Below are 57,671 nucleotides of genomic sequence, written 5' to 3'. Positions count from 1 at the left end.
GAATGCTATCTATAAACGTATCTGGCTATCATATTACGTTGGTCAAAAAATGTTTGATTAAAATAATAGCTGACCTAAATTGACTAAGACAGTATCTATATTTTGTTATCACTCATACTTAAAAAATATTACAACAGACAGGAGCGTCACATGACTGCATTACGTCAAGATATTGATCCAAACGGCTTATTAGAATATTCAGTGGTTTATACCGACCGCGCCCTTAATCATATGTCAAAAGCCTTCCAAGAGGTGATGAATGATTTGCTCAGCAACCTAAAAACAGTCTATAACGCTGAAGCCGCAGTTATTATTCCAGGTTCGGGTACCTACGGCATGGAAGCAGTCGCCCGTCAGCTGACCATTGATGAAGATTGCCTCATCATCCGTAACGGTTGGTTTAGCTATCGCTGGACGCAAATATTAGAAAAAGGCAAATTTGCCAAATCATCTACGGTACTAACGGCTGAGCGTACAGAAGATACGGAAGCGCCAAAACCATTTGCGCCAGTGGATATCGAAACGGCCGTTGCCAAAATTAAAGCAGACAAATCTGCTGTTGTTTATGCGCCGCACGTTGAAACGTCTTCGGGCATTATCTTGTCAGAAGACTACATCAAAGCATTAAGCGCGGCCGTACATAGTGTTGGCGGTTTATTGGTTATTGACTGTATCGCTTCAGGTTGTGTATGGTTAGATATGAAAAAATTGGGCATTGATGTGCTCATCAGTGCGCCGCAAAAAGGCTGGAGTAGCACACCATGTGCAGGTCTGGTTATGCTCAGTGACGCTGCTATCAAAAAGGTAGAAACCACGGAGTCTAACTGCTTTAGCCTTGATTTAAAGCAATGGTTAACCATCATGCGTGCGTACGAAAACGGCGGTCACGCTTATCATGCGACTATGCCAACCGATAGCTTGCGTCAATTCCGCGATACTATCTTGGAAGCAAAAGAGATTGGCTTTGATAAATTGTGTGATGCACAATGGGAGCTTGGCAACCGCGTCCGTAAGGTACTGGCAGATAAAGGTATTGAAAGCGTTGCTGCCAAAGGTTTTGAAGCACCAGGCGTTGTCGTATCTTATACCGACCGTGATGATATCCATAAAGGCAGTGCTTTTGCTGAAGCTGGATTGCAAATCGCTGCTGGCGTACCGTTAAAAGTCGGTGAGCCTGATAACTTCAAAACGTTCCGTTTAGGTCTATTTGGTTTGGATAAATTGACTGATATCGACGGCGCGGTAGAGCGTTTTGAAAAAGCGCTTGATGAAGTCTTAGCAAAATGATTTGAGAGGCTGACTCGTTTATTAACGACTATATTTATTAAGCCAGTCAGCCTTCAAATGAAGAGATACTGAGCAATGCGTGACGCAATGTTCAGTATTTTTTTACTTTTTCATTATGTTTTATAATATAATGTATTTATATAAAGTAATATGTAGTAAGATATAAATAATAAAAAATCGTTTATAGCAGTAGTACGATATCGTTGTTAAACTCAATTGAAGATATAAAACCATTTTTAATAAAAAATCAGCTTAGGTAATCATTATGGGTATACAAATAGACTGGCAAGCTTTTACGCCAATTTCCTTGGTAGGCGGGCTGATGCTAGGCGTTGCAACGGTTATCTTGCTGTTGGGCATTGGTCGTATTGCGGGTATTAGTGGTATTTTCTCAAGTCTTCTTAAACCTAAGCGCGTCGAGATGTGGCAGGTATTATTTATTGCAGGTCTGATTCTCTCGCCATTATTATATAGTTTATTTAGACCGTTACCTGATATCGAAATCAGTACCTCGATACCGTTATTAATCGGTGCAGGGCTATTGGTTGGTTTTGGGACGCGTTTAGGTTCAGGCTGTACCAGCGGACATGGTATTTGTGGTAATGCGCGACTGTCGCCACGGTCGATGGCGGCAACAGTGACCTTTATGTTATTTGGTATTGTGACGGTTTATATTGGTCGACATCTTTTGGGCTTAATTTAAACAACACATTGCTAAGACAACGTTGAATATGATTCATAAAAGCTTATATCCACGAATGAAGTGCGAGACATAATGATGCTAAAAAATATAATTGGGTTACTGGCAGGTCTGCTATTTGGTATTGGGTTATTAATCTCAGGTATGACTGATCCTGTTAAAGTACAGGGCTTTTTGGACGTCTTTGGTGCATGGGATATTTCCCTTGCATTGGTGATGGGTGGCGGTTTAATAGTTGCCATCGTTGGTGTCCAATTGGCTAAGCGTCAACAGACCAGCTGGATTGGCACTTCAATAGATATGCCAAGCAAAACAGTGATTAATAAAAAACTGTTAATCGGCGCGATGCTATTCGGTATCGGCTGGGGCTTGGTGGGTATTTGCCCAGGTCCTGGTATTGTGCTGCTCGGTACAGGGCAGTGGCAGGCATATGTTTTTATCCCAGCGATGATAGTTGGGATGCTGGTGTATCAATGGCTGGAGCCAAAGCTTAATTAGTTGTTTGATTAATAATGAGCTTGGTTTTTTTAGCACAATAAAAAGGTCAGCCTACATTCATTAGGCTGACCTTTTTTATCAATGATGATTCAGTATTATGAATCATCATTGATAAAAGCTTACTTAGCACTAGCCGTTACTTTTGGCGTTTCGTGTGCCAATGATTTGGCTGCTTGACGCAGCTCAAACTTCTGCACTTTACCAGTGCTTGTCTTTGGGATTTCAGCAAAGATAATATATTTAGGTACTTTAAAGCCAGCAAGGTGCTGTTTGCAATGTTCCATCACATGATCGTGCTGCAAGGTGCTGCCTTCATGAATCTCGATAAATGCCACCGGTACTTCGCCCCATTTATCATGCGGCGCGGCGACGACCGCACAGCTTTGGATTTCGGGCATTTTATATAAGACGTTCTCGACTTCGATACTAGAGATGTTTTCACCGCCTGAGATGATGATGTCTTTAAGCCTGTCCATAATTTTGATATAGCCGTCAGGATATTTGACCCCTAAATCACCGGTGCGGAACCAGCCATCAGTAAAGGCTTCTTCGGTGGCTTTACGACTTTTTAGATAACCTTTCATCACCATATTGCCGCGCAGTGCCAGCTCGCCCATCTCTTCGCCATCAGCAGCAACTGGTTCAGTGGTACCTTGTTTAAACAGCTCAAAGCCACTCATCAAATGCGAGGTCACGCCCTGACGCGACTTCTTTTGCGCACGAGCAGCGACATCCAGCTCATCCCATTCTTGCTGCTCAGCGCATACAGTAACCGGTCCATAGACTTCGGTCAGACCATAAACATGCGAGATATGAAAGCCCATTGCTTCCATGGCGGCGAGCATGGTTTCAGACGGCGGCGCACCAGCGACCCAGCCTTTTACGTCATGATTGATGGCGTCTTTATATTCAGCTTTGCCGCCTGCAATCATATTGTGCACCACGGGTGCTGAGCAATAATGAGTCACTTTATGCTTAGCAATCAGCTGCAAAATCAAATCAGCGTCAATCTTGCGCAAGCAGACATTGACGCCCGCACGTTCGGCAATCGTCCACGGAAAGCACCAACCATTACAGTGAAATAATGGCAGCGTCCATAGATACATAGGGTGCTTGGGCATATCCCAATCTAAAATGTTGGAGACGGCATTGAGCGTTGCACCGCGATGATGATAGACCACGCCTTTGGGCTTACCCGTCGTGCCAGAGGTATAGTTGAGCGCGATAGCATCCCATTCATCTAATGGTTTTTCCCAATTATCCAAACTGTCTGAGCTGGCGATTAATGCCTCGTAGCTCATTTGTCCAAAACCTTCAATATCGAGCGCCGCATCTGTCGCATGAATCACGATTAGATTTGGAAAGGTTTCATCGATCATTTCAGCATGTTCAGCAAACTCGCTGTCTAAAATTAAGACCTTCGCTTCTGAATGCTGTAGACAAAAAGTCAGGGCGTTTATATCGAGGCGGGTGTTCAGCGTACAAAGTACACCGCCTGACATGGGTACGCTAAAAGCGCATTCGACCATCGCTGGGGTGTTTGGCATCATGACTGCAACCGTGTCATTTTTATCAATGCCTAATTTACGCAGACCATCCGCCAGTTGTCTGCAACGATCATAAGTCTGTTGCCACGTTTGGGTGAGGTTATTATGTTCTAAGTCGTCATAGATAATAGCGGTTCTGTCAGGATAGACCTGCGCGCTACGGATGATAAAATCAATAGGAGTAAGCGGTTGATGGTTGGCAGCATTTTTGCCGAGACCGGTATGGAAGTCTGTCATGCAGATAGTCCTTTATCATATGTTTTTGTAGTCGATGACGCAGTAATGGGGCTTTGCTGTCGCCAAGCAACTGTATCAGGATCTGATTATTATAGACAGTCGCAGGTAAAATTTGGACAGGTTTTGTGGAGTTTATTTACCTATCTGCAAAAAACCTCACTATTAGACAGGATCGTTCAGACAGCATCGTTCAGCGCCGCTATTAATTAGTGTTCACTCATCAGTCGCTTGTCTGCATAGCTGATGATAATGGCGGTGTGGTACGATACCGTAACGCTAAATCCTATAGCACGAGCAATATAAGCACTCTTACAAAGCATTCCTAAAAAATATTCTCATAAACCATTCATAAGGAAAATGATATGTCCGCCAGCCGTACTGCCAATTCTATTGAGACCACCAGCACTAATGCACACTACCCGCATTTATTTGAACCATTAGATTTGGGCTTTACCACGCTTAAAAACCGCATGGTGATGGGTTCGATGCATACTGGGCTTGAAGACCGTTTTTATAATTACGGCAAACTAGCGGCGTATTTTGCAGAGCGTGCCAAAGGTGGCGTAGCGATGATGATTACGGGCGGTATTTCGCCCAATCGTGAAGGGTGGTTACTGCCTGCTGGTGGCACCATGAATACGCGTGCTGACGTTATTAATCATCAGCGTGTGACCCGTGCTGCGCATAAGTATGACAGCAAAATAATCATGCAAATCTTGCACAGTGGTCGGTACGGCTATCATCCATTTGCCGTCTCATCAAGTCCGATTAAATCGCCAATCTCACCATTTAAACCGCGTAAGATGAGTATTAAAAATATCGAACAAACAGTAAAAGATTATGCCCGTTCGGCTAAAATTGCCAAGCAAGCTGGTTATGACGGTGTGGAGATCATGGGCTCAGAAGGCTATTTGCTGAATCAGTTTTTATCCCGTCATGTGAATAAGCGTACGGACGAATACGGCGGTGACATTCAAAATCGTATGAAGTTTGCGGTCGATGTCGTTAAGGCGGTACGTGAAGCGACGGGTGAAGATTTCATTATCCTATTCCGCTTGTCAGTGATTGATTTGGTCAAAGACGGTAACGTCATGGATGAAGTCATTACTGTCGCTAAAGCCTTAGAAGAAGCAGGCGTTACTATTATGAATACTGGTATCGGCTGGCATGAAGCGCGTGTTCCGACGATTGTCACTAGTGTACCGCGTGCGGCCTTTGTTGATTTCACTGCTGAAATTAAAAAATACATCAGCATCCCAATGATGGCAGCCAACCGTATCAATATGCCAGAAACGGCAGAAGAAATCGTCGCCAGTGGTCAAGCAGATATGATTCAGATGGCGCGTCCATTTTTAGCCGATGCCCATTGGGTGAATAAAGCCAAAAATGGTCAGGCAGATCGTATTAATACCTGTATTGCCTGTAACCAAGCTTGTCTCGATCATACCTTTGAAAATAAACGCTCGACTTGTCTGGTCAATCCACAAGCGTGTTACGAGACTGAATTGGTTTATAAGAAAACCAAAAAACCGAAAAAAGTTGCCGTCATCGGTGGCGGTGTCGCTGGTATGTCAGCCGCTCACGTCGCCGCGCTACGTGGTCATGATGTCACCTTATTTGAAGCCAAAGATATCTTGGGCGGACAGTTTAACTATGCCAAAGTCATCCCTGGTAAAGAAGAATTCTTTGAGACCATTCGCTACTATATCAATGAGCTTGAGCACTTAGGTGTTGAGATCAAACTCAATACCAAAGTTGATAAAGCCATGCTTGAGAAAGCCAAATTCCATCATGTCATCGTTGCTACTGGTGTTGTACCTAGAAGCCTCGCAGGTAAGCTGGAAGGCGCGGATTTGCCACAAGTAATGAGTTATGCTGAATTACTCTCTGGCGAGAAATCCGTCGGTGATACCGTTGCGGTCATCGGTGCTGGTGGTATCGGTTTTGACGTTAGTGAATATCTGACCGCCAAACATGGTCAGCCGCTTGATGAGCTAGGTCCTGAATTGCTCAAAGACCCAAGCTATCGTCCAAAAGCCCAGTCTATCGAAGAGTGGCGTGAAGAATGGGGCGTCACCTCTGCGACCGACTATCAAACCGAGGGCGGACTAATCAAGCCTGAAGCCATTAAACCTATCCGCCAAGTGTACTTGATGCAGCGTACCAAGGGTCGCTTGGGTAGTGGTCTCAATAAAACCTCTGGCTGGGTACATCGTGCTCATGTTAAATCGCATGGCGTCATCCAAGTATCAGGTGCGAAGTACGATAAAATCACCAATGAAGGTATTTGGATCACCAATAACCAAGGTCAAAGCCAGTTACTACGTGTCGATAGCGTCGTCGTCTGTGCCGGTCAAGAGTCTGTCGTTGAGCTGATGCCAAATGTTGGTGATGCGCCAGATGCACAGTATCATCTTATCGGTGGTGCAAAACTTGCTGCTGAATTGGATGCCAAACGCGCCATTCGTGATGGGGCAGAGGTTGCGGCGGGGATCTAAGGTTTGAATGGTTTAGGTGAAATATAGAAACGGTGAGATTAATTATCTTACCGTTTTTTTATATCTGCTTAACCAAGCAATTAACCACTAAAATGTAATTAATTGCCTACTATTTGTCTTGTAGAAAATCTACCCTTCCATCTCTCCAATTAGCCAATCCGACACATCGTCAATCTGCGTTGCCAAATCAGGATGCGCTCTGCTGAGCTCATCAAACTTAGCTTTAATCTCATGCTTGTCGTACTTAACATCTGCCAGTGATTCTTTTAAAAGATCAATCAACTCAACGTTTAGCGCGTCAGAGAAGATGACCACTTCGCGTATCACTGCTTGCTTCACATCAAGGTGCAAATCAATAATGCCCCAATCAAATCGCGTCTCAATGTGATGGGTAAATTCAGGGGTTTTGCCAAAGCGCCAATCCCAATCTGCCATTTGTTGATAATATTTATTCAGGTTAGGTTGCTTGGCGAGACTGGCTTCATCCAATTCTTCTACTGGCGCAGTATCACCATAATACTCACAAAACGCTTCGATAATCGCCTTGGATAAAGTCTCATGATTGATGTCTGCATTAAACTCAACCAAGTTAGCGACGCGCGCACGGACAGATTTAATCCCTTTTGCTTTTAGCTTAAGTGGATGCGGATTAAGATAATCGCCCAGCTTTTGCATATTGGCATTGACTAGTAATGTGCCATGATGAAAGCTGCGATCAGCCGCGTGTTTAAAGGCGCTACCTGATATTTTCTTATCACCGACTTGCATGTCGTTACGCCCAGACAACTCAGCGTCTATACCCAATTTTTTTAGCGCATTGATGATAATAGTAAAGTTCGCTTCTTGGTCGTAGTCGTCTTTGGGCGATAAAAAGGTAAAGTTAGTATTGCCCAGATCATGAAATACCGCGCCGCCGCCACTCTGACGCCGTGCCAAAAACACATCGTCAGCTTCCATCTTATTGATTTTGCATTCTACCCATGGGTTTTGTGAGCGCCCAATGACCACGGTCTCGCTATTGCGCCATAAAAATAGCGTGTGCGAGTCGGGATTGAGCGTATTAAATATCCAATCCTCGGTCGCGAGGTTAAACCAAGGGTTGGTCACAGCAGACTTTAAAATGCGCAGTTTCATTGTTTGTCCTTTTGGGCAGAGATTTTTAGTTTGGCTTTTATAAATCCGTACTGTCATTGTTGCCGATGCGAGATTGGAATTCAATGGGAGTGTGGTAGTGAGGATTGACGATTGAAGCTGACAACTATCAATGTACAGACTTGACCTTCTGAATAATTTCGCTTATCATCTTGTTTCAATGTACTAGAACGCAAATACATTCAATTATTTTTATCCTTAAAAAAGCTAAATAATTCGGCAAAGACAACAATATTAATACTCCATTTAAAACGATAAGGCTTAACTATGACAACGCAAAATACCGCCACTGGCTACGGTTTACATCAATCAATTTTGCCCAATGACGATGGTTTATACGGAGAGTTCGGTGGCAAAATTGCTCATCCCGAGCTGGCCAAAGCCATGGCAGAAATCGAAGTAGGCTTTCGTGAAATCATTAAAAATGACGATTTTATCGCTGAGATGAAGCGCTTGCGTGAGACCTATGTCGGTCGTCCAAGTCCTATTTATCATGCGCAGCGTTTGACCGAGCATTGCGGCGGCGCGCAGATTTATTTTAAACGTGAAGACTTAAACCATACGGGCGCGCACAAGATTAATCACTGTTTGGGTGAAGTATTATTAGCCAAGAAATTAGGCAAAACCAAAGTGATTGCCGAAACGGGCGCGGGGCAACATGGCGTAGCATTGGCAACGGCAGCGGCCTTGATGGGTATGGAGTGTGAGATTCACATGGGTGTGGTCGATATTAAAAAGGAGCATCCAAACGTCAGCCGTATGAAGATTTTGGGTGCCAATATCGTACCAGTCTCGCGCGGTGCTGGTACGCTAAAAGAAGCGGTTGATAGCGCCTTTGAAACCTATCTTAATGAGCTCGATACCAGTATGTTTGCGATTGGCTCGGCACTGGGACCTGCGCCCTATCCTGAAATGGTCAGCTATTTTCAATCGGTGATCGGACATGAAGCACGGGCGCAGTTCTTAACGACAACGGGTAAGCTGCCCAATAAGGTAGTTGCTTGTATTGGCGGCGGCTCTAATGCCATTGGTATGTTTAGCGGATTTTTTGATGATAAAGATGTAGAAAAAATAGGCGTGGAACCAGCAGGCGAAGGCTTGGATACCCCTAACCATGCGGCGACGATGTCACTGGGCGTGAAAGGCGAGATTCATGGGTTTAAGTGTTATGTATTGCTCGATGAAAAAGGTGAGCCAGCTCCTGTACATTCAATTGCCTCCGGTCTTGATTATCCAGGGGTTGGACCACAGCATTCGCACCTGCGAGATTTAGAGCTCGCGACCTATGAATCAGCGACTGATGCTGAATGTTTAGAAGCGTTTATGGTATTATCGCGCCTTGAGGGTATTATTCCTGCCTTAGAGTCGGCACATGCCATCGCTTATGCCATGAAAATAGCCAAAGATATGTCAGCGGATGAGACGATTTTGGTTAATTTGTCAGGGCGCGGTGACAAAGACATCGATTTTATTTTGGACAAGATGGATTTATAAAATAAATCTGTGATAAGTACAGAAAATACAATACCTATTGAGCGCTTAACCAGTTATCATCGAGGTTTTTTTACTGTCTAATGCTCGATAGGATCCTCTCATGTCTAACCGCGACCTCATTATTTTTATCACCTTATCTTTTATGTGGTCGCTGTCTTTCATTTTTTATCGTATTGGCGTGCCTGAATTTGGCTCGTTAGCTTTTGCCAGCCTACGTGTGGTCTTGGCTGGACTGACGATGTTGGTGTTTGTAATACTAAAAAAGAAAAACAGAGTAGGCATTCGTGAAAATTGGAAAGTATTAACGTTGGTTGGGCTGTTCTCCGCAGCAGTGCCCTTTATCTTGTTTGCATTTTCAGCACGCTCGGTAAACGCTGGCGTATTGGCAGTGCTTAATGCATCTGTGCCAATGATAAGCGGCTTTATTGCCAGTGTATTTTTTAAAGACAGACTGTCAAAAAAGCAAATTCTCGGTTTGGTGATCGGTGTGATCGGCGTGATGATTCTAATGAGCGAGAACTTATTTAGCGGGCAAGGCGCTGGGTCAGGTTCTGGGTTATTACCGATGGGCTACGCATTACTGGCCTGTGTTGGCTACGCGCTTGGGGCAAACATCACTCGAAATTACTTGGAAAATGTCTCTCCAGTAGCGATTACCGCAGGCTCGCTTATCATTGCCAGTGTGATTATGTTGCCTGTGGCGGTTTATGAGTTTCCTTATGGTAAGAGCATCAGTCTCACCGCTTGGATTTCTGTCATTTGTATCGGCGTATTTTCGACTGCCATCGCGCTGATTTTTATGAATCAGTTGATTAAAAGTATCGGTCCAGTACGAGCGACCAGTATTACTTTGGTGATTCCGATTTTTGCCATTATTTTAGGTTATCTGCTGCTTGGAGAGGCATTAGATACGCCCGCGATTATCGGCTCTATAGTGATATTATTTGGTACTTATTTGTCTTTGAATTTGTCTTTTAAAAAGATGCTAAAGTCATAAAATATTTACTGTTTTTAAATTTCATATAAAAAAACCTGTGTAAAATCAGGTTTTTTTTGGCAAAATAGCCCTTCTAAGCACTCTCTATTGTCGCCATCGGCACGCCAAATCGAAGAAAATCGCATTGCGATATACATCCAATAAAAATTTGGCGTCTTTTACCACGTAGCCATTGGGATAACGTTGCCCATAATTTTCCCAAAATACCGCCTATTCGACCAGCTCTTCAAAAGTAGTGGTAATGGGCAGCAGCGCTCCAAAAGATATCTTGATTGTCTGTTGCCATCAGCTGGATAAAGGCTTAATGAAATAATCAGCCAATCTGATTAAAGTCATTCGCTTAATATGCTAGTAAGAGGCTTTGAATAATGAGTATTATCAATACCGATATCATGCCATATTGATATTTTTGTTTGTAATTTTTCCTTGGAATTACCGTATCTACGCCCTATAAAGAACACGGCTTATGAATAGCGTGCTTAATGCGTTTTGGACGTAATATTAAGTGTGAATTATTCATCATTAACAAATTCTATAACCGTATTTTTATAACAGCAAATAAGGCTTTTTATGGCACATGATAATTTATTCGAACCCGTCAAAATGGGCACCCAAACCCTAAAAAATCGCATCATTATGGCACCTTTGACGCGCTTGCGCTCTGTCGAGCCCGGTGATGTCCCTACAGCGCTTGCTGGCGAGTATTACTCACAGCGTAGCGGTGCTGGGCTTGTCATTGCTGAAGCGACACAGGTTTCTTTTCAGGCAAAAGGCTATGCAGGCGCGCCTGGTATCCATACCGAAGATCAGACGACAGCGTGGAAAACCATTGTCGATAACGTCCATGCAAAAGGCGGCAAGATAGTAGTACAGCTCTGGCACACTGGTCTTGTAGCACACGAAAGCGTTCAGCCTGATGGTAAGGCGCCGATCTCTGCCTCCGATGTTCATGTGGGAGTACGTACTTCACTGCGCGATAGCAACAACCAAGCCATTCGAGTTGAAGCGACCACACCGCGTCCTGCGACACTGGAAGAGATAGAGCAAGTTATTGCTGATTTCGGTCTTGCGACCAAAAACGCTAAAGAGGCGGGTTTTGATGGAGTGGAAATTCATGGTGCACATGGCTATCTATTACATCAATTTTGGGCTGAGCATACCAATCAGCGTACTGATGAATATGGCGGTAGCCGTGAGAACCGTGCACGCTTGATGCTGGCTGTGATTGATGCTTGTGTCGACGCATGGGATGCGGACCATGTCGGTATTCGTATTTCACCACTTGGTACGTTTAATAATGTGGAAGCTGGATATAACGAAGATGAAAACATTTGGCTGATTGAACAAATCAATCAACGCGCTATTATGTATTTGCATTTATCTGAGCCTGATTGGGCAGGTGGAACGCCTTATAGCGATGCGTTCCGTCAGCGTGTTCGCGATGCCTTTGATCAGACAATCATTGCTGCAGGTGGGTATACAGCGGAAAAGGCTGAAAGAAACATCAAGTCAGGCTACATCGATGCCGTGGCGTTTGGCCGTGATTACATCGCCAATCCTGATTTGGCTGAGCGTATTCGTGAAGGCGCGCCGCTAAATGAGCAACATCCGCAGAGCTTCTATGGTGGCGGCACAGAAGGCTATACCGATTATCCGTTTTTAAACCAAGCATAATGGTTTGACGGTCAATAAAAAAGCCACCTTGCGATAATTCGTAAGGTGGCTTTTTATGATTTGGTCAATATGATTTAAGCTATCTCACCGCAGACAAAACCACTTGCCCACGCCCATTGGAAGTTATAACCACCGAGCCAGCCTGTGACATCCAGCACTTCACCAATAAAATACAGACCATCTTGATAATTACTTTGCATAGTCTTTGATGAGACTTCATCAGTCTTGATGCCGCCGCGCGTGACCTCAGCAGTGCGATAGCCTTCGGTACCAGAAGGTTTTAGCTGCCAACCATTAAGTGTTTCACCAAGTTCAATTAAACGCTCATCTTTAATATTGGCAAGCTCTTTGTCTTTAATGTCATCCCAAAAAGTCGTTTGTAGCGCTGCCAGCAATTTTTTGGGTAAGGCATTGTCTGTATAATCCGCCAATACCGTACGGATAAGCTGTCTTGGATGCGTTTTTTTATGTGCAAGCAATAGGGTGGTCATATCGATATTGGGGAGCAGATTGATACTGATGGTTTCGCCTGTATGCCAGTAGTTAGACAGCTGCAACATAGCAGGACCAGAGAGTCCGCGATGGGTAAATAGTAGTGGCAATTTAAATGAGATGCGATCATTGCTGGCAATCACAGGGATACTAATACCAGCAAGCGTACGAATCAACTCGCCAGTTTTATCGGTAAAGGTAAAAGGCACTAAGCTGGCATCAGTCGTTATTAGACTATGACCAAATTGCTGTGCCAACTCATAGCCTAACCCACTCGCACCCATGGTTGGAATAGACAGTCCGCCCGTTGCCACGACCAGTGACTCACAGCGAAAACCTATTTGCACAGGCTTAGCGTTCTCTGGAGCCTCTTTTTTCTCTTGCTTTTCTTTTTTGCTCAGCGCTTTACTGGTTAGTAATTGAAAGTGCGACTTTTGATCGTTTTCGAGCGCTTGCACGCTGTCGACTTGAGTGTTGAGCCTGACTTGTACACCGACAGCGGCACATTCATCGAGCAGCATCGTCAAGATGTCTTGCGCCGAATCATCGCAGAATAGCTGACCATGCTCGCGCTCATGGTAGGGTATTTTATGCTGCTCAACCATACCGATAAACTCCCAACTCGGATATCGACTGAGCGCTGATTTACAAAAATGCGGGTTACTACCGATAAAATGCTCAGGCTCCACAAAGTAATTGGTAAAGTTACAGCGCCCGCCACCAGACATAAGGATTTTTTTGCCAGCTTTATTGGCATGGTCCAGTACTAATACACGGCGACCACGGCGACCGGCGGTTAATGCGCAATATAACCCTGACGCACCAGCACCAATGATGATGACATCATAATGCGAGTATTGTGAGGCAGTACGGTGCTTGTCCATGGTCGGTAGTTCCTGATTTTAAAAGAGCAAATAAGGCTTATAGAGCCTATTGTCATATAAAGAATGGCGATATCAATTATAGTGCTTGATATCAGGTTGCTATTGTCCATGTTTTATAACAGGTTACAAGGATTAAATAGCATTGTCGCAACTGCATTTTCAAAAAAGAGCGGTAAAAAATATCTGCCATAGAATCTGCACTGTTAAACATACTGATGTGCTATGCAATTGTTGCGATTAGTGGTTGATGCCTTGCAACCATTCAGCATATTTGTCAAACTGTCTTTGAGTGTCACTATTATGGAAGATGACCCTTATTGCCTGTGCCAATCCTCGCTATCAGCGATGTTTGCTACAGGTCATAATAATTAAAAAAGGATGAAGCTCATGACTCAAAAATCATTTCCCATTGCGCCTGAATTCCTCGCCGCAGCCAATATCACCGCCGAACAGTATGCTGAACAATATAAGCAATCGATTGCATCAGCTGAGGCGACAGATGCCTTTTGGGCGGAGCGTGCCGAGCTGATTGATTGGATAAAAAAGCCCACCAAAATCAGCGACGTCAGCTACGACTTAGAAGACTTTCGCATTAAATGGTTTGAGGATGGCGAACTGAATATTTCAGTCAACTGTCTGGATCGCCACGTCAAAAACAACCCTTACAAGCCTGCCATCATTTGGGAAGGGGATCATCCTTCCTTGCATAAAATAATCTCATTTAAAGAGCTGCATGAAGCCGTTTGTCGCTTAGGTAATGCCATGCGCAAGCTTGGGGTCAAAAAGGGCGATCGCGTCACCTTATATATGCCGATGATACCAGAAGCGGTGGTTGCCATGCTGGCGTGTACGCGTATTGGCGCGGTACATTCAGTGGTATTTGGCGGTTTTTCCGCTGAGAGCTTGGGTAATCGTATCATTGATAGTCAGTCTAAGCTGGTCATTACCGCTGATGAAGGTATTCGTGGTAACAAGCGTACGCCACTCAAAGCCAATGTCGATCGTGCGCTAGATATGGATGGCACAGGCAGCGTCAGTAATGTTATCGTCGTCCATCGTACGGGTAACTCGGTGCCGATGAGTGGTCGCCGTGATATCTGGTATCACAGCTTGGTCGATGGTGAGTCGCAGCACTGCGAACCTGAAGTTATGAATGCAGAAGACCCGCTATTCTTATTATATACCTCTGGTTCAACAGGTAAGCCCAAAGGCGTGTTGCATACCACAGGTGGCTATATTACTTATGCGCTGTCCACGTTTCGTGATGTTTTTGATATTAAAGAGGATGACGTGTTCTGGTGTACCGCAGACGTTGGTTGGGTGACGGGTCATACCTACGCCACTTATGCACCGCTTGCCAATGGTACTACGACAGTCATGTTTGAGGGCGTGCCAGAGTATCCTACATGGGCACGCATTGGGCATATTATCGATAAGCACCAAATTACTGTCTTGTATACTGCACCGACCGCTATCAGAGCCATGATGAAAGAGGGCGATACCTTTGTACGTGAGTCGGATCGCTCAAGTCTGCGCTTACTTGGGACAGTTGGGGAACCCATCAATCCTGAAGCGTGGGATTGGTACTATCATGTCGTCGGTGGCAGCAAGTGTCCGGTTGTCGATACTTGGTGGCAGACAGAAACTGGCGGTATTATGCTCGCGCCAATACCGGGGACGGTCGCAATGAAGCCGGGCGCGGCTATGAATCCTCTATATGGTATCGTCCCTGAAGTCATTGATACTGATGGTGTTGCGCTTGAAGGTGCTGCTGAGGGTAATTTGGTGATTAATAGTAGTTGGCCCGGTCAGATGCGTACCATTTATCAAGACCACGCGCGCTTTTTAGCGACGTATTTTACCGAGTATCCCGGCTATTATTTTACCGGTGATGGGGTACAGCGTGATGAAGATGGTCACTACTGGATTACCGGTCGTGTCGACGATGTGCTCAATGTGTCAGGACACAGACTGGGCACAGCAGAGATTGAAAGCTCGATAGTCGCACACCCAGCGACGGCAGAGGCAGCTGTTGTAGGAATGCCGCACGACATACGTGGCATGGGAATTTGCGCTTTTGTTATCTTAAAGTCGAGTGAAACGGCAACTGAATCACTAAAATCGGAGTTAAACCGCCATGTGCGCTCTGAGATTGGTCCGATTGCCAATCTAGATGCCATCTATATGGTCAATGTACTACCCAAAACCCGCTCCGGTAAAATCATGCGCCGTATTTTGCGTAGTCTGGCGGCAGGACAATATGTTGGACTGGGTGATTTATCTACCCTTGCTGATAGCTCTGTCATCAATGAGTTGGTCGAAGTGGTTAAAACCGAACGGGCAAAATCACATTGATTGTTCAATATCAATAAAATTTGAATAGGGTCAATGCTTAAAAATGATTGGAAGCTGAGGTAAAAAGCCATGCTATAAAAGTAGCATGGCTTTTTACCGAAATATCATGGATATAGTCGGTCCTAAATAAAAGAGATACAAACATTATAAAGTACTACTGGGGTTAATTTTTCTTGCTTGCTGTGCCTGCGCAGACAGAGGCTGCAAATAATTAACCCTAGTAGTTCTGTACCCTTTTTTAAAATGGATTAACTATATTAGCAGGCTTTAGAGGTTCAATATTTTTTAGAATAACCCCCTTACTTTCATCTGACTACTTACTATTTTGCTAAATATTTTATAAGGTTTATTGTCATTATGACTGATTCTGCGTTGCATACGACTGAACAATCCATACCGAAAATTGCGATTATTGGCGGGGGTTTGACTGGCTTATTTACGGCTACGTTATTGGAGCGCATTTTTATTGAAGCAAACGGTAAATCAGTATCACCTAAAATTACTATTTTTGAGAAATCCCGTAGCGTTGGTCGTTTAGCAACGCGATATCGCACGGACAGCGCAACGCATAAAAACTGGCAATGGGCATTTGGGGCGCAGTTTTTTACTGCCAAAACTGCTGACTTTCAGCAGTTTATCAAACCATGGCTACAAAGTGATTTATTGCAGCCATGGTATGCCAATGTGGTGGACTTAATACCCTATCACGATGCCGCTCAGAATGCTGACATACAAGCCAAGGAACAATGGAGCAGTACCCAAGCGCGTTATATCAGCACACCCAAAATGACCAGTTGGGGTCGTGCCTTGGCTGATGAACTAAAGCATACAAATATAAACTTTAAAACTCGTGTGGCGCCATTACGCAAAGAAGATTTTGTAGAACAAAATGAGGCTAATAACAAAACTGAGCTGTTTGATGAGAATAGCAACAGCCTTGGCAGCTATGATTGGGTAATTTGTACAGCGCCCAATGGTCAAGCTGTAGAGCTGATGGCGGATAGCAATTTTGAAGAGCTTGCAAAAATTAGCGAAGCACAGATGCAGGCCTGTTATACCTTGATGCTTGGGTGGGATAAAGAGCAGCTTTTACCTCCTGCATTAAACACGTCACCCCCTTTATGGGATGTGGCTTACGTGCAGGATTCGGTGCTCGATCGTATCTTTATTGAACATCAAAAACCTGACCATGGCAGTCTATTACCCAGTATCACTATTCATGCTCGCAACGATTGGTCGGAGCAGCATGTCGATGACGATATAGAAGCTGTAAAAGCAACCTTGCTACAAGCAGCAAAGCAAGCGTTGAGTTGGGATGAAAATAGTACGCCAAGCCAAATCGATTGTCATCGCTGGCGTTATGCTGCAACCCTTAAACAGCTTGATAATACAGAGTTTGGTATTTTAGTTGATGAGCCGCGTCAATGGATTGTCAGTGGCGACTGGTGTGGACAAGGTAACATTGAAAGCTGCTATCAGATGGCAAAACAAACCGTAGCAAAAATCTGCGCTGACCAAATCAGTTAAAAACGATGACTGAAAGCGTATTTTTTAAAACGGTAAACAAGCTCATAACCAACACTAAAAATTAAAACGTTTATCGTTATAAGAGGGGGTAGAACGCTATGTCTGGATTTGATATCGATATGGAGCTGATGCAATTTCATTTTTTTCAATTAGGAATTGCCTTTATTCTTTCCTTACCGATTGCACTCAACCGCGAGATGAAAGACAACGGCGCAGGGCTTAGAACTTTTCCTTTAGTGACCATTGCTTCCTGTGCTTTTATGCTCGTTGGTATGGATATTTATGATGCGACTGGTGAGGCGAGAATCATGTATGCCATCATCACCGGCATGGGTTTTATCGGTGGCGGCGCGATATTTAAAAATGAACAAGGATCAAAAGGTACAGCAACGGCAGCAAGCCTTTGGAATACCGGCGCTATTGGTATTTCAGTCGCTTATGGGCGTTATGAAATTGCGATTATCTTGTCTGTGGTTGGTTTTTTGATCTTGCAATTCTCTGAGCCGTTTAAGTCAAAAGAAAAGCTGTAGAAACCAATAAAAATACTGCGAGGCGATGTATAAAGGAAAGGACACCCAGCGAATAAAACGACTAAATAGCAGACAAAAAAAGAGCCCACGGAGGAGATACCGTGGACTGAGGAAAACTTATCATGCGATCAAATGAAAAATCATAAGCCACAAATAAATTGATACAAATTTATTATTATTACTAGATGTTGTTCTTATTATTTATATTTGGTTGAAAAGAGACAGTTCAAGAAACTCTTACATCTGCTTACAATTTTTAGTGTACAAGTGTATCGATATCATCGGCTCATGATAACCGACATTCCGCTATTTTCCTAAGCTTGCTTACATGTTATTACGTTTTAGACGGTGTATGTATGGATCTATCTAGGCATTCAACAGTATTGAGGTGTTTTTGCAAAAAATAGCGATAAGGAACAGTGATAAAAATCAGCTATTACTCATTAAAATGGCTAAATACGCCACATCTAGGATAAAAATTGCTCAATTAGAAAAATATACGCTTGGCATAAACGATACCTACATAGAGGGCATGACGACTTGGCTGAAAAATGCTAAGCTATCCGTCATTATTAGGTCAATATTAAACTAGGTTTGCCATGACTGAGAGCACGCATTTGCATCCGCAGGAGCCGTCAAGTACGCAGAATAACAAAAGTATTTTTAATTTGCCCAATAACCTGACGATTGCGCGTATCTTGATGATTCCGCTATTTGTTGCGATTGCCTATTGGCCACCTGCTATGGGGATCGGCATGCCAGCAATCTCTGACAACGTGATTGCAAAGGTTGGTATGAGTGACTTTAGCGACAGTCTATTGCGTCACTTGTTATTAACAGGCGTTTTTATTCTTGCAGCTATTACTGATTGGCTCGATGGCTATTTTGCTCGTAAGCTCAATGTGGTATCAGCCTTTGGTCGATTTTTAGACCCAGTCGCTGATAAGCTGATGGTAGCAGCCGCGCTCATTATCTTAGTGCAATGGCATCCCAATATCATCATGGCGATAGCAGCAATTGTAATTATCTCGCGTGAAATCGCCGTATCGGCACTGCGTGAATGGATGGCAGAACTGGGTAAAAGTACCAGTGTAGCGGTGTCTTATGTAGGTAAGCTCAAAACCACCTTTCAGATGATAGCGATTACAGTGCTTTTGTTAAATTGGGAATCGCTTGAAACCATCGGCTATGTATTGATGGTAGCGGCAGTGATTCTAACGTTATGGTCGATGATGATTTATCTTAAAGCTGCGTGGCCGTATTTAAAGCAAAGTGGGTAAAAGGTAGCTAAATAGATAGTGGTTAAATCTTATCCTTTTATTCTAAAACTATAAAGCCCAGTCGATAAAAAACGCCAGTCGCATCAGCCACTGGCGTTTTTTATGATAAATTTTTTTAGCTATTTATTAGTTTAATGATAAATTATAAAGAAACAGAAAAGGTCTCGCCCATATCTTCAGCAGTTTTGCCTTCTTGTACGGCTGCCGCTGCCATCTTAAACATATTCATCACTGTACTACCACTAAGCCAGCATTCGACACCATGAGGAACTACTTTAATCAATTGTACGTTTTTATCTTCTTTACCATGCTCAAAAAAGGCACTATAAACTGGCGACCAAAGCTCATCCAATTTAGCTTTGTCTGTCGGTAATTCAGCGTTAGCACTGATAGAAACAAAGTTCTTTTCATCTTGAGTGGCATAAGTCAGCCCGATTCTTGCATCATCCTGAATATCTTTGACGACGTCTGATGTCTTATCGCCAATAAACCAGATCTCTTTATTATCGAGATTGACCTCACTTGTGGTCATTGGCCACGCATGAAGATCGCCTTTTTTATTGCTGGTACTCATCATGGCAAATTTCACGTCTTTGATGACGGCTTGGATTTTATCGAGATGCTCTTGGTTACTCATGGTGGATATCCTTTTTCATTATTGTAAATAAATTTTGAATTTATAGTTGTTAGAGAAATAATTATTAAGAGGTTAGTGTAGACAAAGCGTTTATTTTATAAAAGCTGGCTTTATAAAAACTGGCTGGTCAAGAACTGCTATCTAGAATAGCGATTTCTGCTGGGCTATTTATATAGGTTGCTAGTAATACACTGTGAGTGTTTGTAAGGACTATAAGAATTGAGTAAATATTGTGACGCTGTGCTGTTAGGCTTGCTGCTTTGATAGCAAATTGATAGTATTTGCTCAATCTTTCAGCATAATATTACCTAAGCGATTGGCAATTTATCTTGGTTTTGTCCTGCTTATTACAGGGCTTCTTGTTATAATACGCGAACCATTTACTTAGCATGGCAAAGATGCCTGTTATTGCCTATATCCTATGGAATATGCCTTTATGATGACCATCGCCGGACAACCGTTTCTTACCGATTTTCAGACGCAGCAACTCATCAGTCAGTTTCAGCAAAAAACCGAGCTAAATGTCAGCCAAATTCATACTCAGCAAGTGTATGTGTTATCACGAGAACTCAAAGGTGATGAGCATAAAAAAGCGCTAGACTTACTTGCTGTCGACAGTGGCACTGTCTTTGAAGCCCCGCAAGACAATCAACTACAAGTTATCGTTGGTCCACGTTTTGGCACCATATCGCCATGGGCAAGTAAAGCGACCGATATCTTTAATAACTGTGAAATTGCCATTAATCGTGTTGAGCGCGTCATTGTTTATACGCTAACCGTTGATGGCGAAGCAGGCGAAAAACTGCCAGTAGACGCTGAGCAATTATTGTTCGACAAAATGACGCAAAGCTTAGTCTATGATTTAGATAAGGTCAGTCATCTGTTTGACGATGGACAACCAGCATCACTCAATCATATTGATGTGATTGGACAAGGTCAGTCGGCGCTTGAGTCGGCAAATAAAGAATTTGGTTTTGCGTTATCGAGCGAAGATATCGACTATCTGATGAATGCTTACGTCAATGAACTCAAGCGTAATCCAACGGACGTTGAGCTGATGATGTTTGCCCAAGCAAATTCTGAGCATTGCCGTCATAAAATCTTTAATGCTGAATGGACGGTAGATGGCGCAGTTCAGCCAAAGTCACTGTTCCAAATGATTAAGAATACTTATAAAGCCAATCCTCAAGGCATCTTGTCTGCTTATAAAGACAACGCGGCAGTGATGGCAGGCTCTAAAGGGATGCGTTTTTATCCGATTCCTACGGATTCAATGGACGCCAACTCAATCCATCCTTACGATTTCCATCAAGAAGAAATCGATATCTTAATGAAAGTCGAAACGCATAACCATCCAACTGCTATCGCGCCGTATGCAGGTGCAGCGACAGGTGCGGGCGGTGAGATTCGTGATGAAGGCGCAACTGGTCGTGGCGGTAAGCCAAAAGCCGGTTTAACTGGTTTCCATGTGTCACATCTTCACATTCCAGAGCTTGCGGAAAAATGGGAGCAGTCAGGTCAATTAAGTACACAGGATTATGGTACGCCAGATCGTATGGCAACCAGTCTTGAGATTATGACTGAAGCACCATTAGGCTCAGCCAACTTCTCAAACGAATTTGGTCGTCCAAACCTATGCGGTTATTTCCGTAGCTTCCAGTTGGACACGTCAGCGGCAAAAGATGGCAGCCAAATGCGCGGCTATCATAAGCCAATCATGCTAGCAGGCGGTTACGGCAATATCAAACGCAATCTCATTGAAAAAAATGCCATTCAGCAAGGTGATTTATTAATAGTCCTTGGTGGCCCTGCGATGCAGATTGGTTTGGGCGGTGGCGCGGCATCTTCGGTCGATAGTGGTTCACTTGATGAAGGCTTAGACTTTGCCTCTGTACAGCGTGATAACGCTGAGATGGAACGTCGCTGTCAAGAAGTGATGGATCGCTGTTGGGCGCTGGCTGGTAATGATGTTGATGCAAGTAATAATAGTAAAGATGGCAACCCAATCGTCTCGTTGCATGACGTGGGTGCAGGTGGTCTGTCTAATGCGATGCCAGAATTGGTCAATGACCATGAAATGGGCGCGGTGCTAAATCTACGTAAAATTCCGTCGCTAGAAGCTGGCATGTCGCCAATGGCTATCTGGTCAAACGAAGCGCAAGAGCGTTATGTGCTAGCGATTCGCCCTGAGAGCAAGGATCAATTCGATGCCATCTGTGCTCGTGAGCGCTGCCCGTATGCCATTTTAGGTGAAGCCACTGAAGTACGTCAGCTCGTCGTTAATGATGAATTGCTCCCTGAGCAACCAGTCGATATGCCGATGCAAGTATTGCTTGGTGGTACACCAAAAATGCAGCGCAGCTTTACGCGTCAAGAGACGGCCTTGCCAGCATTAGAGCTTGGTGAAGTTAATCTAGCAGAATCAATCAAAGATGTGCTACGTCATCCGACCGTTGCTAGCAAATCATTCCTCATTAGCATTGGTGACCGCTCTATCACGGGTATGGTTGTCCGTGATCAGTATGTTGGTCGTTATCAAGTGCCCGTTGCTGATTGTGCCGTTACGGCTTCAGGCTTGATTGCGCTAGATGGTCAGACAATGAGCGGTGAAGCGATGAGTGTCGGCGAGCGTACGCCTGTTGCACTTATTAGCCCAAAAGCCTCTGCGCGATTGGCGGTTGGTGAAGCAATCACCAATATCGCTGGTGCACGTATTAGTCAGCTATCTGATATCACCATGTCAGCAAACTGGATGGCAGCGTGCGGTGATGATGCAGAAGATGCTGCATTATTTGATGCCGTATATACCGTCGGTCAAGAACTATGCCCAGCATTAGGTATCGCTATCCCCGTTGGTAAAGACTCGCTATCGATGCGTGCTAATTGGACGGACGAAGACGAGAACGGCAGCACGGATAAATCAGTCGTGTCGCCAATGAGCTTGGTTATTACTGCCTTTGCTCCTGTGGTTGACGTCGCAAAAACGCTAACCCCTGAGCTTATTAATGGTGATAGCGCGTTTTATCGTATTGATTTGTCTAAAGGACAATTGCGTCTCGGCGGTTCAATCCTTGCGCAAACGCTTAGCCAATTAGGTAATGACTGCCCAGACTTGGGGCAACCAAGTGACTTGGTCGACTTCTTTAACTTTATCCAAGCAGGCAACGCGCAAGGCGTCATCAGTGCTTATCACGATATCGGTGATGGTGGCTTGCTAGCAACTATCGCTGAGATGCAGTTCACTAGCCGTCAAGGCATCAAGCTGTCATTGACTGATGATAACTTACTCGGTCAACTATTCAGTGAAGAGCTAGGCGCAGTCATTCAAGTATTACCAGAAAATGTCGCGGCGTTAATGCAAATGGCAGAAGAATTTAATGTCAGCGATATGCTAAGCCTCGTCGGTCAAAGCTCGGAAGAAGATAGCTTAATCATCCAAACGCCTTTGCACATGGGTGATAACACTCTACGCTTTAGCCGTAGCGAGCTGCAGTGCGAGTGGAGTCAGGTCAGCTATCAAATCGCTCGTCGCCGTGACAATCCAGCTTGCGTCCAGCAAGAGTATGACTTGATTAGCGATGCTAGCCATCAAGGTTTAATCGCTGCGCCAAACTTTGATCTCAATCAAAAAGTTGAAGAACCATACTTAAACAGCCGTGACACTAAACCAAGAGTCGCTATCCTGCGCGAGCAAGGCGTCAACGGTCAGACAGAAATGGCAGCAGGCTTTACCCAAGCTGGTTTTGAAGCGGTCGATGTCCATATGAGCGATTTACTTGAAGGTCGTATTAATCTACGTGACTTCGATGGTCTGGTCGCTTGTGGTGGCTTTAGCTACGGTGACGTATTGGGCGCAGGCTCTGGCTGGGCAAACTCTATCTTGTTCCATGATGAGTTGCGCATGCAGTTCGTGCGCTTCTTTGCCCGTCCTGATACCTTTTCACTCGGTGTCTGTAACGGTTGTCAGATGATGGCGCAATTGAAAGACCTCATCCCAGGTGCGGAAAACTTCCCACGCTTTATCGCCAATAAATCAGCTCGTTTTGAAGCGCGTACCGTCAACGTCAAAGTTGAGCGTACCAAGTCTATCCTATTCAAAGGCATGCAAGACAGTATCTTACCAATCGCTGTCGCGCACGGTGAAGGCTATGCCACGCTGGACAACACCGAGATCGACGGTATGGCAAAACACGGTCAGCTCGCCATGCGCTTTGTCGATAGCCAAGGTCATCCAACCGAGACTTATCCGCTTAATCCAAACGGTTCGCTCGGCGGTGTCACGGGTCTGTGTAGCACCGACGGTCGCGTCACCATCATGATGCCGCACCCTGAACGTACGCTACGTGCCTACAATCACAGCTGGAAGCCAGAAGAGTGGGACGAGGACGGCGCGTGGATGCGTATGTTCCGTAACGCTCGCGCTTGGTTGCGTTAAGCTGTTTTAGGGTATTATTTTAGACAGCTGTTTTTTAAAATGAGAAGGTGGGCGCAAAGCTCACCTTTTTTGTATTTGGGATTTGAGTTTTAAGAAGTAGGCGGAGCTAATCCCGCCTTCCGCTTGTATCTGCCAGTCTGGGCGAGGCGGTGACACAAGTTGAGATGTTGCTGTTGCCTCGACACCACCTCAAACTCTAGCCACCGCAACTCGCCCAATCCAGCAGGATACCGCTACAGTCGGGGCTAAAACTCGCCTCAAGGCAACTATTTTGTGATAAATAATTTTATGCTTTAATTCTAATTGGTGCGCTAGGCGCACCCTACGAACTTTTAGAGTCAATAGCTAGACAATTAAGATTGATTTATTTCGTTAATAAATTTCAGCACGTAGGTTGGGTTGAGCTTGCGACACCCAACGATTTTGGGTCAATAATTTAAACGAATTATGTGTTGGGTCTCGTGCCTCGACACCAACCTACAAATTTTTATCATCTACATTTGGAATCAACATCAATAGGTCTGTCTCTCCTACATCAATACCTATCTGAGCAAGTAAAGTAGTTACTTGCCCGCGATGATGAGTTTGATGATTAAAAAGATGTTGTAGCAACATAGAAAAAGACTTATTGAAGGTATCGTTATTAGTGTTTCGATAACTCAAATTCATGAAATAATCGCTTTCGTCTGATTCCTCAATGAATCGAATGATTATCTGATCTAGAGCCTGCCTATTTCTACTAAAACCGTGTTTATCATCATATAAAATTTGAGTAAGCTTAGTAGGTAATGGGAAATCTTTTAACGGCTCTAAAGCTTTAAATCCTGTTGGATAACTGGGATGTTGGTTTAAACGATTGAGCCAAATTAAATCGCCAACCATTAGATGATTTAGCGTACCCAGTATAGAACCAAAAAATGCCTTTTTGTTCTCCCATAAAACATTATCAGAAGTGGTCGAAATACTGTCACATATTTTTTTATTCATTAGCGCATTGTATGATGCCATGATTTCAAAGTTAGGTTTTATCATAGTATTTGCGCCATAGGCTTTTTTCAGGTTTCAGGCTTTTTATATTGCGATAGTATTCCGAACTTTATGTCGCTAATACTAAAATTATTTTTTACCTTCCTTCTGAGCCTCAGCAATCAACTCATGAATCTTCGCGCTTTCTTTTAGTACACAAGCCTCATACGCAGAGAGCGGCTCGGCTTCCTGCTCTTTTTCTTGCTCCTGTTTGGCTTTTTCTTCTAGATACTTCTGTAGCTCGTCTTGCTCATTTTGCTCGTTGTATTGAGAGTTGCTCATGGCTTATGTCTCCTAATATTTTTTATCGATTAATAAAAGTCATCACGACCAGCATACTTCTTATTGAGTGCCTTTAATATTGCATAAGTTTCTAAATCTAGCTCGCCCGTTGGCTGCTGTGGTCTAAAATGCAATTGAAAAGCATACACGACATTGCGACTGGCTTTATCCCATGCGTCTGTGTCATTGATTTGATAACCGTAATCGCGAAACGCTTGCTTAATCTCAGGTATCGTTACCGCTGCAAACTCGTCTTGATTCATAAAGTATTGCTTATCAAATTCATCATACCAAGCGCCAATGCCGTAATCGAAATACAGTCGCTGCCAAGGAAATTTTGCCCCGGGATCGATTTTACGCGAGGGTGCCATATCGGCATGACCGATGATATTCTTTGCTGAGATGTTATATCTTTTTGCCAAGTCTTGCACCAGCTGCGCCACTTTCTTAATCTGTAACTCATTAAATTCTACATAGTGCTCATACGGATGATAGTCGAGCGCGCCGTTTTTTAAGGCATCTCGATATTCAGGCTTAATCCCTGCATTTACAATCTCGATGCCGATAGAGGTATCGTTAAGTATCGTTCTACCTGCAAAGCCGCCGTTACCAGCATGCCAAGCACGTTCGCTTTCAGGCACTAAGTTATAAATTTTATTATCGTTATTATCCAAGATCAGATAGTGGGCGCTCACATTTCCAGTGGTCAATGTTTTTATAGATCTGGCATTATCTGAGACGGTATAGTGCAGGACGATGGATTTGATCCGCTCGCTTTTGCCAGTGGCTTGATAGGTTTCGCTATCAATAACGAAGGGTTCAGTATTCGCTATTTGAATGTTATTAGTGGTCACGCAGCCAATTAAAGGCAGCGTTAAGGCACATGCTAATGCTAAAAAGATATTTTTTGCCATGAAATGCTAACCCTTTTTAATCTTCTTTGCCAAAACCTTCTTCCAGCTCTCTTCCAAACACTCAATCGCAAGCCAAGGTTCAATAACTTCTGCTGCAAATGTCTCTTTTGAATTAGATAATTGCCACAGCTTTTTAAGAGTAGCAAAAGGATAGGGGCGTTCGATAAGATAAACCGGTAAATCAGCGCTGATCATGCCATCACGAACGACTTGAAAATACCAACCAGCGATGCCTTGTTTGCTGACCCAAGACGCAATATTGGGCACTTTGGTAAAATGGCCGATTTGGTCATTGATTTTGTAGCATGGTCGTCGCGGTTGGACAATGCGTAATTGCACGCTGTCGCCACCATTCCCATCAATGCTTTCATCTTGACCATACTGAAAAACGTCACCAATACAAACTGTCGCTTCCGTCATTTCTAGCAAACCATTTACTGCTTCTGTAGTGAGGTTCTCACCCAATGTGCCAACACGCACTTTCAAGCTAAACTCTGCATTAATCTTGTCATAAGTCGCCGTCGCTAGTTGATGTACCGCTTTTAGTGGACCACCATGATGACGTCTATCGGCTTGCTCATCAGTTGTGAGACCCATAAAGTTGACAGCGACGGGTGCTTTGATTGGTGCTTTATCGATGGCGCTCATTTCTTCACGGGTAAATGGCATGGCTTTGCCAGCGCGAACGCAGGTTAGAGTGGCGATATGGAGCGGCAAGGTTTGGTTAAAGTCAGCAGTATTTTTTTGGCTAGAAGATGCTATCGTTTTTGAGTTCATAGGTTCTAAGTTCATAGGTTCTAAGCTCATAGGTTTGCCTAATCTATAGGGATTTATTAGGGGAGAGGTTATATCGATATTGGTATTAATAATGCGTATTATCTTAGCTTAATCATTCCTCTAATGGTAAGAATTCAGCCGTTTAAAATTTAACAGTATTTTGAATTTTATTAGCACAGTAAATTTTAGACAAAAAAAGACCAGAATAGATATCTGGTCTTTTTCTTAAGCAGCTCTGGCAATAAATAAGATTATTTATTTTTATTGCGACGACCGGCTGTTTTCTTCTCACGCGGCACCGCAACCAGCTCAGCCAATTGTTCAGGTGATGACCATAGACCTTCTAGGTCATAGAACTCACGGGCTTGTGGCGTCATCATATGCACGACAACAGCGCCCAAATCAATCAATGTCCAGTCAGAATCGATACCGCCTTCACGACCCAGTGGCATAAAGCCACCCAGTTTGGCTTCAGCGCCGACACTGTCAGCCATTGCACGTACATGGCGCTTTGAGGTACCGTCAGCGATGATGATACGCTCCATTACGTCTGTCAATGCTGCTACATCCATTACGGTGATGTTTTTAGCTTTCATATCGTCTAGCGCGGTTTGAACAAGGGTCAAACATTCTTGTAAACGTTCGTCAGTCATGGTGTTGGTCATAAATTTTAATCTCTTGAATCGTAAATATTAAAAATAAAATGGTAAATCGTCACAATGCATTCTCTAACGAGCCAAATAGGGGCAGACGTTTTTTGAGGAAAAATGATCAAAGTGGGCAAAATTAAAAGTATAAGGCGATTTTAACGGAATTGAGCAGCAGAATATAGCTGATGGGCGATAATATATTGATAAACAGCAGGATTTAGCCATTTAGCTAATGAATTGGGTGCAGTATTGCCTATGATATCATTTATTGGTTGTAAAGATGCAATTTGCATGTCAGTGCTGTGCGTTATATTTAATGATTTAGGTGCTTGCGGCAGTTGTTGATAAAGCATCTGACGTATGTGTGTGCTTGATATTGCTGTCACAGGGCGCGGGTCGATATAAATATGACCTTGATGGCTATTTTTTACGCAAAAGCTGTTTGTTAAAGATTGAGGTTTAGCGGCTAATAATTCAGTTATAGAATCGATGGTTAAAGGTTGTAGCAGTTTTGGAAGTTGGGATGTTAGAGAGTGGTGCAACTCAGTCTTAGAGACGTTTTTATCAATTTTGATATCAATATCTATATCGCTATCAAAATTTTCTTCACGGTCAAATACCCATAGACTGACATCATCAGTTAGTTGCAGCCCATTTTTCCAGTGTTCTAAACTACGCGCGCTGTCCATCCCCATGACAAATATCAGACTGTCATGCGGGTAGCGTGTGCGCAGTGTCTGCACACTATCGATAGTATAGACAGGCGGTGCTTGCCACAGCTCAAGCTCGTTAATGTATAAGGGCGACTCTTGCGTTGCCAGCTTTAGCATCGCCAGACGATGCTTAGGATCGGTGCTATCTTCTTTAAAAGGCGAGCGCGCATTGGGCAGCAACGATACGTACAGTTCGCGCTGTTGCTGCTGTGCTATTGGTAGCAAACTTTGATAAACGGTCATCGCCATTTGCAAATGACCATTATGTACAGGATCAAATGAGCCACCCAAATAAGCACGGATGGCAGACTTAGTATTTTGGCTTTGATAACTATTAGTAGTATTTGACATAAATGAGTGAGTAAAAACTGATGCAGATGGGCGTTGTAATTGATTTATTTTAAATCGACTATAGCATGTGATTATTTACTTATCCCGATTATCGATTTTATTATGTTTAATTATACCGTTTAAAAGCCATAAAAAAGCCGACCATCATTATGATAATCGGCTCAATAATACGTGTTTTGAATGAAGCTTTAGATGCTTAAATAACGTCGCTATGTGCTTGGATGGCAGTGAGGGCGATGGTATAAATAATATCATCGACCAAGGCACCACGTGACAAGTCATTGACTGGTTTATTTAAGCCTTGCAACATCGGTCCAACACTGACCACATTGGCGCTACGTTGTACTGCTTTATAAGTGGTGTTACCGGTGTTCAGGTCTGGGAAAATAAAGACGTTTGCTTGTCCAGCAACAGGCGAATCCGGCGCTTTTTGCTTGCCGACGCTCATGACAGAAGCCGCGTCATACTGTAGCGGTCCGTCGACTTTTAGATTCGGTGCACGTTCACGGACGATTTGGGTCGCACGGGCGACTTTTTCGACATCAGCGCCAGTGCCTGACGAGCCCGTAGAGTAGCTAATCATTGCCACTTTTGGATCGATGCCAAAGGCGGCAGCAGACTGCGCAGACTGAATGGCAATCTCAGCCAATTCTTCTGCATTTGGATCAGGGTTAATGGCGCAGTCACCGTAGACAACCACTTGCTCAGGCAACAGCATAAAGAAGACTGACGATACAAGTGAGTACTCCGGTGCCGTTTTAATCAACTGAAACGCTGGGCGGACAGTATTAGCCGTGGTATGAATTGCCCCAGATACTAGACCATCAACTTCGTCCATCTGTAGCATGGTCGTACCTAAATAAACGGTATCTTGCAGATATTCAGCAGCCACTTCTGCGCTGGTTTTACCTTTGCGACGCTCGACTACAGCGGCGATATATTTGCTCATATCTAAGCTGTCAGGGTCGATGATTTCAAGCCCTTCAGGTAATACCAAATCGCGGTTTTTGGCGACTTGTTCAACATCAGCACGCTTAGCGAGTAGCACACAGTTGGCAATACCGCGGCTTTGACAGATACAGGCGGCTTCGACCGTACGCGGCTCAGAGCCTTCTGGCAGCACGATACGTTTTTTGGCGATTTGCGCTTTTTTCACCACTTGATGACGAAAAGCAGAAGGTGACAAACGCGGCTCATGATTTTGGCTAAAGTAAGCTTTAATCCAACTAAGATCTAGATGCGCCGCGACATAACGAGCCACTTCTTCAGCACGTTCGGTGTCATCACTTGGAATCTCAGCACTCATGTGTAATAGGCTTTGTACCGTCTCAAAGCTGTCATCTTCGACACTCATTACAGGGATACCCGTTTTGAGTGCAGATTGCCAAAGCTCAGCGACGGTTGGACTAGGGGCAACGCCGCCAGTCAATACCAATCCTGCTAGCGGAATACCATTGATACAGGCAAGACCCGCTGCCAATAGTAAATCGTCGCGGTCGCCCGGCACCACGATAAGCGTACCACGTTTGAACACTTCATCGACACGTGCAATTGAGCGTGCGGTCAAGCTGATGCGATTGATACGGCGCGATTTTGCCTCACCAACGTTGAGCCAAGTACCATCAAGTTCAGCAGCGATATCCCACGTACGCGGCACGGATAATGAGTCACTAAATGGTACGACACCAATTAAGCGGAATTGTTCGGTATTAAAGTGCGGCGATAGGCGCTTCACTTCTTGTATAAAGCCGCTATCCAAGCTCACAATCGCTTCACCTGGGGCAACGATTTGATTTTCTAAGGTGCTTTGCGTATTTGGCAAGTCATGCATCCGCATCAAGATACAGCCAAGCGTACGATCACTTGCCATACCACCAAATTCACGCGCATGCACATCAAGCTTATCGGCTAAATAGGCAGGTTTACTGGTATCGGCGGTGCTAACAAAGATGATTCGGGCATCGAGTGCATGAGCAATCGCACGATTGATCTGTGAGGCATAAGAAGTTTCAGTCGTCGGTACTAAGCCTTCGCAAATCACCACATCGTAATCATCACCAAGAGTATGGTAGTTAACAACCACTTCTTCCATCAAGTCATCAAGATTGTCATCACCAATCATACGCTCAACATGTTGACGGCTGATCGATTTAGGTGGCTTTAGGCCAAAGGCATGCATGGCTAATGCGCTTGAGCTGTCTAGACTGTTTTGCTTATCCAGCGTATCGTCTTGTAAAAACGGCTTCATAAAACCCGCTTTGATACCGTTATAATCGAAAGCACGAATCAGACCTAACGCCGCTGACGTCACACCGATACCGCGGCTAATGGGTACAAGTAAAATAGTTTGCATAATGTATCCTACTGTTTATTATATTTTTAGAGAGATTGTCATCCTTGAGCGTATAAGAATCAACTTGTGATTCTTATCGCAGGCATATGAGTCTTATTGTAGACCTAGTTTTATTTTAGACCCAAGGCTGCACGAGTTTCTTGTGCGATACGGCATTCTTCATCAGTTGGGACAACCCACAGCTCAATACTGCTATCGTCAGCATGGAAACTGCCTTCATTGCCACCGACCAAGCCAGCGTTCTTATCGGCATCTACTTTGATGCCAAAATGACGCATGACTTCTAAAATACGCATCCGCGTGGTCACAGAGTTTTCGCCGATACCACCAGTAAAGACAATACCAGTAAAGTCAGGGAGCGCGCAGCTTAAGCTGGCAAGGTATTTACCAACACGATAGCAGAACATCTCGATAGCCAGCTTTGCGTCTTCATGACCTTCATTAGCCGCTTGCTCAATGGTACGCAAGTCATTCGATAAGCCTGAAATACCAAGTAAACCACTTTCACTATTGAGCATTTTATCGATTTCTTCTAAGCTCATACCAAGTTGGCGCTTAAGATGAATATGTAAGCTTGGGTCAACATCACCACTACGCGTACCCATCATAAGACCTTCAAGCGGGGTCAGACCCATACTGGTATCAAGGCTTTTGCCGTCGTAGACAGCTGTTGCTGAACAGCCGTTGCCCAAATGCGCAGTTAACCAACCATGTGGTCCTGTTGCGCTGGTAATGTGGCTGGCGCGTTCTGATACATAAGCATGCGAGGTACCATGGAAGCCATAACGACGAATTTTGTGTTCTGAATAGAGTGCCTTTGGTAGCGGATAGCGGAAAGCAACGGGTGGCATGGTCTGGTGGAAGGCAGTATCAAATACCACCACTTGCGGAATATCAGGATAGATTGCTTGTACAGCTTCGATACCTAGTGCGTTTGCCGGATTGTGTAATGGGGCGAGGACTTTTAGACGTTTGACTTCTGCTAACACATGCGCATCGACACGCACCGCTTCTGAGTACTCACGACCGCCATGTACCACTCGATGCCCAACAGCAATAAAGTGATACTGCTCAAGTAGCTCAAGGATTTTCTGTAAGGCAAGTTCATGACGACCACCAGCGATTGCAATTTCTAACTTTTCACCATTTAATGTGGTGTGTTTAATACGGGCAGTATCGAGACCTAAGTTTTCGGCAAGACCTGTGATACGAGTACCTTCATCCTCACTAATTAAGGCGTATTTGATTGAAGAGGAGCCGCAGTTCAATACTAAAGTAGGATTGGTCAGGGTCGATGCTTCAGAATGTTTGTCATCAAAAGTGGTGCTTACGCCAGCGCTCATACTCTATCCTTAGATTGTCTTTTATAAAAGGTGCCGCATCTTGACGATCACCTGTTGAATAAACGAAAACCAGCGATATTGGTGCTGGGATAGGTTGCACGGGTTGGAAACATAAACCATCATCGCGCTGATCTTCGTTATACTTGAGCCATCACTATGTCTAACATAGGTTCAATGTAAAGCAAACGCCTGCTAGCGTTGCCTTATAGCTACAAGGGTTGACTATAATGTATCATATTTTGGCAGTGACACCACGATAACTCTAAGGCTTTGATCAGCCAGTCCTTAATTGATGGTTACAGGTGTACACCGAAGACAGTAAGGGCTTATTAGATAAAATAAGTAAAAATTTGCCTTTATAAAAATTGTAAGTAAGTTTGTCTAGCTTTAGATCAATAACATTGTTTTATATTTATATTGGATTCTCTATCACTACATTTCAGCAAATTTACTACGCAAACATATTCTATAGGCGCACAGCTTTATAGAATAATGCTATGATTAAAAAATCTTCCTATTTTCCTTATTGCAGCCTTGGTTGTTTTCGCTGATAGTGATTTTTATCGCGTACACCGTTGCAAGATTACAGGTTATCTATCCTATGTTTACAACACGATATACCTCAAAACCCAAGCACTCTCAGACAGTGGGCAGCGCCATTCGCCATAGTACGTATAACATCATGCTTGGTACGTCGATCACGATAGTTTCAGCGGCATTGTTGGTTGGCTGCGGACAAAAAGGCGATTTATACCTTGTAGACGCTGGTAGTAAAGCAGTGCGAGATAGCACGGCAATATTAGATAGTGGCAGTAATCCACAAGATACTGCCTTTGCTAAGATTGACAGCGACCAACAAAATACAGAGAATTTTCAGCTGCCTGAACCGAGTAACGATCCTAACGATTACTAATAAGTAATCATGAATTATTAAAATGTAAATGTTCAAACGATTTTTGAGCAAGCCCAATACTTTATTGTTACCTTGATTATATTAGAGATATTTATATGAGTCAGTCAGTCACTACCCAAACTGAGCAGGGATTGTATGTGCATCCTGAAGCCTTAACCGCCCATTTGCCCGCGCTCGATTATCGAGGCGGTGCCTTGTATATGGAGCAGGTCAGTATTGCTGAAGTAGTTAAAAACTACGGTACGCCGTGTTATGTGTACTCAAAGCAAGCCATTTTAGATGTCTATCAAGCTTATACGACCAGCTTTGCCAGTCTACCGCATCAGATTTGTTATGCGGTAAAGGCAAACTCTAATTTGGCGGTACTTGGTATCTTGGCGCAAGCAGGGGCAGGGTTTGATATCGTCTCACGTGGTGAGCTCATGCGCGTATTGGCGGCAGGCGGCGAGGCTGCGCGCGTGGTATTCTCAGGCGTTGGTAAGACTTATAGTGATATCGAATATGCCCTGACGCAAGGTATTGGCTGCTTTAACGTTGAGTCAATCAGCGAGCTGACTTTGATTAATGATGTGGCACAGAAATTGGATAAACCTGCGCCAATTTCACTACGGGTTAATCCTAATGTCGACGCCAAGACCCATCCGTATATCTCAACCGGTCTAAAAGACAATAAGTTTGGTATCAGTCATGAAAATGCCGTCGCTGTCTATGAGCAAGCGGCGCAATTATCGCATATCGATATCGTCGGTATTGACTGTCATATCGGCTCGCAGTTGACTGAAGTTGCGCCATTCGTTGCGGCATTGGACAAAGTGATTGAGCTAGTACATAGCTTACGTAAAGCAGGTATTGAGCTGCGTCATATCGATTTGGGTGGTGGTCTGGGTGTGCGTTATATTGATGAGACGCCTGTTTCTATTGATGAATTTGCCAATGCGTTATTACCAAAACTTAGTGAGCTTGGCTTGACCGTATTCTTTGAGCCGGGTCGTAGTATCGTGGCAAATGCTGGGGTGTTATTGACCAAGGTTGACGTGCTCAAACCAACTGAGCATAAGAATTTTGCCATTGTTGACGCGGCAATGAACGACTTAATTCGCCCTGCTTTATATCAAGCAGAAATGGCAGTAATCCCAAACGTTTTACCTAGTAATGGTATTAATACAGAAAGTACTGAGCCATGGGATATCGTTGGTGCTATCTGTGAAACGGGTGATTTCTTAGCAAAAGATCGTTTGTTGTCGCTTTCGACAGGCGATATTCTCGCAATCACGGGTGCTGGTGCTTATGGCTTTACTATGAGTAGCAACTATAATTCACGCCCGCGAGCCAGTGAAGTCATGGTAGCTGATGATCGCCACCAGCTGATTCGCAAACGCGAAACCGTTGAAGCGCTATATGCAGACGAAGTATTGTGGCAAGGTTAACGGCTAAGCAGCATAAAGTATCTCAAAAATCTAACCCATTATCATAATGCTAGTGGGTTTTTTTATGGCAAATTTTGATCAAACACCTGAATAATAAGTGTGGAATATAACTTGGCATTTGATAACGGTGATAGTTATGATTGTAACTGACAGCGTGCTAATATAAGACATACATAAAAATAGGATAGGATATCAGGGATATGCTAATAGAATTTACTAAGATGCATGGGTTGGGCAATGACTTTATGGTCATCGATTTGGTGACTCAGCGTTTGGACTTGACCAAGGATTTGGTGCAGTTACTGGGTGATCGTCATTTAGGTATTGGTTTTGATCAGTTGCTCGTCGTTGAGCCGCCAATGCGCCCCGACGTCGATTTTAGTTACCGTATTTTTAATACTGATGGGTCAGAGGTTGAGCAATGCGGTAATGGCGCCCGCTGTTTTGCCCGTTTTGTGCAAGCGCGCAAGTTATCCTTTAAACAGCGTCTCCGTGTTGAGACGGCAAGCGGCATTATTTCGCTGACGACCGATCGTTATGGCTGGGTAGAGGTTGATATGGGCAAGCCCAAGTTTGAGCCAAGTGAGATTCCATTTACCCCAAGAGCCATCACCAAAATCCAAAATGCTTATCATCTGGACGTGAATGGTACGCCGGTGCAGCTTTATGTTGCCAATATGGGCAATCCGCATGCGGTGATAAAAGTTGACGATGTGCTTGATGCTGACGTTGAAACCTTGGGTAAAGCCATCGAATCGCATCCAGCATTTCCAGAACGTGTCAATGTCGGTTTTATGCAAATAATGAATCAGCGTCATATTCGTCTGCGAGTGTACGAGCGCGGTGTCGGTGAGACGCAAGCCTGTGGTACGGGCGCTTGTGCAGCCGTTGCCATTGGTATACGCGAAGGCTGGCTTGACGAAGGCGAAGATGTGCGTGCTCAGCTCTATGGCGGCAGCATGGTAATTAAATGGCAGCCGGGCTATTCGGTTATGATGACCGGACCAACCGCATTTGTGTATGAAGGTGTCTTTAGTCCAGATGGCTTGATGGCACAAGCCGGTATCAAGCCCAATCCAGAAAGTTAATAGTAAAACATAAGTGACAGTTATTTTTACTGGATAAGTAATGGGGTTGTTTTCAATATGGTGATGTCTTATAAAAAATCTCAAGTGACAGACGCACGATCTGATAAACAATCCGTTTCACCGTCATGGCTATCAGCAGAATTGGCAATCACCATAGAAGCGGATGCTGCGTTAAGTGAATTATTAGACCCTGTGCATCGTTGGCTAAATGTCTTATCTGTGCGCAATCACTCGCCGCATACATTGACGGCCTATTTTGCAGGCTTGAATCAACTGGCGTTATTCCTGCGAGGTAAACGCCTGACATGGACACGTTGTGATAAGCGCCAATTAGCCCAGCATATCAGCCAACGCCTTGATGAAGACAAGCTATCCCTTGCCAGCGTTCAGCAAGAGTTATCAGCTATTCGTCATTTTTATGGCTGGCTGATAGAAGAGGATTTGGCACGTATCAATCCAACTACAGGCTATCAGCTCAAGCGCAGCCCTAGACCATTACCCTCTATCGCTGATGTGGATTTATTGACGCAATTGCTCGACCAAGAAATCCCTGATACACCTGAACAAGCACGCTTGTGGCTACGTGATAAGGCGATGTTTGAATTGCTTTATAGCAGTGGTTTACGTGTCGGTGAGCTCGTCGCGTTAAATATAGCAGATGTGGACTTGGCTGATTTGCGGGTACGCGTGATCGGCAAAGGTAATAAGACACGCCTAGTACCTTTAGGAATAAAAGCGGCTGACGCCATTCGTCGTTATTTACCGCACCGCAATCTGTGGGTAGAGCAGATGGACAGTGCATTATTTATTAGTGAAAAATTGGGTACGCGTTTATCCACAAGGGCTGTGCAGCAGCGTCTCAAAGTTGCTGCTACTCGTGCTGGTATTGCTCAAAACATGTATCCGCATCTATTGCGCCATTGCTTTGCATCACATATGTTATCAGGGAGTGGCGACTTGCGCGCTGTCCAAGAGATGCTTGGGCATAGCGATATCAGTACCACGCAAATTTATACCCATGTCGATTTTGCTAAATTGACCCAAGTCTATGACCGCGCCCATCCCCGAGCCACTCACGCATCCAAAGACAGCGATTCAACCCTTTAATTTTAAAAGTGTCTTTCATCGCAAATTGCTTTGATTGAAAAAACCTTTTATCAAGACGCTTTTATAAAAATTATTTTATGCCAAACGATGACAATCAAAGATAGGCATCTTTTGTCGTCCCTGATTTTGCGCTTGTCTATCTAACGTCGCTAAGACCAAAGCATAATTTTTATGGTCTTTATTCAAAGATGGGGTCAATTCGCTATCATTGTAGCTGCTCATTACAGTTCCATCATAAGCGCTAATCGTCGTATGTCCCCACGTCTGACGTGTATGACCGTCTCTGTACGCATGCTCACCGCCTTGTGCTGCTCCAATTACCATACATTGACTGTCTAAAGCTCGTGCTTGCAGTAAGAGCGACCAATGGGCTTGTCCTGTTAGATACGTAAAAGCAGAGGGCGCACTTAATAGTTCTGCGCCTGCTTGCCGCAGACGCTGCGCCAATGCAGGAAAGCGTAGATCAAAGCAAACCATCATACCGAGCTGATAAACATCATCATTTACTTCGAGCGCTGCCACGACCGTCTGCGTACCTGGCTCAAACGTCGCCGCTTCGTTATAACTGCCTTGCTTATCGGCGACGGTCGCGGTGAATAAGTGAATCTTGTCATAGCGCGCCACTTGTGTACCATCCGGCGCAAACAATAGGCTTACTTGGCGCAATCTACCATCAGGCACAATCATGCCGTCAGGGCGATATGGGCAGGGCAGAGAGCCCGCTAGTACGTATATACCATATGTACGTGCATACTCTGCTATCGTCGCTGACAGCGCATCGAACTGCTCTGCTGTCGCAAACTGTCTACCCATGCTACAGCAGTTTTCTGGTAGTACGACAAGCTGCGCGCCTTGTGCACGAGCATCCATAATAGCGGATTTTATATCCGACAGATTGTCTTCAATGCTTTGCTGGCTATTCATTTGGATAGCAGCAACGGTCAGCTGTATGTTATTTATATGTTCATTCATAGCAGGCTTCTCAATATTGTTAATGTTATATATCTCTTATAAAACGTTTTCAGGTTTGTCATTATTAATGGTTTATTTGAACCTTACTCCGCAAATCATTCTATGCAACTATGCACAGGTATAAATTTTTATTAAAGTATTCTTTAGAAGCTACCAGAAAGCTACGGACAGAGGTTTGTCATTCACTTATCTGGCAAGGGCATAAATTATCATAGCAAAATTGTCGCAAAAAATGCTATCGTCATGTCCTGTTGAGGGTAAACCGCTCACTAATCAGCATTACAAAGACAATATTACCAAGACTGGAGTGTAATAAACTGCCCATGAGTATGTCGTTCGGATTGGCGACCACGCTAAGCACCTCACAAAAACTGACCCCGCAAATGCAGCAAGCTATTAAATTGCTGCAGCTCTCTAGTCTTGAGCTTGCGCAGGAGGTTCAAGCGAAGCTGGACAGTAATCCATTACTAGAACGCATCGAAAACGATGAAGATGAGTACGAAAGTATGGATAAAGACGTATTAGATGAGTTTGGCGAGCCACTAACGTTAGACAGTTGGAATCAGAGTACTGCTTCTGATACGTTTTCTATATCTCCTTCATCAAATAATGAAGATGGATTTGACTATGATGACAGTACTAGCGATAGCTTTACTAATGATAGTCTAGATAAATTGCAGCAAGACGGTTTTGATACGGATGCCATCGACAGTTATACGCTTGAAGACTTTGAAAGCTCAAACTATGATAGCCCTAATGCAGATTATGACGGTTTTAACACCGCCAGTACTGGTTCAGGCAGCATATCAGCGCGTCCAGATTCTGAGGACTTTGATCGCTATGAGGGCAGTACCAATGCGACGATTCAAGACCATGTGCGTTGGCAGCTGAATTTTAAACGTCTCTCAGAGACAGATACTCTTATCGCTGAGTATTTGATGGATTCTATGGATGACATGGGTTTTGTACGGCTCGATATAGAAGAGTTGCTACAGAGCTTTGATACTATTGCAAGCTTTTATCAGTGGAATGAGCACGTTGAGCAGGATGAAGTAATGGCAGTACTGCGCATGATTCAATCCTGTGATCCACTGGGGGTCGGCGCACGAAATCTAAGTGAATGCTTAGCGATTCAGCTATCTAAGCTCGATACTGACACGCCTTATCTAAAACAAGCCCAAGCGCTCTTATCTGCCAGTGAGCATCTGGTCAGTAATAATATTAAAGCCTTAACTGAGCGCACAGGACTTGCGGCACAGGAGATTACCCCTGCGCTTACGCTGTTGCGTACTTTAAATCCTTCACCAGGATTGCTATTTCAAAGCCGCCAACCGGATTATACTCAGTCGCCCGACAGCTATGATATCCCTGATGTATTGGTGACGCCTATCCGTCGCCATGATGCTCATCAAAACACCACCACATCTACTCAAGAAGATGGCTGGCAGGTACGTCTAAACCCTGAAACCTTGCCAAAACTGCGAGTCAACCAAGAATATGCCAATCTTGTTAAGCGCGGCGATAATAGCCCTGATAATCAATATCTGCGTGAAAATCTCACCGATGCGCGCTTGTTTATTCGCAGTATCGAAGAGCGTAATCAGAACCTTTTAAAGGTCGCCACTAGCATCGTGCGCTACCAGCAATCTTTTTTGCAGTATGGCGCCACTGCTATGCAACCGCTTATTTTAAAGGTGATTGCAGACGAAGTCGATTTACATGAATCAACGGTCTCGCGCCTGACCACTAGCAAGACCATTTTGACACCGCAAGGACTGTTTTCGCTCAAGCATTTCTTTTCATCACATGTTAGCAGCAGCGATGGCGATATCTCATCAACTGCTATCAGCGCGATGATTAAGCAGCTTATCGCTGATGAAGAGCCCAAAAAGCCATTGTCTGATAGTAAGATAAAAGATTATTTGTTGGCAGAAGGTATCGATATTGCCAGAAGAACAGTCGCCAAATATCGTGAAGCAATGAATATTGGCTCATCTACACAGCGCAAACAAAAATATTAATGGTCTGAATTCAATAACTTATCTAAAGAGTCGATCAATAATCAAAATATTTTGTAGATAATATAAAAAATAAAATTTTTTGATTATATAGAAACATTAAAGAAACAACCGATTTTATTACATTTACTTACAATATAAAGCCTTGCTACTAGCAGGTTTTCATGACAAATTAGAGTCATACCAACAACAAAATCAAAGTGTCGATTTAGCAAATTTATGTAGTCAGTCATTAGGGATGAGATAAAAAAGACGATAAAAGGATACGTCGATATTTTATTAAAAGCACTGCTATTAAAGGCGTTGAGGATAAAGATACAAGATTATTTTGTGGTAAGGCAGGATGATAAGAGCAGCGATGCGACCTCATCTGTTGATTGTAAGTACTAATAAGAGGACAATAATATGAATGTTTCTATCAGTGGTCACCATATCAGTATTACCGATGCCATGGACACCGCAGTTCGCGAAAAACTTGAAAAAGTCGAGCGTCACTTTGATCAGATTCAAAGTATTCAAGTGATTCTATCGCTAGATAACAGCGGTGCTAAAAAGAGCCATAAGGCTGAAGCTATCATGCGAGTCTCGGGTAAAGAGATGTTTGTCCAAGCTCTTGATGATGATATGTATAAAGCCATAAATGAGATGGCAGACAAACTTGATAGACAAGTACGCAAGTATAAAACAAAAATGGAGAGCAAAAAAACACAGGGTGTAGGGCGTGATGCTCGCTATGAAGATTTGATGACGGCTGAAGCTGAGCCTGCAGTTTAGTGATAGCTTGCTGTGTCATAAAACTTTAATCATTATTAGCCAATAAATAAATGCGTAAATAGCAAGGTTATTAAATTGAACAGTATTCCTGAGTAATTTGAATACGTGACATGCTCAAAAATGAGCAATTTAGCAAGCCTAAGACGCTAAGTAAAAAAAAGACCTCAAACGCATAATCGTTGAGGTCTTTTTTATAATAAATTTTAAAAGGAAAGGGTTGTAAACGTTAGGTTTTACAGTGTGATTTTCTAAAATTCTATGTATCAAAAACGACTATCTATTTCAATGGTTAAAAACCTTAGCCACCGCCTACAGCCTGTACTACTTCAATAGTCATGCCTTCAACAATATGTAGCTTATCAAGCTCACTCTTAGGAATCAGTTCACCATCGACTTCCACCGCATAACGACCGTTACTAAGCCCAAGCTCATTGACAACCAATTGTACCGTTTGATGAGTCGTCTGTAACTTCTTACCATTAACACTAATATTGCTCATAAATCGTACTCCCTAATAATCCAAAATTCCTATTTAGCCTTACTATTTTCACTACTACCAACACTAACGTAGCTGAATAAAATAAGATTATTTTTTACTTAAATCAATCAATCAGCTATTTGTTAAGCGTGCTGAAGATAGCGCAAGCCATAACCAACCTGCAATCATCAGCACACCGCCAATAGGCGTAATGGCACCGAACCAACGTGGCGCACCAAGTGTCATAGCGTATAAACTACCTGCAAAAATAATGACACCAATTTGTAATAACCATGCGGCGGTTTGGGTTGCATAGTTTAAGCGAATAAGGATACCAACAAGTAATAATCCAAGCGAATGGACGAACCAATATAGGGTTGCTGTCTGCCACCATTCTAGCTGTTGAGTGCTGACCATAGCTTTGAGACCATGCGCGCCAAACGCGCCTAAAGCAACGGCGATGGCCATATTGATCGCCGCGATACTTATCCAATTGAACATGGTTGTACTCGTATTGTTGAATAAATGCTTACTAGGCAAAAACAGTTGTCTTACTGATAGGCAACTTATTGAATATCATCAGGCAAAATCACACTGTCGATGGTCATCGCTTCACGGATTTTATCCATGGCATTTTTCTCAATTTGGCGTACGCGCTCAGCAGAGATGGAGTAGACCGCTGCCAACTCATGCAGCGTTGATTTTTGCTCAGATAACCAGCGCTGCTCGACAATATCACGTGAGCGATCATCCAAGGTTTCCATTGCAGCAATCAGGGCTGATGAATTATTTTCTTCCCAGTCAGATTCTTCGACGATCTCGGCAGGGTCAATGCCATCTTCCAAAAATAGCTGCGGCGCATAACGTCCATCGTCATCGTCACTTGATTGCGCCTCAAATGACGCATCATAAGAGGTCAGGCGCGACTCCATCTCAAGCACTTGCTTACGAGTAACGTTTAAGTCATTGGCAATCGCATCGGCTTCTTCGAGGGTCAACTGATTGTTGGTCTTTTTCAAACTGCGTAAGTTAAAAAACAGTTTACGATGCGCCTTGGTTGTAGCAACTTTTACAATACGCCAGTTACGGATGACAAATTCATGAATTTCTGCTTTAATCCAATGCACTGCAAATGATACTAGACGTACGCCTTTGTTAGGATCAAAACGTTTTACCGCCTTCATAAGTCCCAAATTACCTTCTTGGATCAAATCTGCTTGCGGTAACCCATAGCCTGAATAACTGCGGGCAATATGAATGACAAAACGCAAATGCGACATGACCAGTAAACGCGCCGCTTCCACATCGCCTTCATCATAATAGCGATGGGCAAGCTCTTGCTCTTGCGTCGGAGTCAAGATAGGGATTTGGTGCACGGTATTAATATAAGCACCCAAATTCACCCCAGGTGCGGACAAATGCGTTGGCATGGCAGGTACCAGATCACGGGTACTGGTATCGCCAAGCGCGCTGGCATCATAAGGCGGACGCTCAGCTGCCGCTTTCAGTGCTGCATCGCGCGCTTCGTTTATTTCAGGAACAGCGCTGTCTTTTTTACGGTTATTTGCAGCGTTAGTAGTGGTATTAGCCATATTCTTGACCTTGGTTAAATAGATAAGCAAACAGTCAGATAAAAATCTTTATAGTTGTAATTGTAAAGGATAGCGACGCTTAGTTGCTATCAGTTTTGGTAATGATAAAGTGATATATTGTATCAACAGAATATTTAGATTGGCTGGCACTAAATCCTTCACTGTCTGATACGGTGGCTTGATTAATACTAAGCAATAGCGGGTTAGTGGCTTTTGTTTGTAGGCTTTGCTGACAAAAAGCCATAATGTCAGCTTGAGAATTTGGGTCAGTTGCCACAACGTACAATGACTCCCCAGAGACGACACTGCGTAATGCCACCTTAGTTTTTAACAGTGGCATCGGGCAGGCAAGTCCGCGACCATCGACCATATCTTTGATAACAAGTACTGGTTTACTCAGATCTGTTTTATCATTTAAGTTGATATCATCTGCTGGTAATAAGTCTAGGAGCTGCTTGATTGATTGCTGCTCGCTCTTAGACAAAGTCTCTCCTATACATATTGGATAAGAGGCTCGTACCATGATGGATGGACTATCAGCAGACATAAAATAAACCTTTAACATGGCTAATATTAAACCTTGTGTTTCAGTCTAATGCTTAGCATTACAATATTTATGGATAATACTATCTTAATACAATATGGCGATTGTGCTGTGACGCCGACGGTTTTATAAGCAACCATTATAGCAAATTGCCTGTATTCAATTGCAGTTGAATATAGTCATCATCGCGTTTGATCAATCAGAACAACTGAGTAGTATTGATCTTCGTATTTTTATATTAGACTTATCTAATAGGTTCACATAACCATGTTGCGCAATAGTGACGCTCTGCGGAGTTATTAGTAGCGACAGGCAGACGGCAATTGACCTTCAATAGACAAGCTCGTATAGTCAAAGCACGTTATGATTATGCATATAGGGTACGCACTTGGATTATTCTAAAAGACAATCAATGCTTGATAAGCCGCTAATAAATGCACGGAATAAACGTGCTATCACTCACTATGCAAGCATACAGACAGGGTTATTCTCTAAGCAGGTAAACCATCATCTGTCGCCAATGCTTGCACTAAAATTAGCACTGTCAACGATACTATTGGCCTGTACAAGCGCCGCCTATAGCAAAAGCCAAACGGTGCCATTGAGCTATGATTCATGGCAAACCACTAACACAGAAGAGCTAAGTTTGCCCAGTTTACGCGGGCAAGGGCTGAGCTTTGATGAGCAATATCAAAATAAATTGCTTGGTGAATGGTCATTAAGAAACATCAATGGTCATGTAAAGATGGAGCATGACCCTTGGATTCAAGAAACGGTCAAAGAACTAACATGGCGGCTCAATGCCCAAGCACGCCAGCAAGCACCGCTTGGTTTGGTCATTATCGATAACCCAAGTATCAATGCATTTGCGGCTCCAGGCGGCGTAATTGGTCTTAATACCGGCACTATATTGGCCGCAAACAGCATGGATGAGCTGGCAAGCGTTGTAGCTCATGAGGTTGCGCACATCAGTCAGCGTCATTATGAAAGCGGCGCTGATGAGCGCAAAAAAGCCTTGCTGATGCAAATAGGTGGCATGCTCGCCGCGATTGCTGCATCGACCGTCGATGGTGATGCGGCAGCTGCAGTGATGATGGGTAGCCAAACCGCCACGATGAATAGTAGTATGGCGTTTAGTCGTAATAATGAACGTGATGCTGATCGGGTCGGTATGCAAATCATGAACCAAGCTGGCTATGACCCACGGGCGATGCCGCGCTTCTTTGCGACCATGAATCAAAAAAGCCAGATGAATCAAACCGCCAATCAGTTTTTGCCAAGCTTTATCCGCTCTCATCCACTGAGTAATGAGCGCTTGAGTGAATCTCAAAGCCGCGCGCAGCGTTATAATACGCTGCCGTTAAATCAACAGCAGCGCCATCAAGCTTTGTTTGATTTACTTTATTGGCGGGTACAAAGTACCGGAAAGCATGCTTCAGAGACTGCATTAACGACTGCGGCAAAGAACAGCATCGGGGCAAAGCTTGCGCTGATGCACTGGTATGGAAAGCAGCAGCGCTTTAAAGAAGCCGACAATTTATTTGTCGAGCTGTCGGCATTGCCGATAGCAAAGCGCCAAGTACTCGAGCCATTATTGTCCATTACCCAAAGCCAGATTTTGACTGAACAAAATAAATGGCAACAAGCTGCTGAAATTCTAGAGAGTCAGCAGCGGCTCTATCCTGAGCGCCGTGACTTACGACTTTATCTGGCAGAAGCCTTGACCAATAGTAATCAGCCAACCAAAGCCCAAGCCTTACTCAAGCCGTTAACCGAGCAGCAACCAAGTGATCGCTATGCTTGGCAAAGTTTGCAATTGGCCAATGAAAAATTGGCAAAGACCACCAATTCTGCACCGCTAAAAAGTATTGCTACTATTAATGCACTACGCTACCGCAGTCATGACCAACTATGGAGTGGAAGCTACGAGCGTGCGTTGACTTCTTTGACACAAGCCAAAAAATTGACAGAAAATTTGCAAAATACGGCTCAAGCCAATAGCGCTCGCCCACTGCTTGCCAATATTAACGCCGAAATCAAAGCCGTAAAAACCGCCAAAGACTTTAAGCCTTAGGCGGTTCTTTGATAACTAACTGCTATAAGGCGCTATATAGAAAAAGCGTTAATTTTATCAATATACTGTAGCGATTAACCTTGTAGCGCGTCTTTGACCAGCTTTGAGATTAAGGCAGGGTCAGCACGACCCGCGGTTTTCGTTTTTAATATACCCATCACGCTACCCATATCACGCATTGACGTTGCGCCTTGCTCGGCGATTTCTGCGTTTACCAAGGCAGTAATCTCCGCATCATCCATCTGTTTTGGCATATATTCATTGATAATATCAATCTCAAACTGCTCTTTGGTTGCCAAGTCATCACGACCGTTTTCGGTAAAAATAGTCAGTGACTCATGGCGCTGTTTGAGCTGTTTTTGTAATATCTCCAAAACTTCGGCATCATCAAGCTCTATTCGACGGTCGATCTCAATTTGTTTGATAACTGCTTGTACGTTACGCAGTACTTTGACCCGTTCAATCTCACGTGCTTTCATAGAGACTTTGATGGTGTCAGTTAGCGTCTGTTTAATTTGGCTCATTGTTGTTATTCCTTATGATTATAGGTAAAAAGTTTGTGTAAAAAGTCTACTAATCAGAACAAGCTTTATAATAGAAAGTGTTAGAACCAATGATAGTAATAACAAAAATTGTAGCATAAAAAACGCCACTGATATCATCGGATAACAGTGGCGTTAGTGTAGCGCTGGTACTTAGCTAATCGACTTATCGATTAGTACATACGAGTGGTACGAATAGTTTCGCGTTGTAATTTCTTTTTATAACGCTTTACTGCAGCAGCTTTTTTGCGCTTGCGTACTTGCGTTGGTTTTTCATAAAATTCACGCTTACGTACATCTGACAATACGCCAGCTTTTTCACAAGCACGTTTAAAACGACGGATAGCGATATCAACTGGTTCGTTTTCTTTAACCTTAACTGCAGGCATGAAGACTCCTCGATTAGGATGAGATATAAGGGCATTAGTTTGGCTGTGTATTAGTATTTAGCCGTAATATCTCAAGATTACTGGCATCAGCTCAAACTAGGATAGTCTTGCGCAATAGCACAAGGGCGCCTATTTTAATAAAAAATCGCAATAAAGTCAAAGGCTTTTACTTATTAATCTATAACTATCATTAAGTTGCAAACTGCTGCCAGCAATAAGGGTCGTAAGTCATTTATAGCTAAACGTTCTTTAGGAAGGATGAACGGGTTATTTACTAAATAGCATCAGTATAAATAAAACCCCTACTGTCTATAACGGTTTGGGCCAAGTTTATGCTATGATAATTTGCATAATATCAATCGTTTTATGTGCACTTTATTAAGGATGTTGGAATGAAAAAATCAGTACTCAATACGGCGCTAAGTACAGCATTTATCGTCGCTCTTGGTTTTGGTGTCAGTGCTTGTAGTAGTGAGAAAGAAGGTGAAGAGTCAGATCACATTTTAGCCGTCGATCGTGTTGATGAGGCAGCAGAGATTGCTCGCGCGAATGCACCTGCAGCAGAAAAGATGGATTTCCCAGCAACAGCGCCAATGCCAGCAGCTGATGCGACAACAGATGCGACGATGAGTACTGAAGAAGGGGCTGTCGCAGTAGAGGGAACAGCAGCTGATGCAACGGTAAGCGCAGATAGTTCTGATACTGCTGTGGCGACTGCCGATACGGCCAATAGTACTGAAGTGCCGACGACGGATTCAGCTGAACCTGCAACCAATTAATCCTGCTTGAAGGCAGTATTCAATAATGAGCGGTGTCACTAACCATCTATAGATGAGGAAACAACCATGACTGTTAAACAAGCTGTAATCAAGAAAAAATCAGTTGTTAAGTTAGCGCTGTCTGGTCTAAGTCTTAGTGTGTTATTGACACTTAGCGCCTGTAGCGGTGGTGACAACACTCCCACTGATGAGCCTGCGGTGGTTAATGAAACCGAAGCTGTGGTTGTGGAGCCAGCAGCGCCTGCTGAAGCTGAGCCTGTCGTTGAAGTAGAAACAGTTGAGGTGTCAGAAGTAAAAGCGGAAGAAGTAAGTGCTGTCGTTGCTGAGCCTGAAGTGTTGGCTGCTGATGCAGGTGCTACATTGTATGAAAAAAAATGTAAGGTCTGTCATGAAAAAGGTTTATTAGCCGCGCCAGTATTCGGTAATAAAGAAGCATGGGCACCACGAATCGCCAAAGGTATCGATACACTACATATGCACTCTGCCAAAGGCTTTAACAAAATGCCTGCGCAGGCAAGCGCTGAAGTCAGTGAGGCACAAGTTCATGCGGCTGTTGATTATATGGTTGCTGCAGCTAGCTAAATATTATTGATTGAAATTTGCTAAACTGACCGCCATTGTAAGCTTACAGTGGCGGTTTTTTATTCACGCTACAAGGCAAAATATAAAGGCAGATAGATGAAAGTATTGGGTTTAGAGACCTCTTGCGATGAGACTGGTCTAGCGATTTTTGATAGCGAACAGATAACGAGCGACAATAAAGGTCTACTTGGGCAAGTATTGTATTCACAAATAGAGCTGCACGCCCTTTATGGCGGCGTGGTGCCTGAGCTTGCTAGTCGCGATCATATCCGTAAGTTAGTGCCTTTATTTAATGAATTGCTAGAGCAATGTGATATCACTAAAGATGAGATTGATGCCATCGCTTATACCAAGGGTCCGGGGCTTATCGGCGCCTTGATGACGGGTGCATTGTTTGGTCGTAGCTTGGCTTATGGGTTAGATATTCCAGCGATTGGTATTCATCATATGGAAGGGCATCTATTAGCACCGCTGATGGGTGCGAATCCACCAGCGTTTCCGTTTGTCTCGTTGCTGGTTTCTGGTGGTCATACTTTACTGATTGCCGCCCATGGTATTGGACAATATGAAATCCTTGGCGAATCCATTGATGATGCGGCAGGTGAGTGCTTTGATAAAGCGGCGAAGATGTTGGGCTTGCCATATCCAGGTGGTCCTAATATCGCTAAATTAGCGGAAAGTGGCAATTCGGATGCTTATAGTTTACCAAGACCAATGTTACATCGTGGTTTGGATTTCTCTTTTAGCGGTATGAAAACGGCAGTGCATAATCTGATTAAAGATACCAATGGTTCAGGGGGCTCTGGAAATAGCTCTGATAGCGACCCGCAAGTCCGTGCTGATATTGCCGCCAGTTTTCAGCATGCCGTGGTCGATACCTTGGTTAAAAAATGCGTCAAAGCCCTTAAACAGGTCGGGATGAGCCGCTTGGTTATTGCAGGCGGTGTCAGTGCCAATAGTCATTTGCGTGAAACTCTCGAGCGGGAGCTTGCTAAAATAAATGCGACCGTACATTATGCACCTCCTGCTTTATGTACCGATAATGGTGCGATGATTGCGTATGCGGGCTACGAGCGTTTGCAAGCGGGTCAAGCAGATGATTTGGCTGTCAGCTGCGTCCCACGTTGGCCGATAACCGAGTTGCCTGCGGTATAAGCGCTAGAAAGTCGCTTGTATCCAATTTATTAAACTTTATATCACTCAAGGATAACTTATGCAGTGGCTTGCGATTGGATTAGGTGCTGCCATTGGCGCTTGCCTGCGAGGGTGGCTAGCGCGTTTTAACCCGATGCACCACTGGATTCCACTTGGGACGCTTGGCGCCAATGTTTTAGGTGGACTATTGATAGGGCTGGCCTTGGTGTGGTTCGAACGTGTTGGCAGCGGCTTGTCTCCCAATATCAGATTGTTTGTGATTACTGGATTTTTAGGTGGACTGACGACTTTTAGCACCTTTAGCGTTGAAGTATTTACCTTTATTCATAATGGTAAACTGCTTGCGGGCTTAGGACTGATTGGGCTACATGTGGGGCTGACGTTATTAGCAACCGCAATTGGATTTTATTTCTTTAAGTTGGTTTTGTAATAACAAAAATGCAGCGATAAAAAAGAGCCATATTAATTTTTAATACGGCTCTTTTTTTAGTGATAATTACTTCTAGACAGGCTTTACGATATCTTCTAATAAACTGGCAAACCCTTGCATATACGCTGTATCTTGGCTCGAGGTGCGCGTCGCTGCATATAACTGACAGTAGACGCCGCTACCTAATGGGCGCGAAACCACCCAACCTTTTCTCTCATATTCAGCGACGACCCAATCGGGTAATGCTGCTACCCCGCGCTCACTAGCAACCAATTGAATCAACATAGCGGTTAGCTCAGTGGTACGCATACTTTTAAAGCTGACCTGTGCTGGCGACATAAAATTGGCAATAATATCAAGGCGCTTAGCTTCCACTGGATAAGCAATCAAGGTTTCCTCAACCAAATCCTCGGGGCACACAAAGCGCTGCTCCGCCAAATCGTGAGTAGGTGAAAGTACCAAACGACTTTCATATTCAAATAAGGGCTGATAACTGATACCTTCTATCGGCAGATTGCTAGTGGTGATGAGCAGGTCAATATCACCTTCCATCAATAGATGATGCGGCTCGGGCTCAAAACCAGTAGCAAAATCTAGCTCCACATCTGACCACTCACGGCGATAATGATTGAGAATGGGCATCAGCCAATCAAAACAGCTATGACATTCAGAAGCTAAGCGCAATCTGCCTGCTTGACCATGGGCTAAGCGTTTTAAGTTGGCTTTGGTGCGCGTGACCTGAGGTAAAATGCTGTCAGCGAGTGCCAATACCGTCTTGCCAGCTGGCGTAAAGGTCAACGGACGCGTGCGACGGTTGACCAAACTGATATCGTAGTAATTTTCCAGCTCTTTTAACTGATGCGAGACCGCAGAGGCAGTGACATGCAGCTCATCGGCAGCAGCGGCCAATGAGCCATGCGCTCGCAGCGCAGTTAGCGTATTAAGATGACGAAGCTCTAGCATAAAATAATCTAACCACCGAAGTTAAAGGAATAAGAAGTAAGCAATATTTGGCTCATTAAATGATTTAAATAAGCAAAAAATCAAAATTAACGTCGACGTAGCAATAACTGTGAAATCACAACCAGAATTAAGGAAGCAACCAGCAATATCGTACCAATCGCATTGACCTCGGGTTTAAGACCCACACGTACCATAGAATAAATACGTAGCGGCAATATCTCATAGCTAGGACCGGTGACAAAGGTCGATACCACCACATCATCGAGCGATAAGGTAAAAGCAAGTAGCCAACCTGCCATCACTGCAGGGAAAATCACCGGAATCAATACTGTCCGTACCATTGTTGATTCGCTGGCACCCAAATCACGTGCCGCTTCCATCAAATGCTCATCCAAACTACTTAAGCGCGCAAAGACGGTTATAACGACAAACGGCAAACAAAACGTAATGTGCGCCAATAATAGCGAGACAAAACCCAGCTGTAGCCCAATTAATAAAAACAGTGCCAGTAGCGATATCGCTAAGACAATCTCAGGCGACATCATTAGCACAAATAACAAGCCATTTAGCAGCCCTTTACCACGAAAGTCATAGCGATGTAGGGCAAGCGCCGTTAATGTACCGATAACGGTGGAGACCGTAGCAGCAACCAGTCCTAAAACAATCGAATGCCAAAAAGCATCTAACATCGCCTGATTATTGAGTAATGACTCATACCACTTTAAACTAAAGCCGCCCCAATTATAGCCAATTTTTGACTTATTAAATGACATGACTACCAAGACGATGATAGGTAGATATAGCAAGGTATAAATCAGCCCAAGGTAGCCTTTGGCGACGATATTGCCAAACCTTATGGGATTTTTGTTGTTCGGCGATTTATTATTTGTTGAGCTATTTAGTGAACTATCAGACATTAGGCCACCTCACTAAAGTCAGTCTTGCCAATACGGCGGCTACTGGCGCGATAAGCGAGTAATAATACCGCCATAGCAAGCGTCAACAGCACACTGGCGGCCGCGCCAAATGGCCAATCTCGAGCATCTAAAAATTGGTTCTTGATAATATTTCCAACGAGTAAGTTGCGTGAACCGCCCAAAATATCGGCAACATAAAACATACCCATTGCTGGTAATAGTACCAACAGCACCCCTGAGATAATCCCCGGGGTGGTCAACGGTAGGACCACGTGCCAAAAGGTTTGTGGTTTCGATGCGCCCAAATCCTGCGAGGCAAGCAGCATATCATTGCGCAAATCGCTAAACACTGCATATAGCGGCAGCACCATAAATGGAAACAATAAATAGGTTAAACCAGCAATCACAGCGCCTTGGGTATACAAAATATCAATCGGCGCATCAATAACGCCTATGGCTAATAAGGATTTATTAATTAACCCGTTATTGGCAAATAATAATTTAAGCGCATACGTCCGTACTAAAGAGTTGGTCCAAAATGGCAATATCAGCATGAGCATTGACAAAGGCTGCCAACGTTTGCTGAAGCGTGAGACAAACCAAGCAAAAGGATAGCCGAGTAGTAAGCAGATTATCGTAGTAATGCCTGCCATCCATAATGAGTGCACGAAGACATCAAAGTACAGCGGATCAATCATACGCACGTAGCTGTCGATACTGATAGGTAAGCTGATAAAAGCCGTGCTATCACGGGTCAGAAAACTGACTGCAATGACCAATATATTGGGTAATAGCGCAAAGATAAGAAGCCAACCCCAAATCAGCCATAGCGTTGCCGTACGAAAAGGGCTTTTATTGCTGATGCCAGTATGTGCCATTAGTGGATATCCTCTTCTGGCAATACCCATTCCCAACCATCGACCCACGATACTTTTACGCCCTCATTAAGCTTATAGTCAAAACTTGGGTCATCCTCATCAAAAAATTCCGATGCTTTAATCACATGACCATTAGCCAGCTCAATAATAGAGTCTAAAGTACTGCCTTTATAATTGCTTTCGATAACGCGCCCTAATAAACCACCATGGGTGTTGTCAGTCGGATCATAAATCCGCAAATCTTCCGGACGTAGCAATAAATTGACGATATCACCGACTTGGACATCGTTGGCAAAATCGGGTCGACGCAGATTACGTAAGGTCGTCGGACCCTCTTGCGCTTGGGCTTCGCAGACTTCAACCTCAATACGACCATTGGTCACGCGACCATCACGATCTGGCTGCTCAGGATAAACACCTTTGACTTCCGCTTTAAATAAATTGGTCTCGCCAATAAACTTAGCAGTAAATAAATTGGCAGGGGTTTCGTAAATCTCAATAGGCGTACCAATTTGCTGAAACTTGCCGTCTTTCATCACTGCAATGCGGTCTGACATCGACAGCGCTTCTTCTTGATCATGGGTAACGAAGACAAAAGTAATGCCAAGCTCACGTTGTAGGCGTTTGAGCTCAGACTGCATTTGTAGACGCAGCTTATGATCGAGCGCCGATAAAGGCTCATCGAGCAATAGTAATTTAGGACGATTAATGACTGCACGTGCAATCGCAACGCGCTGCTGCTGCCCACCGGATAAATCCTGCGGGCGACGATTGGCTAAATGCTCTAGCTGCACCATCGCTAGCATCTCACTTACCCGCGTTTGAATCTCATCTTTAGGGATTTTTTTTAGCTTTAGACCATACGCCACATTTTGCGCGACAGTCATATGCGGAAACAGCGCATATTGCTGAAACACGGTATTGACCGGACGTTTATCAGCGGGCAAGCCTGCCATCTGTACGCCATCCAAATAAATCGCCCCTGCGTTTGGCTGCTCAAATCCTGCAATCAGTCGTAGTAGAGTGGTTTTACCACACCCTGAAGGACCGAGTAAGGTAATAAACTCACCATGCTTGATGTCAAGATTGATGTCTTTTAAGACCTCAGTATTATCATAGGTTTTCTTTAGACCGGTCAGTTGTAGCAATACCTTATCAGCGTTTTCTGATGCAGGAGTAGTCGGCGGCGTTAAAAGTGATTCGGTCATAATGATTCCTAGATTACCGACATACATACTAAAATATCAGTGTCAGTCTGAACGCTGTATACGTTAGACATGATGATTTAGTATGTTAAAGCGATGAGTTTAACGGTGATTGGTCGCAGGCTATTATAACAAACCTTCACTATAAGTCAGCGCAAGTTCCTTGTTGGTTGGTTGACCCCTATAGTGATCTTGAAATAGCGATTAAAGATGAGTCTACGCTTTGTTAAATAGACTAAGTAGCCACCCTTAATTTAAATAATTTTTACCATTTTTTTGAATTTATTCCTATACAATTGGTTTGCGTATGATAAATATAGAGTGACTTATAAAAGTAAGAATTTAAGTGAGGTTTGCTTAAAGCGCCAAACGAAGACTTAGACTCTATGACAGGATAGTTATAGAGCAATTTACTATGTTAACCAGTTAAATTATCAAGGATTTCTTATGCCTAACAATACACGCCCTAAAACAGGTCAGGAAGCACTGGAGCTGCTTAAGCAAGGTAATATACGCTATGTAGACAGCTTGACCAATACCGATCCCTGTATGCAAAGGCGTCCAGAATTAATCAAAGATCAAGACCCTTTAGCGATTATTTTGGGTTGCTCGGACGCACGGGTACCGGTTGAGATCGTTTTTGATCAAGGTTTAGGCGATTTATTTGTCATACGCGTCGCAGGTAACGTGGTAGCTCCTTCACAAATTGGTTCGATCGAATTTGCTGCTGAAAAATTCAATACTAAACTGGTCGTGGTGCTTGGACATTCGCACTGCGGCGCTGTCACCGCCTGTGTTGAAACATTAATCAATCCTGAGCAAAACTACTCACCCAATCTACAATCTATCGTCGACCGTATCCGTCCAAGTGTCTATAATCTGCATGAACTTGCGACCGCTAATGGGCAAGATGTGGATGCAGACGAGCTGGTTGATCGCTCTATACGTGCAAATGTGCGTATGTCGGTCAGTCAATTAAAGCATGGCTCGCGTGCGTTAGAGGATTTAACCAGTAGTGGTCAGCTATTGATCGTTGGTGCCGAGTACGACTTAGAAACAGGTAAAGTGCGGTTTTTAGATGCTTAATAGTGTTCTATAGAGGCTATGCTAGAAAGACTAAGTGTTATAGGTATGATCATTTAATCTATTAGTGATTGAAAATATTTAAATATAGGAATAATCATGAGTAATAATACTTTTAACAACGACCATTCAATACAAGAGCAACCTGAAAGCAGCGTAAAGGCTGATGGCGTACAGCCTATCTCAGCGCAGACGACAGGTTATACCTTTAACCATACGATGCTGCGTGTCAAAGATCCTGTGAAGTCTTTAGCGTTTTATACTGGTGTCTTAGGTATGACGTTACTGGCAGTCAAAAAATTCCCAGCCATGGGTTTTGATTTGTACTTTTTAGCCAAGCTGACTGAGAGTGAACGTGAAAACTTGCCGTCAGGTAATGATTTAGAGATTTTTGCCTTCCGTCAGCGTGGCATTTTGGAATTGACTCATAACTATGGTACCGAGACAAAAGCGGACTTTAGCTATCATGATGGCAATCAAGAGCCACAAGGGTTTGGTCATATTTGTTTTAATGTACCTGATCTCAATGCAGCGGTAGCTTGGTTTGATGAAAACAATGTCGAATTCAAAAAACGACCAGATGAAGGCAGCATGAAAAATATTGTCTTTATTAAAGATGTTGATGGATATTGGATTGAAATCGTACAATCAGATTTGATGGCTTAATTGATTCATAAGTTAAGCGAATAAAAAAGCCACCTTATTGTTTGATAGGGTGGCTTTTTATATTGCTAAAGGATTATTATTTAGTCTTTTTCGACTTGGAAATCCGTATGGCAGGATTTACAACTGTCGCCAACAGGTTTAAAAGCTGGCATCACATCGTCAATGCTAGTTGCTGTCTGTGCAGCAGCGTTTAGCTCAGCAGTGACCTTTTGGAAATTCTCTGCTTCAGCTTTAAAGTCATCAACATTTGACCAAACCTCTGCTTTGGCATTGCCAGCGGCGTCTTTATTATTAAAATGGCTCCAAGGATTTTTAGACTCTTCTGCTAAAAATGCCGCCTGCTCTTTAAACACTGCAGCATCAAAAGTATCTGGCTCTTTTGCCATACCGCCCATAACCTTCATTGCATCACCGAAATTCTTCATGATGTCCTGACGAGCTTTGACATCAGGGTCTACTGGTGTGCTACAAGCCGTCAGCCCTAAAGTGGCTGCCATCAAAGTGATAGCAAAGATAGATTTTAATGATTTTTGATTCGATACCTGAGTCATGATTCGTGCTCCTTTTTACGTTGCTAATAAAAAGGTGGCGTAGCATACGCATGCTCGTCACCTGATTAAATGGCTACTATTAAAATAAATTTTATCCGATATTTTTAATATATTTTCTTTATTAACATTCGAAAATACTTTTTTTCATGATGCTTAAATTACGTACTATCCTATATTAAACAGCAAGCAGCTTAAGTAGCATAGGGCGAAACCGTGAGTTTTTGTAAAATAGATTAAATATTCTCATAAATTGGTTTTAAATAATCGCTTTCGCTAAGCTATAGTAGATACACTTTTAAAAGAATACAGTGCTACTAGGATTAATTATTCGCAGCCTCTGTCTGCGTAGACACGGTAAGCAAGAAAAATTGATACCAGTAGTACCTTATAATTTTTGTATTTCTTTTATTCAAGACTGACTATATAAATTGCCGTCCTAAAAATTATCATTACTTATTTTGAATAACACTTTCTTTAAAATAAAAAAAGTCAGCATGATTAGCTGACCTTTTTAACAATAAAATGATTTATATCAAAACCAATAAATACTAGTAAGTTATTATGCCAATCCCGATTATAAAGTCAACCAATCACGCGGTTTTAGGTAGAAGTCAGTCAACTCAAACTCAGGCGTGCCCTCAGCTGGCTCAAAGCGATAATGCCAGCTAGCAAGCGGTGGCATACTGACCAAGATGGATTCAATACGCCCATTACTTTGCAGACCAAATAGAGTGCCACGGTCATAGACAAGGTTGTATTCAACATAGCGACCTCGGCGATAAAGCTGAAATTCACGCTCTGCTTCAGTATAGGACACATTTTTACGCTGCTCAAAAATTGGCAGCATACCTTCAAGGTAGCCATTACCGACCGCTTGCATAAATTTAAAGCAGGTCTCAAAATCCCAGCCGCGACTTTCAGTATTGACGTCATCATAAAACAAGCCGCCGATACCGCGCTGCTCATCACGATGACGTAAATGGAAATACTCGTCGCACCATTGCTTGAAATCAGGATAAATACTATCGCCAAAAGGTGCACAGAGGTCATGACAGACTTGATGCCAATGCACGCAGTCAGCAAGCACAGGATAAAATGGCGTTAAATCAAAACCGCCACCAAACCACCAAATAGGGTCTTTGCCTTCTGCTTCGGCAATAAACAAGCGTACATTGGCATGACTAGTGGGAACGTGAGGGTTTTTGGGGTGCACAACAAGAGACACGCCCATTGCCTGTGCTTTACGACCAGCAATGTCAGGATGACGCGCAGTTGCTGAAGCAGGCAGGTTTTGGACGTGTATATGACTAAACATAACGCCGGCTTTTTCTATCACTTCGCCGTCTGCCAACACGCACGAGCGACCACCACCACCTTCAGGGCGCTCCCAATCGTCAGGGACAAAAGTAGCGGCTTTCTGTGCGTCAGTGCAGCCATCACTTTCTTGCGCTTCTAGGGCTTGGCAGATACGCGCTTGCAAATCGACTAGAAATTCACGCACGCGCATGATGTCATGATGGCTTGGTGTTGTTGTTGTATCGGTCGCCGACACATTGATATCGTTATCTATATTTGGAATGCTCATAAAATATCTGATTATTTGCTATTTATTAAGGTGTAGGGTGGTATTAAAATCTGTGTCTAATAGATGACCCATACGATCGCGCTTGGTCGCTAGATATTCAGCATTCATATCATTCACTCCAACGACTAATGGCACCCGCTCAATGACATCGATACCATGCTCGGTTAAGTAAGCGACTTTACTAGGATTATTGGTGATAAGGCGCACAGCATCAACGCCTACATGAGCAAGCATGGGTCCACACATATCATAGATACGCGCATCAGCAGGCAACCCCAACATAAGGTTGGCATCTAGAGTGTCGTGACCTTGATCTTGTAAGGCGT

At 43.7% G+C, this 57,671-nt stretch carries 52 protein-coding genes (1 of these 52 cut by a window edge); 26 read left to right on the top strand and 26 right to left on the bottom strand.

Going from position 1 to position 57,671, the window contains the following annotated elements; genetic code table 11:
• Window positions 1-150: 150 nt before the first annotated feature.
• The 3 genes from OEG80_RS11705 to OEG80_RS11695 all read left to right on the top strand — a co-directional run bounded on the left by OEG80_RS11705 (window position 151) and on the right by OEG80_RS11695 (window position 2,485).
• Complete coding sequence (locus OEG80_RS11705) at window positions 151-1,287, top strand: aminotransferase class V-fold PLP-dependent enzyme (protein ID WP_181209425.1); 1,137 nt, start codon at window positions 151-153, stop codon at window positions 1,285-1,287.
• A gap of 265 nt (window positions 1,288-1,552) precedes the next feature.
• Window positions 1,553-1,990 carry a YeeE/YedE family protein gene (locus OEG80_RS11700; protein WP_011512564.1) on the top strand — a complete coding sequence of 146 codons (438 nt, stop codon included), beginning with the start codon at window positions 1,553-1,555 and terminating at the stop codon, window positions 1,988-1,990.
• Window positions 1,991-2,062: 72 nt separating this feature from the next.
• The gene (locus OEG80_RS11695) at window positions 2,063-2,485 is read left to right on the top strand and encodes a DUF6691 family protein (protein WP_201550497.1); all 423 of its coding nucleotides are present in this window, start codon (window positions 2,063-2,065) and stop codon (window positions 2,483-2,485) included.
• A 119-nt stretch (window positions 2,486-2,604) separates the two neighbouring features.
• Here OEG80_RS11695 and OEG80_RS11690 read toward each other — a convergent pair whose 3' ends face one another.
• A complete protein-coding gene (locus OEG80_RS11690) occupies window positions 2,605-4,269 on the bottom strand; it encodes an AMP-binding protein (RefSeq protein WP_263240969.1) in 1,665 nt (554 codons plus the stop codon).
• Between the two features lie 362 nt (window positions 4,270-4,631).
• On the opposite strand from OEG80_RS11690, the gene OEG80_RS11685 reads away from it, so the two are divergent.
• Complete coding sequence (locus OEG80_RS11685; protein WP_201530513.1) at window positions 4,632-6,767, top strand: NADPH-dependent 2,4-dienoyl-CoA reductase; 2,136 nt, start codon at window positions 4,632-4,634, stop codon at window positions 6,765-6,767.
• 129 nt (window positions 6,768-6,896) lie between these two features.
• On the opposite strand, the gene OEG80_RS11680 is transcribed toward OEG80_RS11685, so the two are convergent.
• The gene (locus tag OEG80_RS11680; RefSeq protein WP_201530512.1) at window positions 6,897-7,901 is read right to left on the bottom strand and encodes a lipoate--protein ligase; all 1,005 of its coding nucleotides are present in this window, start codon (window positions 7,899-7,901) and stop codon (window positions 6,897-6,899) included.
• A gap of 285 nt (window positions 7,902-8,186) precedes the next feature.
• On the opposite strand from OEG80_RS11680, the gene trpB reads away from it, so the two are divergent.
• The 3 genes from trpB to OEG80_RS11665 all read left to right on the top strand — a co-directional run bounded on the left by trpB (window position 8,187) and on the right by OEG80_RS11665 (window position 12,084).
• Entirely contained in the window at window positions 8,187-9,413 is a 1,227-nt protein-coding gene (gene trpB / locus OEG80_RS11675) for a tryptophan synthase subunit beta (RefSeq protein WP_201550508.1), read from the top strand.
• A 100-nt stretch (window positions 9,414-9,513) separates the two neighbouring features.
• Window positions 9,514-10,410, top strand: coding sequence for a DMT family transporter (locus tag OEG80_RS11670; RefSeq protein ID WP_201530510.1), 897 nt, complete (start codon window positions 9,514-9,516; stop codon window positions 10,408-10,410).
• Between the two features lie 570 nt (window positions 10,411-10,980).
• Entirely contained in the window at window positions 10,981-12,084 is a 1,104-nt protein-coding gene (locus tag OEG80_RS11665) for an alkene reductase (RefSeq protein ID WP_020442567.1), read from the top strand.
• Window positions 12,085-12,158: 74 nt separating this feature from the next.
• Here OEG80_RS11665 and OEG80_RS11660 read toward each other — a convergent pair whose 3' ends face one another.
• On the bottom strand, window positions 12,159-13,460 hold the full coding sequence (locus OEG80_RS11660) for an NAD(P)/FAD-dependent oxidoreductase (protein ID WP_263240967.1): 1,302 nt from the start codon (window positions 13,458-13,460) through the stop codon (window positions 12,159-12,161).
• Window positions 13,461-13,682: 222 nt separating this feature from the next.
• Here OEG80_RS11660 and OEG80_RS11655 point away from each other — a divergent pair, with 222 nt between their 5' ends.
• The 5 genes from OEG80_RS11655 (at window position 13,683) to pgsA (ending at window position 19,152) form a co-directional block, all read left to right on the top strand.
• Window positions 13,683-13,832, top strand: coding sequence for a hypothetical protein (locus tag OEG80_RS11655; RefSeq protein ID WP_181209436.1), 150 nt, complete (start codon window positions 13,683-13,685; stop codon window positions 13,830-13,832).
• Window positions 13,833-13,847: 15 nt separating this feature from the next.
• Complete coding sequence (gene acs, locus OEG80_RS11650; RefSeq protein ID WP_263240965.1) at window positions 13,848-15,815, top strand: acetate--CoA ligase; 1,968 nt, start codon at window positions 13,848-13,850, stop codon at window positions 15,813-15,815.
• A 357-nt stretch (window positions 15,816-16,172) separates the two neighbouring features.
• On the top strand, window positions 16,173-17,342 hold the full coding sequence (locus OEG80_RS11645; protein WP_263240963.1) for an NAD(P)/FAD-dependent oxidoreductase: 1,170 nt from the start codon (window positions 16,173-16,175) through the stop codon (window positions 17,340-17,342).
• A gap of 98 nt (window positions 17,343-17,440) precedes the next feature.
• The gene (locus OEG80_RS11640) at window positions 17,441-17,872 is read left to right on the top strand and encodes an MgtC/SapB family protein (RefSeq protein WP_011512578.1); all 432 of its coding nucleotides are present in this window, start codon (window positions 17,441-17,443) and stop codon (window positions 17,870-17,872) included.
• 599 nt (window positions 17,873-18,471) lie between these two features.
• The gene (gene pgsA / locus OEG80_RS11635) at window positions 18,472-19,152 is read left to right on the top strand and encodes a CDP-diacylglycerol--glycerol-3-phosphate 3-phosphatidyltransferase (protein WP_011512579.1); all 681 of its coding nucleotides are present in this window, start codon (window positions 18,472-18,474) and stop codon (window positions 19,150-19,152) included.
• A gap of 142 nt (window positions 19,153-19,294) precedes the next feature.
• Here pgsA and OEG80_RS11630 read toward each other — a convergent pair whose 3' ends face one another.
• A complete protein-coding gene (locus OEG80_RS11630) occupies window positions 19,295-19,789 on the bottom strand; it encodes a pyridoxamine 5'-phosphate oxidase family protein (RefSeq protein WP_263240961.1) in 495 nt (164 codons plus the stop codon).
• Window positions 19,790-20,225: 436 nt separating this feature from the next.
• On the opposite strand from OEG80_RS11630, the gene purL reads away from it, so the two are divergent.
• Window positions 20,226-24,224, top strand: a complete 3,999-nt coding sequence (purL, locus tag OEG80_RS11625; RefSeq protein WP_263240959.1) for a phosphoribosylformylglycinamidine synthase — start codon at window positions 20,226-20,228, stop codon at window positions 24,222-24,224.
• A 477-nt stretch (window positions 24,225-24,701) separates the two neighbouring features.
• Here the strand turns inward: purL and OEG80_RS11620 are convergent, their stop codons facing one another.
• The 8 genes from OEG80_RS11620 to OEG80_RS11585 all read right to left on the bottom strand — a co-directional run bounded on the left by OEG80_RS11620 (window position 24,702) and on the right by OEG80_RS11585 (window position 32,633).
• Window positions 24,702-25,256: a DinB family protein gene (locus OEG80_RS11620; RefSeq protein WP_263240958.1), complete on the bottom strand. Its 555-nt coding sequence runs from the start codon at window positions 25,254-25,256 to the stop codon at window positions 24,702-24,704.
• 84 nt (window positions 25,257-25,340) lie between these two features.
• Entirely contained in the window at window positions 25,341-25,532 is a 192-nt protein-coding gene (locus OEG80_RS11615) for a hypothetical protein (RefSeq protein ID WP_263240957.1), read from the bottom strand.
• A 29-nt stretch (window positions 25,533-25,561) separates the two neighbouring features.
• The gene (locus OEG80_RS11610) at window positions 25,562-26,446 is read right to left on the bottom strand and encodes an N-acetylmuramoyl-L-alanine amidase (protein WP_263240955.1); all 885 of its coding nucleotides are present in this window, start codon (window positions 26,444-26,446) and stop codon (window positions 25,562-25,564) included.
• Window positions 26,447-26,452: 6 nt separating this feature from the next.
• Entirely contained in the window at window positions 26,453-27,223 is a 771-nt protein-coding gene (locus OEG80_RS11605; RefSeq protein ID WP_263242520.1) for an MOSC domain-containing protein, read from the bottom strand.
• Window positions 27,224-27,474: 251 nt separating this feature from the next.
• Complete coding sequence (gene rsfS, locus OEG80_RS11600) at window positions 27,475-27,888, bottom strand: ribosome silencing factor (protein WP_011512587.1); 414 nt, start codon at window positions 27,886-27,888, stop codon at window positions 27,475-27,477.
• A 140-nt stretch (window positions 27,889-28,028) separates the two neighbouring features.
• Entirely contained in the window at window positions 28,029-28,937 is a 909-nt protein-coding gene (locus OEG80_RS11595; protein WP_263240952.1) for a nicotinate-nicotinamide nucleotide adenylyltransferase, read from the bottom strand.
• 196 nt (window positions 28,938-29,133) lie between these two features.
• Complete coding sequence (gene pta, locus OEG80_RS11590; protein ID WP_263240950.1) at window positions 29,134-31,290, bottom strand: phosphate acetyltransferase; 2,157 nt, start codon at window positions 31,288-31,290, stop codon at window positions 29,134-29,136.
• Between the two features lie 110 nt (window positions 31,291-31,400).
• Entirely contained in the window at window positions 31,401-32,633 is a 1,233-nt protein-coding gene (locus OEG80_RS11585; protein WP_263240949.1) for an acetate/propionate family kinase, read from the bottom strand.
• A 601-nt stretch (window positions 32,634-33,234) separates the two neighbouring features.
• Between OEG80_RS11585 and lptM the strand changes: the two genes are divergently transcribed.
• The 4 genes from lptM (at window position 33,235) to OEG80_RS11565 (ending at window position 37,168) form a co-directional block, all read left to right on the top strand.
• Window positions 33,235-33,546 (top strand): LPS translocon maturation chaperone LptM, encoded by a 312-nt coding sequence (lptM, locus tag OEG80_RS11580; RefSeq protein WP_263240948.1) that lies wholly within the window; start codon window positions 33,235-33,237, stop codon window positions 33,544-33,546.
• A gap of 95 nt (window positions 33,547-33,641) precedes the next feature.
• Window positions 33,642-34,973 carry a diaminopimelate decarboxylase gene (gene lysA / locus OEG80_RS11575; protein WP_263240946.1) on the top strand — a complete coding sequence of 444 codons (1,332 nt, stop codon included), beginning with the start codon at window positions 33,642-33,644 and terminating at the stop codon, window positions 34,971-34,973.
• Window positions 34,974-35,173: 200 nt separating this feature from the next.
• On the top strand, window positions 35,174-36,061 hold the full coding sequence (dapF, locus tag OEG80_RS11570; RefSeq protein WP_020442583.1) for a diaminopimelate epimerase: 888 nt from the start codon (window positions 35,174-35,176) through the stop codon (window positions 36,059-36,061).
• Between the two features lie 57 nt (window positions 36,062-36,118).
• A complete protein-coding gene (locus tag OEG80_RS11565; protein ID WP_201530496.1) occupies window positions 36,119-37,168 on the top strand; it encodes a tyrosine recombinase XerC in 1,050 nt (349 codons plus the stop codon).
• Between the two features lie 75 nt (window positions 37,169-37,243).
• Here the strand turns inward: OEG80_RS11565 and OEG80_RS11560 are convergent, their stop codons facing one another.
• Window positions 37,244-38,140: a carbon-nitrogen hydrolase family protein gene (locus OEG80_RS11560; protein ID WP_201530495.1), complete on the bottom strand. Its 897-nt coding sequence runs from the start codon at window positions 38,138-38,140 to the stop codon at window positions 37,244-37,246.
• A gap of 323 nt (window positions 38,141-38,463) precedes the next feature.
• On the opposite strand from OEG80_RS11560, the gene rpoN reads away from it, so the two are divergent.
• A complete protein-coding gene (gene rpoN / locus OEG80_RS11555; protein WP_263240944.1) occupies window positions 38,464-40,161 on the top strand; it encodes an RNA polymerase factor sigma-54 in 1,698 nt (565 codons plus the stop codon).
• 402 nt (window positions 40,162-40,563) lie between these two features.
• Window positions 40,564-40,932, top strand: a complete 369-nt coding sequence (gene hpf / locus OEG80_RS11550; RefSeq protein ID WP_201530493.1) for a ribosome hibernation-promoting factor, HPF/YfiA family — start codon at window positions 40,564-40,566, stop codon at window positions 40,930-40,932.
• A 298-nt stretch (window positions 40,933-41,230) separates the two neighbouring features.
• Here hpf and thiS read toward each other — a convergent pair whose 3' ends face one another.
• The 4 genes from thiS to OEG80_RS11530 form a co-directional block, all read right to left on the bottom strand.
• Window positions 41,231-41,431: a sulfur carrier protein ThiS gene (gene thiS / locus OEG80_RS11545; RefSeq protein ID WP_011512598.1), complete on the bottom strand. Its 201-nt coding sequence runs from the start codon at window positions 41,429-41,431 to the stop codon at window positions 41,231-41,233.
• Window positions 41,432-41,542: 111 nt separating this feature from the next.
• Window positions 41,543-41,911 carry a DUF423 domain-containing protein gene (locus OEG80_RS11540; RefSeq protein WP_020442588.1) on the bottom strand — a complete coding sequence of 123 codons (369 nt, stop codon included), beginning with the start codon at window positions 41,909-41,911 and terminating at the stop codon, window positions 41,543-41,545.
• 65 nt (window positions 41,912-41,976) lie between these two features.
• Window positions 41,977-42,840 carry an RNA polymerase sigma factor RpoH gene (gene rpoH / locus OEG80_RS11535; protein WP_011512600.1) on the bottom strand — a complete coding sequence of 288 codons (864 nt, stop codon included), beginning with the start codon at window positions 42,838-42,840 and terminating at the stop codon, window positions 41,977-41,979.
• A 241-nt stretch (window positions 42,841-43,081) separates the two neighbouring features.
• On the bottom strand, window positions 43,082-43,549 hold the full coding sequence (locus tag OEG80_RS11530) for a sulfurtransferase TusA family protein (protein ID WP_263240940.1): 468 nt from the start codon (window positions 43,547-43,549) through the stop codon (window positions 43,082-43,084).
• 409 nt (window positions 43,550-43,958) lie between these two features.
• Here OEG80_RS11530 and OEG80_RS11525 point away from each other — a divergent pair, with 409 nt between their 5' ends.
• A complete protein-coding gene (locus tag OEG80_RS11525) occupies window positions 43,959-45,620 on the top strand; it encodes a M48 family metalloprotease (RefSeq protein WP_263240938.1) in 1,662 nt (553 codons plus the stop codon).
• Between the two features lie 74 nt (window positions 45,621-45,694).
• On the opposite strand, the gene OEG80_RS11520 is transcribed toward OEG80_RS11525, so the two are convergent.
• Both OEG80_RS11520 and rpsU read right to left on the bottom strand, forming a co-directional pair.
• Window positions 45,695-46,144, bottom strand: coding sequence for a GatB/YqeY domain-containing protein (locus OEG80_RS11520; RefSeq protein ID WP_011512603.1), 450 nt, complete (start codon window positions 46,142-46,144; stop codon window positions 45,695-45,697).
• Between the two features lie 191 nt (window positions 46,145-46,335).
• Window positions 46,336-46,551 carry a 30S ribosomal protein S21 gene (rpsU, locus tag OEG80_RS11515; RefSeq protein WP_010195908.1) on the bottom strand — a complete coding sequence of 72 codons (216 nt, stop codon included), beginning with the start codon at window positions 46,549-46,551 and terminating at the stop codon, window positions 46,336-46,338.
• Between the two features lie 392 nt (window positions 46,552-46,943).
• Between rpsU and OEG80_RS11510 the strand changes: the two genes are divergently transcribed.
• From OEG80_RS11510 to OEG80_RS11495, 4 genes are all read left to right on the top strand, one after another.
• Complete coding sequence (locus OEG80_RS11510; RefSeq protein WP_263240936.1) at window positions 46,944-47,330, top strand: hypothetical protein; 387 nt, start codon at window positions 46,944-46,946, stop codon at window positions 47,328-47,330.
• Between the two features lie 66 nt (window positions 47,331-47,396).
• On the top strand, window positions 47,397-47,912 hold the full coding sequence (locus tag OEG80_RS11505) for a c-type cytochrome (protein WP_263240934.1): 516 nt from the start codon (window positions 47,397-47,399) through the stop codon (window positions 47,910-47,912).
• A gap of 96 nt (window positions 47,913-48,008) precedes the next feature.
• Window positions 48,009-49,067: a tRNA (adenosine(37)-N6)-threonylcarbamoyltransferase complex transferase subunit TsaD gene (gene tsaD / locus OEG80_RS11500; protein WP_263240932.1), complete on the top strand. Its 1,059-nt coding sequence runs from the start codon at window positions 48,009-48,011 to the stop codon at window positions 49,065-49,067.
• A gap of 58 nt (window positions 49,068-49,125) precedes the next feature.
• Window positions 49,126-49,497: a CrcB family protein gene (locus tag OEG80_RS11495; protein WP_020442595.1), complete on the top strand. Its 372-nt coding sequence runs from the start codon at window positions 49,126-49,128 to the stop codon at window positions 49,495-49,497.
• Window positions 49,498-49,569: 72 nt separating this feature from the next.
• Here the strand turns inward: OEG80_RS11495 and OEG80_RS11490 are convergent, their stop codons facing one another.
• The 4 genes from OEG80_RS11490 to potA form a co-directional block, all read right to left on the bottom strand.
• Window positions 49,570-50,460 (bottom strand): LysR family transcriptional regulator, encoded by an 891-nt coding sequence (locus OEG80_RS11490; RefSeq protein WP_263240931.1) that lies wholly within the window; start codon window positions 50,458-50,460, stop codon window positions 49,570-49,572.
• Between the two features lie 86 nt (window positions 50,461-50,546).
• Window positions 50,547-51,377 carry a spermidine/putrescine ABC transporter permease PotC gene (potC, locus tag OEG80_RS11485; protein ID WP_263240929.1) on the bottom strand — a complete coding sequence of 277 codons (831 nt, stop codon included), beginning with the start codon at window positions 51,375-51,377 and terminating at the stop codon, window positions 50,547-50,549.
• A complete protein-coding gene (potB, locus tag OEG80_RS11480) occupies window positions 51,377-52,255 on the bottom strand; it encodes a spermidine/putrescine ABC transporter permease PotB (RefSeq protein ID WP_263240928.1) in 879 nt (292 codons plus the stop codon). The genes potC and potB overlap by 1 nt, the downstream gene beginning before the upstream one ends.
• Window positions 52,255-53,463, bottom strand: a complete 1,209-nt coding sequence (gene potA, locus OEG80_RS11475; RefSeq protein ID WP_263240927.1) for a spermidine/putrescine ABC transporter ATP-binding protein PotA — start codon at window positions 53,461-53,463, stop codon at window positions 52,255-52,257. Before potA ends, potB begins: the two co-directional genes overlap by 1 nt.
• 444 nt (window positions 53,464-53,907) lie before the next feature.
• Between potA and OEG80_RS11470 the strand changes: the two genes are divergently transcribed.
• Both OEG80_RS11470 and gloA read left to right on the top strand, forming a co-directional pair.
• Window positions 53,908-54,546 (top strand): carbonic anhydrase, encoded by a 639-nt coding sequence (locus OEG80_RS11470; protein ID WP_149408929.1) that lies wholly within the window; start codon window positions 53,908-53,910, stop codon window positions 54,544-54,546.
• A gap of 96 nt (window positions 54,547-54,642) precedes the next feature.
• Window positions 54,643-55,209, top strand: a complete 567-nt coding sequence (gene gloA, locus OEG80_RS11465; RefSeq protein ID WP_263240926.1) for a lactoylglutathione lyase — start codon at window positions 54,643-54,645, stop codon at window positions 55,207-55,209.
• Window positions 55,210-55,289: 80 nt separating this feature from the next.
• Here the strand turns inward: gloA and OEG80_RS11460 are convergent, their stop codons facing one another.
• From OEG80_RS11460 to ribA, 3 genes are all read right to left on the bottom strand, one after another.
• Window positions 55,290-55,760 (bottom strand): c-type cytochrome, encoded by a 471-nt coding sequence (locus OEG80_RS11460; protein WP_263240925.1) that lies wholly within the window; start codon window positions 55,758-55,760, stop codon window positions 55,290-55,292.
• Between the two features lie 574 nt (window positions 55,761-56,334).
• Entirely contained in the window at window positions 56,335-57,345 is a 1,011-nt protein-coding gene (hemF, locus tag OEG80_RS11455; RefSeq protein WP_263240924.1) for an oxygen-dependent coproporphyrinogen oxidase, read from the bottom strand.
• A gap of 18 nt (window positions 57,346-57,363) precedes the next feature.
• Window positions 57,364-57,671, bottom strand: partial view of a GTP cyclohydrolase II gene (gene ribA / locus OEG80_RS11450; RefSeq protein WP_133103852.1) — the end only. Its footprint extends 367 nt past the window's final position; the window shows 308 of its 675 coding nt (coding positions 368-675); the start codon falls outside the window, past its right edge — the gene reads right to left on this strand; it ends in the stop codon at window positions 57,364-57,366.

The organism is Psychrobacter sp. SC65A.3 (genome assembly GCF_025642195.1).
Lineage (GTDB): Bacteria > Pseudomonadota > Gammaproteobacteria > Pseudomonadales > Moraxellaceae > Psychrobacter > Psychrobacter cryohalolentis.
This window is presented reverse-complemented; position numbering and strand designations above follow the sequence as displayed.

Excerpts from the sequence above, each read along its gene's own strand:
- OEG80_RS11705 (WP_181209425.1), top strand. The coding sequence starts at position 151 with ATGACTGCATTACGTCAAGATATTGATCCAAACGGCTTATTAGAATAT.
- OEG80_RS11700 (WP_011512564.1), top strand. The coding sequence starts at position 1,553 with ATGGGTATACAAATAGACTGGCAAGCTTTTACGCCAATTTCCTTGGTA.
- OEG80_RS11695 (WP_201550497.1), top strand. The coding sequence starts at position 2,063 with ATGATGCTAAAAAATATAATTGGGTTACTGGCAGGTCTGCTATTTGGT.
- OEG80_RS11690 (WP_263240969.1), bottom strand. The coding sequence starts at position 4,269 with ATGACAGACTTCCATACCGGTCTCGGCAAAAATGCTGCCAACCATCAA.
- OEG80_RS11685 (WP_201530513.1), top strand. The coding sequence starts at position 4,632 with ATGTCCGCCAGCCGTACTGCCAATTCTATTGAGACCACCAGCACTAAT.
- OEG80_RS11680 (WP_201530512.1), bottom strand. The coding sequence starts at position 7,901 with ATGAAACTGCGCATTTTAAAGTCTGCTGTGACCAACCCTTGGTTTAAC.
- trpB (WP_201550508.1), top strand. The coding sequence starts at position 8,187 with ATGACAACGCAAAATACCGCCACTGGCTACGGTTTACATCAATCAATT.
- OEG80_RS11670 (WP_201530510.1), top strand. The coding sequence starts at position 9,514 with ATGTCTAACCGCGACCTCATTATTTTTATCACCTTATCTTTTATGTGG.
- OEG80_RS11665 (WP_020442567.1), top strand. The coding sequence starts at position 10,981 with ATGGCACATGATAATTTATTCGAACCCGTCAAAATGGGCACCCAAACC.
- OEG80_RS11660 (WP_263240967.1), bottom strand. The coding sequence starts at position 13,460 with ATGGACAAGCACCGTACTGCCTCACAATACTCGCATTATGATGTCATC.
- OEG80_RS11655 (WP_181209436.1), top strand. The coding sequence starts at position 13,683 with ATGCAATTGTTGCGATTAGTGGTTGATGCCTTGCAACCATTCAGCATA.
- acs (WP_263240965.1), top strand. The coding sequence starts at position 13,848 with ATGACTCAAAAATCATTTCCCATTGCGCCTGAATTCCTCGCCGCAGCC.
- OEG80_RS11645 (WP_263240963.1), top strand. The coding sequence starts at position 16,173 with ATGACTGATTCTGCGTTGCATACGACTGAACAATCCATACCGAAAATT.
- OEG80_RS11640 (WP_011512578.1), top strand. The coding sequence starts at position 17,441 with ATGTCTGGATTTGATATCGATATGGAGCTGATGCAATTTCATTTTTTT.
- pgsA (WP_011512579.1), top strand. The coding sequence starts at position 18,472 with ATGACTGAGAGCACGCATTTGCATCCGCAGGAGCCGTCAAGTACGCAG.
- OEG80_RS11630 (WP_263240961.1), bottom strand. The coding sequence starts at position 19,789 with ATGAGTAACCAAGAGCATCTCGATAAAATCCAAGCCGTCATCAAAGAC.
- purL (WP_263240959.1), top strand. The coding sequence starts at position 20,226 with ATGATGACCATCGCCGGACAACCGTTTCTTACCGATTTTCAGACGCAG.
- OEG80_RS11620 (WP_263240958.1), bottom strand. The coding sequence starts at position 25,256 with ATGATAAAACCTAACTTTGAAATCATGGCATCATACAATGCGCTAATG.
- OEG80_RS11615 (WP_263240957.1), bottom strand. The coding sequence starts at position 25,532 with ATGAGCAACTCTCAATACAACGAGCAAAATGAGCAAGACGAGCTACAG.
- OEG80_RS11610 (WP_263240955.1), bottom strand. The coding sequence starts at position 26,446 with ATGGCAAAAAATATCTTTTTAGCATTAGCATGTGCCTTAACGCTGCCT.
- OEG80_RS11605 (WP_263242520.1), bottom strand. The coding sequence starts at position 27,223 with ATGAACTCAAAAACGATAGCATCTTCTAGCCAAAAAAATACTGCTGAC.
- rsfS (WP_011512587.1), bottom strand. The coding sequence starts at position 27,888 with ATGACCAACACCATGACTGACGAACGTTTACAAGAATGTTTGACCCTT.
- OEG80_RS11595 (WP_263240952.1), bottom strand. The coding sequence starts at position 28,937 with ATGTCAAATACTACTAATAGTTATCAAAGCCAAAATACTAAGTCTGCC.
- pta (WP_263240950.1), bottom strand. The coding sequence starts at position 31,290 with ATGCAAACTATTTTACTTGTACCCATTAGCCGCGGTATCGGTGTGACG.
- OEG80_RS11585 (WP_263240949.1), bottom strand. The coding sequence starts at position 32,633 with ATGAGCGCTGGCGTAAGCACCACTTTTGATGACAAACATTCTGAAGCA.
- lptM (WP_263240948.1), top strand. The coding sequence starts at position 33,235 with ATGTTTACAACACGATATACCTCAAAACCCAAGCACTCTCAGACAGTG.
- lysA (WP_263240946.1), top strand. The coding sequence starts at position 33,642 with ATGAGTCAGTCAGTCACTACCCAAACTGAGCAGGGATTGTATGTGCAT.
- dapF (WP_020442583.1), top strand. The coding sequence starts at position 35,174 with ATGCTAATAGAATTTACTAAGATGCATGGGTTGGGCAATGACTTTATG.
- OEG80_RS11565 (WP_201530496.1), top strand. The coding sequence starts at position 36,119 with ATGGTGATGTCTTATAAAAAATCTCAAGTGACAGACGCACGATCTGAT.
- OEG80_RS11560 (WP_201530495.1), bottom strand. The coding sequence starts at position 38,140 with ATGAATGAACATATAAATAACATACAGCTGACCGTTGCTGCTATCCAA.
- rpoN (WP_263240944.1), top strand. The coding sequence starts at position 38,464 with ATGAGTATGTCGTTCGGATTGGCGACCACGCTAAGCACCTCACAAAAA.
- hpf (WP_201530493.1), top strand. The coding sequence starts at position 40,564 with ATGAATGTTTCTATCAGTGGTCACCATATCAGTATTACCGATGCCATG.
- thiS (WP_011512598.1), bottom strand. The coding sequence starts at position 41,431 with ATGAGCAATATTAGTGTTAATGGTAAGAAGTTACAGACGACTCATCAA.
- OEG80_RS11540 (WP_020442588.1), bottom strand. The coding sequence starts at position 41,911 with ATGTTCAATTGGATAAGTATCGCGGCGATCAATATGGCCATCGCCGTT.
- rpoH (WP_011512600.1), bottom strand. The coding sequence starts at position 42,840 with ATGCCAACGCATTTGTCCGCACCTGGGGTGAATTTGGGTGCTTATATT.
- OEG80_RS11530 (WP_263240940.1), bottom strand. The coding sequence starts at position 43,549 with ATGTCTGCTGATAGTCCATCCATCATGGTACGAGCCTCTTATCCAATA.
- OEG80_RS11525 (WP_263240938.1), top strand. The coding sequence starts at position 43,959 with ATGCTTGATAAGCCGCTAATAAATGCACGGAATAAACGTGCTATCACT.
- OEG80_RS11520 (WP_011512603.1), bottom strand. The coding sequence starts at position 46,144 with ATGAGCCAAATTAAACAGACGCTAACTGACACCATCAAAGTCTCTATG.
- rpsU (WP_010195908.1), bottom strand. The coding sequence starts at position 46,551 with ATGCCTGCAGTTAAGGTTAAAGAAAACGAACCAGTTGATATCGCTATC.
- OEG80_RS11510 (WP_263240936.1), top strand. The coding sequence starts at position 46,944 with ATGAAAAAATCAGTACTCAATACGGCGCTAAGTACAGCATTTATCGTC.
- OEG80_RS11505 (WP_263240934.1), top strand. The coding sequence starts at position 47,397 with ATGACTGTTAAACAAGCTGTAATCAAGAAAAAATCAGTTGTTAAGTTA.
- tsaD (WP_263240932.1), top strand. The coding sequence starts at position 48,009 with ATGAAAGTATTGGGTTTAGAGACCTCTTGCGATGAGACTGGTCTAGCG.
- OEG80_RS11495 (WP_020442595.1), top strand. The coding sequence starts at position 49,126 with ATGCAGTGGCTTGCGATTGGATTAGGTGCTGCCATTGGCGCTTGCCTG.
- OEG80_RS11490 (WP_263240931.1), bottom strand. The coding sequence starts at position 50,460 with ATGCTAGAGCTTCGTCATCTTAATACGCTAACTGCGCTGCGAGCGCAT.
- potC (WP_263240929.1), bottom strand. The coding sequence starts at position 51,377 with ATGTCTGATAGTTCACTAAATAGCTCAACAAATAATAAATCGCCGAAC.
- potB (WP_263240928.1), bottom strand. The coding sequence starts at position 52,255 with ATGGCACATACTGGCATCAGCAATAAAAGCCCTTTTCGTACGGCAACG.
- potA (WP_263240927.1), bottom strand. The coding sequence starts at position 53,463 with ATGACCGAATCACTTTTAACGCCGCCGACTACTCCTGCATCAGAAAAC.
- OEG80_RS11470 (WP_149408929.1), top strand. The coding sequence starts at position 53,908 with ATGCCTAACAATACACGCCCTAAAACAGGTCAGGAAGCACTGGAGCTG.
- gloA (WP_263240926.1), top strand. The coding sequence starts at position 54,643 with ATGAGTAATAATACTTTTAACAACGACCATTCAATACAAGAGCAACCT.
- OEG80_RS11460 (WP_263240925.1), bottom strand. The coding sequence starts at position 55,760 with ATGACTCAGGTATCGAATCAAAAATCATTAAAATCTATCTTTGCTATC.
- hemF (WP_263240924.1), bottom strand. The coding sequence starts at position 57,345 with ATGAGCATTCCAAATATAGATAACGATATCAATGTGTCGGCGACCGAT.